Origin of the sequence: Streptomyces sp. LaBMicrA B280 (assembly GCF_049222185.1) — a bacterium.
GTDB lineage: Bacteria > Actinomycetota > Actinomycetes > Streptomycetales > Streptomycetaceae > Streptomyces > Streptomyces murinus.
This window is the reverse complement of sequence record NZ_JBMJCT010000062.1, coordinates 110554-168224: the sequence shown is the minus strand read 5'-3', so window position 1 is coordinate 168224 and position 57671 is coordinate 110554. Positions and strand designations below refer to the sequence as shown.

Annotated in this window: 47 protein-coding genes and 3 pseudogenes (2 of these 50 only partly in view); 22 read left to right on the top strand and 28 right to left on the bottom strand. The window is 72.2% G+C overall.

What is annotated here, in order from left to right:
- The 7 genes from ACLF5H_RS33780 to iolC form a co-directional block, all read right to left on the bottom strand.
- A protein-coding gene (locus ACLF5H_RS33780; protein WP_421679826.1) for an alpha/beta fold hydrolase crosses the window boundary here: on the bottom strand, positions 1–638 show its beginning. 1939 nt of this gene lie to the left of the window's left edge; the window shows 638 of its 2577 coding nt (coding positions 1–638); its start codon is at positions 636–638; the stop codon falls past the left edge of the window.
- A gap of 457 nt (positions 639–1095) precedes the next feature.
- On the bottom strand, positions 1096–2496 hold the full coding sequence (locus ACLF5H_RS33775; protein ID WP_421679825.1) for an APC family permease: 1401 nt from the start codon (positions 2494–2496) through the stop codon (positions 1096–1098).
- A gap of 397 nt (positions 2497–2893) precedes the next feature.
- Positions 2894–4396, bottom strand: coding sequence for a CoA-acylating methylmalonate-semialdehyde dehydrogenase (mmsA, locus tag ACLF5H_RS33770; RefSeq protein ID WP_421679824.1), 1503 nt, complete (start codon positions 4394–4396; stop codon positions 2894–2896).
- A gap of 17 nt (positions 4397–4413) precedes the next feature.
- Positions 4414–6285 (bottom strand): 3D-(3,5/4)-trihydroxycyclohexane-1,2-dione acylhydrolase (decyclizing), encoded by a 1872-nt coding sequence (gene iolD, locus ACLF5H_RS33765; RefSeq protein ID WP_421679823.1) that lies wholly within the window; start codon positions 6283–6285, stop codon positions 4414–4416.
- Positions 6282–7106, bottom strand: a complete 825-nt coding sequence (iolB, locus tag ACLF5H_RS33760) for a 5-deoxy-glucuronate isomerase (protein WP_421679822.1) — start codon at positions 7104–7106, stop codon at positions 6282–6284. Before iolB ends, iolD begins: the two co-directional genes overlap by 4 nt.
- A complete protein-coding gene (locus tag ACLF5H_RS33755) occupies positions 7103–7999 on the bottom strand; it encodes a Cgl0159 family (beta/alpha)8-fold protein (RefSeq protein ID WP_421679821.1) in 897 nt (298 codons plus the stop codon). Before ACLF5H_RS33755 ends, iolB begins: the two co-directional genes overlap by 4 nt.
- Before the next feature lie 145 nt (positions 8000–8144).
- Positions 8145–9095, bottom strand: a complete 951-nt coding sequence (iolC, locus tag ACLF5H_RS33750) for a 5-dehydro-2-deoxygluconokinase (RefSeq protein ID WP_421679820.1) — start codon at positions 9093–9095, stop codon at positions 8145–8147.
- A 369-nt stretch (positions 9096–9464) separates the two neighbouring features.
- Between iolC and ACLF5H_RS33745 the strand changes: the two genes are divergently transcribed.
- Entirely contained in the window at positions 9465–9665 is a 201-nt protein-coding gene (locus ACLF5H_RS33745; RefSeq protein ID WP_085564809.1) for a helix-turn-helix transcriptional regulator, read from the top strand.
- A 36-nt stretch (positions 9666–9701) separates the two neighbouring features.
- Here the strand turns inward: ACLF5H_RS33745 and ACLF5H_RS33740 are convergent.
- Positions 9702–10355 (bottom strand): annotated as a pseudogene (locus ACLF5H_RS33740) (zinc-binding dehydrogenase); the annotation flags it as partial.
- 174 nt (positions 10356–10529) lie between these two features.
- On the opposite strand from ACLF5H_RS33740, the gene ACLF5H_RS33735 reads away from it, so the two are divergent.
- The 3 genes from ACLF5H_RS33735 to ACLF5H_RS33725 all read left to right on the top strand — a co-directional run bounded on the left by ACLF5H_RS33735 (position 10530) and on the right by ACLF5H_RS33725 (position 14179).
- Positions 10530–11483, top strand: coding sequence for a PrsW family glutamic-type intramembrane protease (locus ACLF5H_RS33735; protein ID WP_421679819.1), 954 nt, complete (start codon positions 10530–10532; stop codon positions 11481–11483).
- Positions 11484–11570: 87 nt separating this feature from the next.
- Positions 11571–11810: a heavy-metal-associated domain-containing protein gene (locus ACLF5H_RS33730; RefSeq protein WP_093675950.1), complete on the top strand. Its 240-nt coding sequence runs from the start codon at positions 11571–11573 to the stop codon at positions 11808–11810.
- Between the two features lie 86 nt (positions 11811–11896).
- Positions 11897–14179 (top strand): heavy metal translocating P-type ATPase, encoded by a 2283-nt coding sequence (locus ACLF5H_RS33725; RefSeq protein WP_421679818.1) that lies wholly within the window; start codon positions 11897–11899, stop codon positions 14177–14179.
- Between the two features lie 511 nt (positions 14180–14690).
- Here the strand turns inward: ACLF5H_RS33725 and ACLF5H_RS33720 are convergent.
- The gene (locus ACLF5H_RS33720; RefSeq protein ID WP_037651658.1) at positions 14691–15980 is read right to left on the bottom strand and encodes a citrate synthase; all 1290 of its coding nucleotides are present in this window, start codon (positions 15978–15980) and stop codon (positions 14691–14693) included.
- Between the two features lie 197 nt (positions 15981–16177).
- A complete protein-coding gene (locus ACLF5H_RS33715) occupies positions 16178–18433 on the bottom strand; it encodes an ATP-dependent RecD-like DNA helicase (protein WP_421679817.1) in 2256 nt (751 codons plus the stop codon).
- Positions 18434–18559: 126 nt separating this feature from the next.
- Here ACLF5H_RS33715 and ACLF5H_RS33710 point away from each other — a divergent pair, with 126 nt between their 5' ends.
- Positions 18560–19444: a hypothetical protein gene (locus ACLF5H_RS33710; protein WP_421679816.1), complete on the top strand. Its 885-nt coding sequence runs from the start codon at positions 18560–18562 to the stop codon at positions 19442–19444.
- A 29-nt stretch (positions 19445–19473) separates the two neighbouring features.
- Positions 19474–19716 carry a hypothetical protein gene (locus ACLF5H_RS33705; protein WP_093675958.1) on the top strand — a complete coding sequence of 81 codons (243 nt, stop codon included), beginning with the start codon at positions 19474–19476 and terminating at the stop codon, positions 19714–19716.
- Positions 19717–19746: 30 nt separating this feature from the next.
- Here ACLF5H_RS33705 and ACLF5H_RS33700 read toward each other — a convergent pair whose 3' ends face one another.
- Complete coding sequence (locus tag ACLF5H_RS33700) at positions 19747–20268, bottom strand: MarR family winged helix-turn-helix transcriptional regulator (RefSeq protein WP_421679815.1); 522 nt, start codon at positions 20266–20268, stop codon at positions 19747–19749.
- Positions 20269–20460: 192 nt separating this feature from the next.
- Between ACLF5H_RS33700 and ACLF5H_RS33695 the strand changes: the two genes are divergently transcribed.
- From ACLF5H_RS33695 to ACLF5H_RS33660, 8 genes are all read left to right on the top strand, one after another.
- Positions 20461–21531, top strand: coding sequence for an alkene reductase (locus tag ACLF5H_RS33695; RefSeq protein WP_421679814.1), 1071 nt, complete (start codon positions 20461–20463; stop codon positions 21529–21531).
- An 86-nt stretch (positions 21532–21617) separates the two neighbouring features.
- On the top strand, positions 21618–22526 hold the full coding sequence (locus ACLF5H_RS33690) for an NADP-dependent oxidoreductase (protein WP_421679813.1): 909 nt from the start codon (positions 21618–21620) through the stop codon (positions 22524–22526).
- 164 nt (positions 22527–22690) lie between these two features.
- On the top strand, positions 22691–23743 hold the full coding sequence (locus ACLF5H_RS33685) for a LacI family DNA-binding transcriptional regulator (protein WP_421679812.1): 1053 nt from the start codon (positions 22691–22693) through the stop codon (positions 23741–23743).
- A complete protein-coding gene (locus ACLF5H_RS33680; protein ID WP_421679811.1) occupies positions 23740–25275 on the top strand; it encodes a sugar ABC transporter ATP-binding protein in 1536 nt (511 codons plus the stop codon). Before ACLF5H_RS33685 ends, ACLF5H_RS33680 begins: the two co-directional genes overlap by 4 nt.
- Positions 25265–27214: a substrate-binding domain-containing protein gene (locus tag ACLF5H_RS33675; RefSeq protein WP_421679810.1), complete on the top strand. Its 1950-nt coding sequence runs from the start codon at positions 25265–25267 to the stop codon at positions 27212–27214. Before ACLF5H_RS33680 ends, ACLF5H_RS33675 begins: the two co-directional genes overlap by 11 nt.
- A gap of 130 nt (positions 27215–27344) precedes the next feature.
- On the top strand, positions 27345–28244 hold the full coding sequence (locus ACLF5H_RS33670; RefSeq protein WP_421679809.1) for a ribokinase: 900 nt from the start codon (positions 27345–27347) through the stop codon (positions 28242–28244).
- Positions 28241–28621 (top strand): D-ribose pyranase, encoded by a 381-nt coding sequence (rbsD, locus tag ACLF5H_RS33665; RefSeq protein WP_421679808.1) that lies wholly within the window; start codon positions 28241–28243, stop codon positions 28619–28621. Before ACLF5H_RS33670 ends, rbsD begins: the two co-directional genes overlap by 4 nt.
- 82 nt (positions 28622–28703) lie before the next feature.
- The gene (locus ACLF5H_RS33660) at positions 28704–29513 is read left to right on the top strand and encodes a hypothetical protein (RefSeq protein WP_421679807.1); all 810 of its coding nucleotides are present in this window, start codon (positions 28704–28706) and stop codon (positions 29511–29513) included.
- Here the strand turns inward: ACLF5H_RS33660 and ACLF5H_RS33655 are convergent.
- The 3 genes from ACLF5H_RS33655 to ACLF5H_RS33645 form a co-directional block, all read right to left on the bottom strand.
- Complete coding sequence (locus ACLF5H_RS33655; RefSeq protein WP_421679806.1) at positions 29464–30726, bottom strand: RNA polymerase sigma factor; 1263 nt, start codon at positions 30724–30726, stop codon at positions 29464–29466. The two genes, ACLF5H_RS33660 and ACLF5H_RS33655, sit on opposite strands and share 50 nt — an antisense overlap.
- Entirely contained in the window at positions 30723–31115 is a 393-nt protein-coding gene (locus tag ACLF5H_RS33650) for a YciI family protein (RefSeq protein ID WP_421679805.1), read from the bottom strand. The genes ACLF5H_RS33655 and ACLF5H_RS33650 overlap by 4 nt, the downstream gene beginning before the upstream one ends.
- A gap of 219 nt (positions 31116–31334) precedes the next feature.
- Positions 31335–31613: a hypothetical protein gene (locus ACLF5H_RS33645; protein WP_421679804.1), complete on the bottom strand. Its 279-nt coding sequence runs from the start codon at positions 31611–31613 to the stop codon at positions 31335–31337.
- Positions 31614–31791: 178 nt separating this feature from the next.
- Between ACLF5H_RS33645 and ACLF5H_RS33640 the strand changes: the two genes are divergently transcribed.
- The 4 genes from ACLF5H_RS33640 to ACLF5H_RS33625 all read left to right on the top strand — a co-directional run bounded on the left by ACLF5H_RS33640 (position 31792) and on the right by ACLF5H_RS33625 (position 34359).
- Positions 31792–32616 carry a helix-turn-helix domain-containing protein gene (locus ACLF5H_RS33640; RefSeq protein ID WP_421679803.1) on the top strand — a complete coding sequence of 275 codons (825 nt, stop codon included), beginning with the start codon at positions 31792–31794 and terminating at the stop codon, positions 32614–32616.
- Positions 32603–32809 (top strand): DUF397 domain-containing protein, encoded by a 207-nt coding sequence (locus ACLF5H_RS33635; RefSeq protein WP_421679802.1) that lies wholly within the window; start codon positions 32603–32605, stop codon positions 32807–32809. Before ACLF5H_RS33640 ends, ACLF5H_RS33635 begins: the two co-directional genes overlap by 14 nt.
- Entirely contained in the window at positions 32802–32999 is a 198-nt protein-coding gene (locus ACLF5H_RS33630) for a DUF397 domain-containing protein (RefSeq protein WP_421679801.1), read from the top strand. Before ACLF5H_RS33635 ends, ACLF5H_RS33630 begins: the two co-directional genes overlap by 8 nt.
- A gap of 145 nt (positions 33000–33144) precedes the next feature.
- Positions 33145–34359, top strand: a complete 1215-nt coding sequence (locus tag ACLF5H_RS33625) for an esterase/lipase family protein (protein ID WP_421679800.1) — start codon at positions 33145–33147, stop codon at positions 34357–34359.
- A gap of 28 nt (positions 34360–34387) precedes the next feature.
- Here ACLF5H_RS33625 and ACLF5H_RS33620 read toward each other — a convergent pair whose 3' ends face one another.
- The 4 genes from ACLF5H_RS33620 to ACLF5H_RS33605 form a co-directional block, all read right to left on the bottom strand.
- The gene (locus ACLF5H_RS33620) at positions 34388–35077 is read right to left on the bottom strand and encodes an SDR family NAD(P)-dependent oxidoreductase (RefSeq protein WP_421679799.1); all 690 of its coding nucleotides are present in this window, start codon (positions 35075–35077) and stop codon (positions 34388–34390) included.
- A gap of 67 nt (positions 35078–35144) precedes the next feature.
- Positions 35145–35942: a sugar phosphate isomerase/epimerase family protein gene (locus ACLF5H_RS33615; protein ID WP_421679937.1), complete on the bottom strand. Its 798-nt coding sequence runs from the start codon at positions 35940–35942 to the stop codon at positions 35145–35147.
- Positions 35943–35974: 32 nt separating this feature from the next.
- Positions 35975–37126: a dihydrodipicolinate synthase family protein gene (locus ACLF5H_RS33610; RefSeq protein ID WP_421679798.1), complete on the bottom strand. Its 1152-nt coding sequence runs from the start codon at positions 37124–37126 to the stop codon at positions 35975–35977.
- Positions 37123–38277, bottom strand: coding sequence for a Gfo/Idh/MocA family protein (locus ACLF5H_RS33605; RefSeq protein ID WP_421679797.1), 1155 nt, complete (start codon positions 38275–38277; stop codon positions 37123–37125). The genes ACLF5H_RS33610 and ACLF5H_RS33605 overlap by 4 nt, the downstream gene beginning before the upstream one ends.
- A gap of 259 nt (positions 38278–38536) precedes the next feature.
- Here ACLF5H_RS33605 and ACLF5H_RS33600 point away from each other — a divergent pair, with 259 nt between their 5' ends.
- The gene (locus tag ACLF5H_RS33600; protein WP_421679796.1) at positions 38537–39583 is read left to right on the top strand and encodes a LacI family DNA-binding transcriptional regulator; all 1047 of its coding nucleotides are present in this window, start codon (positions 38537–38539) and stop codon (positions 39581–39583) included.
- 62 nt (positions 39584–39645) lie between these two features.
- On the opposite strand, the gene ACLF5H_RS33595 is transcribed toward ACLF5H_RS33600, so the two are convergent.
- Both ACLF5H_RS33595 and ACLF5H_RS33590 read right to left on the bottom strand, forming a co-directional pair.
- On the bottom strand, positions 39646–40782 hold the full coding sequence (locus ACLF5H_RS33595; protein WP_421679795.1) for a hypothetical protein: 1137 nt from the start codon (positions 40780–40782) through the stop codon (positions 39646–39648).
- A 160-nt stretch (positions 40783–40942) separates the two neighbouring features.
- Positions 40943–42370: an alkaline phosphatase family protein gene (locus ACLF5H_RS33590; RefSeq protein ID WP_421679794.1), complete on the bottom strand. Its 1428-nt coding sequence runs from the start codon at positions 42368–42370 to the stop codon at positions 40943–40945.
- 186 nt (positions 42371–42556) lie between these two features.
- Between ACLF5H_RS33590 and ACLF5H_RS33585 the strand changes: the two genes are divergently transcribed.
- Positions 42557–43351 (top strand): sugar phosphate isomerase/epimerase family protein, encoded by a 795-nt coding sequence (locus tag ACLF5H_RS33585; RefSeq protein WP_421679793.1) that lies wholly within the window; start codon positions 42557–42559, stop codon positions 43349–43351.
- Positions 43352–43414: 63 nt separating this feature from the next.
- Here the strand turns inward: ACLF5H_RS33585 and ACLF5H_RS33580 are convergent, their stop codons facing one another.
- From ACLF5H_RS33580 to speB, 8 genes and pseudogenes are all read right to left on the bottom strand, one after another.
- Positions 43415–45280 (bottom strand): glycoside hydrolase family 3 protein, encoded by a 1866-nt coding sequence (locus ACLF5H_RS33580; RefSeq protein ID WP_421679792.1) that lies wholly within the window; start codon positions 45278–45280, stop codon positions 43415–43417.
- Positions 45281–45399: 119 nt separating this feature from the next.
- Complete coding sequence (locus tag ACLF5H_RS33575) at positions 45400–45789, bottom strand: hypothetical protein (RefSeq protein WP_421679791.1); 390 nt, start codon at positions 45787–45789, stop codon at positions 45400–45402.
- Positions 45790–45921: 132 nt separating this feature from the next.
- Complete coding sequence (locus ACLF5H_RS33570) at positions 45922–49644, bottom strand: ABC transporter ATP-binding protein (RefSeq protein ID WP_421679790.1); 3723 nt, start codon at positions 49642–49644, stop codon at positions 45922–45924.
- An 83-nt stretch (positions 49645–49727) separates the two neighbouring features.
- Positions 49728–50822, bottom strand: a complete 1095-nt coding sequence (locus ACLF5H_RS33565; RefSeq protein ID WP_421679789.1) for an esterase-like activity of phytase family protein — start codon at positions 50820–50822, stop codon at positions 49728–49730.
- A 72-nt stretch (positions 50823–50894) separates the two neighbouring features.
- Positions 50895–51815, bottom strand: coding sequence for a serine hydrolase (locus ACLF5H_RS33560; protein WP_421679788.1), 921 nt, complete (start codon positions 51813–51815; stop codon positions 50895–50897).
- Positions 51816–51997: 182 nt separating this feature from the next.
- Positions 51998–52537: pseudogene (locus ACLF5H_RS33555) on the bottom strand (GntR family transcriptional regulator); the annotation flags it as partial.
- 591 nt (positions 52538–53128) lie between these two features.
- On the bottom strand, positions 53129–54823 hold the full coding sequence (locus tag ACLF5H_RS33550) for a thiamine pyrophosphate-binding protein (RefSeq protein WP_421679787.1): 1695 nt from the start codon (positions 54821–54823) through the stop codon (positions 53129–53131).
- 5 nt (positions 54824–54828) lie between these two features.
- Positions 54829–55800 carry an agmatinase gene (speB, locus tag ACLF5H_RS33545; protein ID WP_421679786.1) on the bottom strand — a complete coding sequence of 324 codons (972 nt, stop codon included), beginning with the start codon at positions 55798–55800 and terminating at the stop codon, positions 54829–54831.
- A 146-nt stretch (positions 55801–55946) separates the two neighbouring features.
- On the opposite strand from speB, the pseudogene ACLF5H_RS33540 reads away from it, so the two are divergent.
- Together ACLF5H_RS33540 and ACLF5H_RS33535 are read left to right on the top strand one after the other, a co-directional pair.
- Positions 55947–57492: pseudogene (locus tag ACLF5H_RS33540) on the top strand (PucR family transcriptional regulator ligand-binding domain-containing protein).
- Between the two features lie 89 nt (positions 57493–57581).
- Positions 57582–57671: the beginning of a phosphatase gene (locus ACLF5H_RS33535; RefSeq protein ID WP_421679785.1), read on the top strand. 705 nt of this gene lie beyond the right edge of the window; 90 of the gene's 795 nt are visible here — the first part of the coding sequence; the start codon lies at positions 57582–57584; its stop codon lies off the right edge, out of view.

Below are 57671 nucleotides of genomic sequence, written 5' to 3'. Positions count from 1 at the left end.
GCGCGGGCGGCGGCGTCCGGGGTGCCGGAGGTGGCGACCCGTTCGTACATCCGGCACAGGGCGGGCTCGAAGCGGGCGCAGCCGCCGCCCTCGCCGAAGAAGACCCCGGCCCACAGCTTCTTGTAGACGCCGTTCGGGAAGAGGGCGTCGGCGAGGTTCCAGTAGGTCAGGGCCGGGGCGATGGCGTCCACCCGCCGGTCGTGGCCCGCGGCGAGCAGGGAGACGGCGCCGCCGTACGAACCGCCGGCCACGCCGACGCGGGGGTCGCCGGGCTTGTCGAGCCGCACCTGGGGCTGCTTCGCGAGCCAGTCGATGAGCCGGGAGACGTCGGCGACCTCGGCCTTCGGGTCGTTCAGCCCGATCTTGCCGGTGGATCGGCCGAAGCCGCGGGCGGACCAGGTCAGGACCGCGTACCCGTCGCGGGCGAGGTCCTCGGCCTGCTGCCGCATGTCGTCCTTGCTGCCGCCGAAGCCATGGGCGAGCAGGACGGCGGGCCGGCGGCCGGTGGGGCCCGCGGTGAAGTACGAGGTGTCCAGGCGCACGCCGCCCGGCATGGTCATCATCCGGTCGGCGCGGTGCACGGGCGCGGGTCCGCCGGAGGCGGCGGCCGTCCAGGTGCCGGCGCCCGCCAGCACCACGACGGCGGCAAGTTCCGGCTGGCGGCGACCAGTTCCTCTTCCCCCCCCCCCCCCCCCCTCCCCCCCCCAACCCCCCCCCCCCCCCCCCCCCCCCCCCCCCCCCCCCCCCCCCCCCCCCCCCCCCCCCCCCCCCCCCCCCCCCCCCCCCCCCCCCCCCCCCCCCCCCCCCCCCCCCCCCCCCCCCCCCCCCCCCGGCGCCCGCCAGCACCACGACGGCGGCCGCGGGGGGCAGGAAACGACGCAGGGCCCTGAGACGAACTCGCAGCCGGGCCACACGAAGATCCATGCCTCAACGGTACGGGCCGCCACTGACATCCGCCGGACCCCCCGGGCTGAACCGGGGCCCCTCCGGCGGGAGTAGGGTGCGGCGGCCCCGTACTGCGTCCGCGGTAGCACGGCCCGGCCCCCGGTACCGGAGGTGAGGGGGGTACCGGGGGCCGCGCGCGGGGAGGGGGGCTCAGGCCTCCTGGGTGTCCTCGGGGATGGACACCAGCCAGCGGGTGTCCTGGCGCGGGCGGAGGTAGAGGGCCCAGTAGAGGGTGGCGACGAGGGTGATGCCGCCGGTCCAGATCAGGTACGAGACCTCCTGCTCGACCAGGATGTAGACGAGGACGGCGATCAGCAGGACCGGCATGGCGGGCCACAGCGGCATCCGCCAGGCCTTGCGGGTGCCGTGGTGGCCGCGGCGGGCGAGCAGGGCGGCGACGGCGACCAGCAGGTAGAGGGCGGTGACGGCGACGCCGGTCACGCCGTAGAGGGTGTCCAGGTTGACGAAGCAGAGGAACGCGCCGGGGACGCCCACGACCAGGGTGGCGACCCAGGGGGAGCCGAAGCGGCCGAGCTTGGACAGGGCGTTGTTGACCGGCGAGGGCCAGGCCTTGTCGCGGGCGGAGGCGAACAGGACGCGGGAGTTCTGGATGACCATCACGATGCCCGCGTTGATGATCGCGAGGGCGACGCAGAGGCTGACGAAGGTGCCGACCGCCGAGTTGCTCCAGGCGATGACCATTTGGGAGATGTTGCCGCCGGTCAGGGAGGTCAGGTCACCGGCGCCCAGGGTGATCGCGGTGACCGGCACCAGGATGACCACGCTGGAGATGGCGAGCGTCGCGAGGACGGTGCGGGCGACGTTGCGGCGCGGGTTCTCCAGTTCCTCGGAGAGGTAGACGGCGGTGGAGAAGCCCTGGGTGGCGAAGAGCGCGATGGCGAGTCCCGAGAGGACCATCATGGCCGTCACCGGGTTGACGTGGGCGTGCTCGCCGGCGATCTGGAAGGAGGTGAGGGCGCCAAGACCGCGGTGGGAGTGGGCGAAGCCGAGGACGGCGACGACACCGGCCGCGATGACCTCGAGCACCAGGAAGATGCCGGTGATCCAGGCGTTGGCGCGCAGGTCGAGCAGGCCCGCGAGGGTGGCCGCGATCATCACACCGGCGCCCGTCCAGGACGGGTCGAGGTGGACGAGCGGGGCGAGGTAGTCGGCGGTGCCCATCGCGATGACCGGGGGGACGATCATCACGACGAGGAGCGACATCACGAAGGCCAGCCAGCCGGACAGCCGGCCCGCCAGGGTGGAGACCATGGCGTACTCGCCGCCCGCGCTGGGGATCAGGGTGCCCAGCTCCGAGTAGCAGAAGGCGACCGGGATGCAGAGCAGCGCGCCGATGGCGAGGCAGAGCGCGGTCGCCGTGCCCAGGCTGGAGAACAGGTCCGGCACGATCACGAAGAGCGTGGAGGCCGGTGTGACGCACGAGAGGGTGAGCAGGGTGCCGCCGACCACGCCGATGGAGCGCTTGAGCTTCTGAGGGCTGTCCGTGGCCTCTGGGAGGCTCGTCTCGACAGGGCGGAGCGTGTCGGTCATGCGGCGGAATCCGATCGACTCGTGTCGTGCGTGAGGGTGAGGGGTCGGGAGCGCTATCGCCTCCGGCGGATCGTCGTCGTACGGTCGTCTTCGTCCGCTCCCGGCGCCCATAGGGAACCTCGACGAAAACCACCACGTCAATGGCTGTTTACCTTCGGAATCCGCACCAGGGACCCGCACCGCTGTGGATCAGATTCGCAGGCAACAAGGCCCCATTGGTGCATCCATCAAGCCTGTATGTGATCTGACCTTGCTTTCGAAGGTCATCTCTCGGCAACCCCTTCGTCACCCGTTTCATCCACATGAACGGGAACCGCAGCCGACGTTTCAAAAAAATGTCAGGCCGTCCGGTATCCGGACGGCCTGACGAGAGAAGAGCGGGGGTACTACGTCACGCTCAGTGGTTGCGTGGGAACCCGAGGTCGACACCGGCGGGGGCGTCGGCCGGGTCGGGCCAGCGGGTGGTGACGACCTTGCCGCGGGTGTAGAAGTGCGTGCCGTCGTTGCCGTAGATGTGGTGGTCGCCGAAGAGCGAGTCCTTCCAGCCACCGAAGGAGTGGTAGCCCACCGGCACCGGGATCGGCACGTTCACGCCGACCATCCCGGCCTCGATCTCCAGCTGGAAGCGGCGGGCGGCGCCGCCGTCCCGGGTGAAGATCGCGGTGCCGTTGCCGAACGGCGAGGCGTTCATGAGGGCCACGCCCTCGTCGTACGTGTCCACGCGCAGCACGCACAGCACCGGGCCGAAGATCTCGTCCTGGTACGCCTTGGCGGTCGTCGGCACCTTGTCCAGCAGCGAGATGCCGATCCAGTGGCCGTCCTCGTACCCCTCGACCGTGTGGCCGGTGCCGTCCAGGACCACCTCGGCGCCCTCGGCGGCCGCGCCGGTGACGTAGGAGGCCACCTTGTCGCGGTGGGCGGCGGTGATCAGCGGGCCCATCTCCGAGGCGGGGTCGTTGCCCGGACCGATCTTGATCTTCTCGGCGCGCTCGCGGATCTTCGCCACCAGCTCGTCGCCGATGGCGCCGACCGCGACGACCGCCGAGATCGCCATGCAGCGCTCGCCGGCCGAGCCGTAGGCAGCGGAGACGGCCGCGTCGGCCGCCGCGTCCAGGTCGGCGTCCGGCAGCACCAGCATGTGGTTCTTGGCGCCGCCCAGGGCCTGCACCCGCTTGCCGTTGGCGGAGGCGGTGGTGTGGATGTAGCGGGCGATCGGGGTGGAGCCGACGAAGGAGACGGCCTTGACGTCCGGGTGCTCCAGGAGCCGGTCCACGGCCACCTTGTCGCCGTGCACCACGTTGAACACACCGTCCGGGAGCCCGGCCTCGGCCAGCAGCTCGGCGATGCGCAGGGAGGCGGAGGGGTCCTTCTCGCTCGGCTTGAGCACGAAGGTGTTGCCGGTCGCGATGGCGATCGGGAACATCCACATCGGGACCATCGCCGGGAAGTTGAACGGCGTGATGCCCGCGACCACGCCGAGCGGCTGGCGGATCGAGGCCACGTCCACGCGGCTGGCGACCTGGGTGGACAGCTCGCCCTTGAGCTGCACGTTGATGCCGCAGGCCAGGTCCACGATCTCCAGGCCGCGGGCGACCTCGCCGAGCGCGTCGGAGTGCACCTTGCCGTGCTCGGCGGTGATCAGCTCCGCGATCTCGTCGCGGTGCGCGTCCAGCAGCGCCCGGAACCTGAAGAGGATCGTGGTGCGCTGCGCGAGCGAGGACTGGCCCCAGGTCGCGAAGGCGTCCTTGGCGGCGGCGACCGCGGCGTCCACCTCCTCGACGGAGGCGAAGGCGACCTTGGTGGTGACCGCGCCGGTCGCGGGGTCGGTGACCGGCCCGTACGTGCCCGACGCGCCTTCGGCGGTCTTCCCGCCGATCCAGTGGTTGACGATCTTCGTCATGCCCAGAGACTCCTTACTCACAGATGGCGGCGTCGGGTCGAGACGTGCCGTTCGTACTGCTCACGTGCCGTGACCGCGGGTGTTCGGGTCGCGCTCGCGGCCACGGGAACATCCCACCAGGCCTGTGCCTCGGGCGCGCCCGACACAGTGTCGGACGTTTCGGTCTCGACGTAGACACATGTGGGAGTGTCGGCGGTCCGCGCCTCGGCGAGCGCCGCGCGCAGTTCCCGCACGCTCCCCGCCCGCAGTACCCGCATCCCCAGGCTGGCCGCGTTGGTCGCGAGATCGACGGGCAGCGGGGCGCCCGTGTAGGTGCCCTCCTCCGTCCGAAACCGGTACGCGGTGCCGAACCGCTCGCCGCCCACCGCCTCCGACAGCCCCCCGATGGACGCGTACCCGTGGTTCTGCACCAGCAGCACCTTGATCGCGATGCCCTCCTGTACGGCGGTCACGATCTCGGTCGGCAGCATCAGATACGTGCCGTCCCCGACCAGCGCCCAGACCTCGCGCTCGGGCGCCGCCAGCTTCACGCCGAGCGCGGCCGGGATCTCGTAGCCCATGCAGGAGTAGCCGTACTCCAGGTGGTACTGGTCGCGGGAGCGCGCCCGCCACAGCTTGTGCAGATCGCCGGGGAGCGAACCGGCCGCGTTGATCACGATGTCCGACTCGTCCACCAGGGCGTCCAGCGCGCCGAGGACCTGCGGCTGGGTCGGCCGCGCGTCGGGGTCGGGGCTCGCGAAGCAGGCGTCGACGCGCCGCTCCCAGTGCTCCTTGGCGGCCGTGTACGCGTCCCTGTAGGCGCCGTCCGTCCTGTACGGCGCCAGCGCCCCGGTCAGCTCCTCCAGGCCGGTGCGGGCGTCCGCGACCAGGGGCAGCGCGGCCAGTTTGTGGGCGTCGTGGGGCGCGATGTTGAGGTGCAGGAAGCGGACGCCGGGGTGCTGGAAGAGGGTGCCGGAGGCGGTGGTGAAGTCGGTGAAGCGGGTGCCGACGCCGATCACCAGGTCGGCGGCGCGCGCCAGTTCGTCGGCGGTCGCGGTGCCGGTGTGGCCGATCCCGCCGACGTCCTGCGGATGGTCGTACCGCAGCGCGCCCTTGCCCGCCTGGGTGGACGCCACGGGGATGCCGGTCGCCTCGGCGAACGCGGCGAGGGCCGCCTCGGCGCGGCTGTGGCGGACCCCGCCGCCCGCGACGAGGAGGGGGCGGCGGGCGGCCCGGACGGCGGCTGCCGCGCGGGCCAGTTCGGCGGGGTCCGGGCCCGGGCGGCGTACGGTCCACACCCGCTCGGCGAAGAACTCCTCGGGCCAGTCGTACGCCTCCGCCTGCACGTCCTGCGGCAGGGCGAGGGTGACCGCACCGGTCTCCACGGGGTCGGTGAGCACCCGCACGGCCGCGAGCGCGCTCGGGATCAGCTGCTCGGGGCGGGTGATCCGGTCGAAGTAGCGGGAGACCGGGCGCAGCGTGTCGTTGACCGAGACGTCGCCCGCGTACGGCACCTCCAGCTGCTGGAGGACCGGGTCGGCGGGGCGGGTGGCGAAGACGTCGCCGGGGAGCAGCAGAACGGGGAGGTGGTTGACGGTGGCGAGGGCGGCGCCGGTGACGAGGTTGGTGGCGCCGGGCCCGATCGAGGTCGTCACCGCGTGGGTGGCGAGGCGGCCGCACTGGCGGGCGTAGCCGACGGCCGCGTGCACCATGGACTGCTCGTTGCGGCCCTGGTGGTACGGCATCACGCCCGCGTACTCGACCAGCGCCTGCCCGATGCCCGCGACGTTTCCGTGGCCGAAGATGCCCCAGGTGGCGCCGATCAGCCGGTGGCGCTCGCCGTCGCGTTCGGTGTGCTGGGCGGTGAGGAAGCGGACGAGCGCCTGGGCGACGGTGAGCCGGGTCGTCATCGGTAGCCCCCGGTGGTCTCGGTGTGGTCGGGGTGGAAGCGGATCCGCCACTCCCTGCTCTCGCCGGGCCCGGCCATCACGTTCAGGTAGTACATGGCGTGTCCCGGCTGGGCGATCGAGGGGCCGTGCCAGCCGTCGGGGACGAGGACGGCGTCGCCGGAGCGGACCTCGGCGAGGACGTCGGCGCCGCCCGGGCGGGAGGGGAACACCCGCTGGTAGCCGAGGCCGCCGGGGCCCTCGATCTCGAAGTAGTAGATCTCCTCCAGCTCGCATTCCTCGCCCGGCCGGTGCTCGTCGTGCTTGTGCGGCGGGTACGAGGACCAGTTGCCGCCGGGGGTGAGGACCTCGACGGCGATCAGCCGGTCGCAGTCGAACGCGTCGGCGGCGGCGAAGTTGCGCACCAGGCGGGCGCAGGTGCCGCTGCCGCGCCGTTCGACGGGGACCTCCGGCGCGGGGCCGTAGCGGGCGGGGAGTCGTCGCTCGCACTTCGCTCCTGCCAGGGCGAAGCGGCCTCCCGCGCCGGAGGCGATCTGGACCCGGGCGTCACGGGGCGCGTACGCGAAGTCCGAGGGCCCCGCGAACACGCTGTCCCGACCCAGGAGTTGGAACTCGCTTTCCTCGATTCGAACGGTACATCCGCCTTCCAGCGGAAGCACGATCCACTCACTGTTCCCGGTGATGAACGTATGGCTACCACCCGGGGACAACTCGACGATACGCAGGGCGCTGTACGTCCAACCGGCGCGCTCGGGGCGGATGTCGAGGGCGTACTCGGCGCTCGCCGCGGTGCCTCGGGGCAGATACAGATCGTCGCTGGTCATGCGGCCTCTCGCAGCAGTGCGGTGGCGGTGTCCACGGCGGCGGCCACATCGCCGTCCGCCGGGTAGAGCAGCGAACGGCCGGCCACCAGACCGCGCACGGTGGGCAAGTGGAGCGCGCCGCGCCACTTCTCGTGGGCGGCGTTCCGGTCGGCGGGTGCGTCGCCTATGTCGCCGCCGAGCAGTACGGCGGGGAGGGTGGAGGCGGCCAGGACGCGGGGCATGTCCCGCGGGTCCTCGGTCACCGGCACCTTCAGCCAGGTGTAGGCCGAACTGCCGCCGAGGCCCGAGGCGATGGCGATGGCGCGGGTCACGGCCTCGGCGGAGAGGTCGTTGACGAGTGCGCCCGCGGGGGTGCGGCGGCTGATGAAGGGCTCCACGAAGACCGGGAGCCGGCGTGCGGCCATCGCGTCGACGGCGCGGGCGGCGGACTCCAGGGTGGTCAGGGAGCCGGGGTCGGTGTAGTCGAGGCGCAGCAGCAGCTTGCCCGCGTCGAAGCCGAGGCGGTCGATGTCCTCGGGGCGGTATCCGGTGAACCGGTCGTCCAGTTCGAAGTGCGCGCCGCGCAGCCCGCCGCGGTTCATCGAGCCCATGACCACCTTGTTCTCCAGGGCGCCGAGCAGCAGCAGGTCGTCCAGGATGTCGGCGGTGGCGAGGACGCCGTCGACGCCGGGCCTGGACAGCGCGAGGCGCAGGCGTCCGAGCAGGTCGGCGCGGTCGGCCATGGCGAGTGCGCGGTCGCCGACGGCGAGGGCGCCGCGGGCGGGGTGGTCGGCGGCGACGATCAGCAGCCGGCCGGTGTCGTTCAGCAGGGGCCGCCGCCTGCGCCGGGCGGCGGCCTCGGCGATCGCCTCGGGGTTCCGGGCCCGGACGCGGACCAGGTCCGCGATGTCCACGGCGCCGCTCCGGTCACGCGGACCAGGTCCGCGATGTCCACGGCGCCGCTCCGGTCCGCGCGCCCGGTCCGGTCCGGGGGGCCGCTCCGGGCCGGGGAGCCGCTCCGGTCCGGGGGGCCGCTCCGGTCCGGGGGGCTGCCCGTGCTCATCGCACGGCTCCGGCGGCGAGTGCGGCGGCCACCTCGTCCGCCGTGGGCATCGCGGAGGAGCACTCCAGGCGGGAGGCGACGATGGCGCCGGCCGCATTGGCGCTCCGCAGGGTGGTCTCCAGGTCCCAGCCGGAGAGCAGCCCGTGGCACAGCGAGCCGCCGAACGCGTCCCCGGCGCCGAGGCCGTTGAGGACGGTGACGGGGAGCGGGGGCACCTCCACCACCGCGCCGTCCGCGCTGACGGCGAGAACCCCCTTGGGCCCCTGTTTCACCACCGCGAGCCGGACCCCCGCGGCCAGCAACGCCCGTGCGGCGGCGTGCGGTTCGCGCGTGCCGGTGGCGATCTCCACCTCGTCCAGATTGCCGACGGCGACGGTGGTGTGCCGCAGCGCCTCGGCGTAGAAGGGGCGGGCCGCCTCGGGGTCGCGCCAGAACATCGGGCGCCAGTCGAGGTCGAAGACGGTGATGCCGGTCGCCTCCCGGTGGGCGAGGGCGGCGAGGGTGGCCGTACGGGAGGGTTCCTCGCTGAGTCCGGTGCCGGTCACCCAGAAGACGCGGGCGGCGGCGATGGCGCCGAGGTTCAGCTCGCCCGCCTCGATCTCCAGGTCGGGGGCCTTGGGCTGCCGGTAGAAGTACAGCGGGAAGTCGTCCGGCGGGAAGATCTCGCAGAAGGTGACGGGGGTGGGCAGTCCGGGCACGGAGGTGACCCAGCGGTCGTCGACCCCGAAGGCGCGCAACGCGTCGTGCAGATAGGCGCCGAAGGGGTCGTCGCCGGTACGGGTGATCACGGCGGTGGTCCGGCCCAGCCGCGCCGCCGCCACCGCGACGTTGGTCGCCGAGCCGCCGAGGAACTTGCCGAAGGACGTCACCTGCGCGAGCGGGACCCCGGCCTGGAGCGGATACAGGTCCACCCCGATCCGGCCCATGGTGATCAGGTCGTACGCCATCGGCTCCCCTTCGTCACGGCTCCCCCGGCTTTGTCGCGGCTCCCCGGCTTTCTAGTCCTGCCCACGGAACACTGTCAATGCTTTGTCCGGACATTCGGACGATGGGGATCTCGCACGCGTTCCCGGCGCCGGGGCCGGCCATGCGCGTACCCGCGCCCCACTTTGCGTCAGCTGTGTCACAAATACCCCTCTTCTGTCACACATGTAGCGCGTACGCGGGCACCGCGTCACACCCGGTCGACAGGGGCTGACCGTTGGTGACGGTGCGTCGTTGTCCGGGCGCAGGCTTGATGATCGCCAGCGCAGCGCCCGGTTCCCCCGACGGCCGTCCCCGGCCGCCGCCGCGGTGCGCGCGGGGAGGTGCAGCCCATGACCGACCGCCGGCTCTGGTCCTACAAGGAGATCGCGGCGCACATCAAGGTGCAGCCGGACACCGTGCGGTCGTACCGCAAGCACGGGCTGCTGCCGCCGCCGGACCATGTGGAGGGCGGCAAGCCCTACTGGTACGCCGACACCGTCCGCGCCTGGGTCGCCGCCCGGCCGAGCAGCCGCGGCCGCCGCCCCGACTGAGGTCCCCCGCCGCGCGTCCCGCCGCCTACAGCGCGGTCACGACCACGGCTCGATGACGGTCGCCCCGGCCCCCGGCGCCTCCCCCATCCGGGCGAGGGCCGCCGGGGCCGCGTCGAGCGGGACGGCGGAGGTCACCAGGAGGTCCGGGCGCAGGACGCCGGAGCGGATCAGTTCCAGCATGCCGGGGCAGGTGTGGGCGGCCATGCCGTGGCTGCCCAGGAGTTCCAGTTCCAGCGCGATCGCGCGGGCCATCGGCACCGGGGTGGTGCCCTCGGCCGAGGGCAGCAGTCCGACCTGGACGTGCCGGCCACGACGGCGCAGCGAGTTGACGGAGGCGGCACAGGTGGCGGGCGAGCCGAGGGCGTCCAGGGAGAGATGGGCGCCGCCGCCGGTCAACTCCCGTACCGCGGCGGCCGCATCGGGCACCGTGCTCGCGTCCAGGCAGTGCGCCGCGCCGAACCTCCGGGCCAGCTCCAGCGCCCCGGGCGCGATGTCGACGGCGACCACCCGTGCCCCGGCCGCCGCCGCGATCATCACCGCGGACAGGCCGACCCCGCCGCAGCCGTGCACCGCGACCCACTGTCCGGCCGCCGCCCGCCCCTGCCGCACCACGGCACGGAAGGCGGTGGCGAAGCGGCAGCCGAGGCCCGCGGCGGTGCCGTACGCCATGCCGTCCGGGATCGTCACCAGGCCGTGCCAGTCGCTGCGCCGCCGCCCGTGGGACTTCACGCGTACGGCGCAGGAGAACGGCGACGAACCGGCACATCTGCCTAAGGTGCGGAGGAATCACCCACCACCCCCTCGCACCCCCTTCCCGCACCACCCGGTGACCCGCCCCTGCCCCCGCCCGACGGGACGACCCACGTGAGCCACCCCCCGCCGCCCGGCACCCCCAAGGCCCGTATCCCCCATCCGCAGCAACCCCCGCCCCCGTACCCGCGCATCGGCGCGGGCCTGTGGCGGCGCTGCCTGGTCGGCGGGCTCGCGGTGTGGGGGCCGGCCGCGGGACTGGCCCTCGCGACCCGGAGCACGGCGGCGCTCGCGGTGCCCGTCCTGCTGGGCGCGTTCCTGGCGCCGGTGGCCTTCGTGCTGTGGGCGTACGAGCGGCATGGCCGGGACCTCGGCGTCAGCGCGGTGCTCGGCTGCTTCCTGGCGGGCGGCGCGCTCGGCGTGCTCGGCGCCTGCCTCGCGGCCGCGGCCACGCCCCACCCCTCCCCGGGCCGGTATCTGACCGTCGCCCTGGCCGAGGAGGCGGCCAAGCTGGCGGCGCTGGCGTTCGCGCTGCGCCGACAGCCGGCCGTCCACGGGATGCGGGCCGGTCTTGTGCTGGGCGCCGCCGTGGGCGCCGGCTTCGCGGCCCTGGAGAGCATCGGGCACGCCCTCGACGCGGCCCTGTGGGCGCCGGACCCCTGGGGGCAGCTGGAGACGGAGCTGGTGCGCGGGCTGCTCGCGCCCCTCGGGCAGGGCGCCTGGACCGCGGTCGCGGGCGGTGTGCTGCTGGCGCTGCGCCGCCCCGACGGCCGCTTCCGGTACGCCCCGCCGGTGGTCGCCGCCGGGATGGGTGCCGCCCTGCTGCACGCGCTGGCGGACACGGCGCGCGGCCTTTCGCCCTGGCTGGTCGTACGGCTCACCGGCCGGGGCGTGGACAGCGGACTGTTCGCGCCGGGGTACCCGCCGCAGCCGAGCGCCGCCCAGCAGCATCTGCTGACCCTGGTCTGCGCCCTCGGCCCGGCCCTCGTCGCGCTGGCCGGACTCTTCTGGGCGCTGTCACTCGCCCGACGCAATCCTCCGTATCCTCCTTGGAAAAATACCCCCTAGGGGTATACTCTGGCGAGGGTGGGGAAACCATCGGGAACAGCACCGGCGAACACCACCGGCCCCACGTGCCACGACGAGGAGAACGACATGAGCGCCCAGACCGACACCCCGGCCTCCGTCACCACCGTCTACCAGGTGACCGGCATGAGCTGCGGGCACTGCGAGGGATCCGTCTCCGGCGAGATCTCCCAGCTCCCCGGCGTCACCTCGGTGAAGGCCGTCGCGTCGAGCGGTGAGGTGACCGTCGTCTCCGCGGCCCCACTGGACGACGAGGCCGTCCGCGCCGCCGTGGACGAGGCCGGCTTCGAGCTGGCCGGCAAGGCCTGAGCACCGCCCTTCCACAGTCCCGACCGGCCGTGCCGACCAGCTGATACTGGCTCCGTGCGGTCCGGTCCGATGTCTGGAGTCCGGACATGACCAGCACCATCGCAGAGCAAGCAGAACAAGCGGACACCGCCATAACCGCGGCGTCCTCGGGTACGACGTCCGAGGTCGAGCTGCTCATCGGCGGGATGACCTGCGCCTCCTGCGCGGCCCGCGTCGAGAAGAAGCTCAACCGGATGGACGGCGTCAGCGCCACCGTCAACTTCGCCACCGAGAAGGCGAAGGTCAGCTACGGCACGGACGTCGAGGTCGCCGACCTGATCGCCACCGTCGTCAAGACCGGGTACACCGCCGAGGAACCCGCCCCGCCGCGGCCCGAACCCGAGGCCGCGGCCCCGGATTCCGCCGGGCGCGACCCCGAACTCGGCGCGCTGCGCCACCGGCTGCTCGTCTCCGCGCTGCTCGCGCTGCCCGTCGTGCTGCTCGCGATGATCCCGGCCCTCCAGTTCGACAACTGGCAGTGGCTCTCCCTCACCCTCGCCGCGCCCGTCGTCGTCTGGGGCGGGGCGCCCTTCCACCGCGCCGCCTGGACCAACGCCCGGCACGGCGCGGCCACCATGGACACCCTGGTCTCGGTCGGCACGCTGGCCGCGTTCGGCTGGTCGCTGTGGGCGCTGTTCCTCGGCCGCGCCGGGATGACCGGCATGCACGACGAGTTCCGCCTCACCGTCTCCCGGATGGACGGCGCCTCCACCATCTATCTGGAGGTCGCCTCCGGCGTCATCGCGCTGATCCTGCTCGGCCGCTATCTGGAGGCCCGCTCCAAGCGGCGCGCGGGCGCGGCCCTGAAGGCGCTGCTGGAGCTGGGCGCCAAGGACGTGGCGGTGCTGCGGGAGGGGCGTGAGGTGCGGGTGCCGGTCTCGGCGCTGGCGGTCGGCGACCGGTTCGTCGTACGGCCCGGCGAGAAGGTCGCCACCGACGGCACCGTGGTCGAGGGCGTCTCCGCGGTCGACGCCGCCATGCTGACCGGCGAGTCGGTGCCGGTGGACGTCGGCCCAGGCGACCAGGTCACCGGCGCCACGGTCAACGCGGGCGGACGGCTCGTCGTCGAGGCCACCCGGGTCGGCGCCGACACCCAGCTCGCGCGGATGGCCAGGCTGGTGGAGGACGCGCAGAACGGCAAGGCCGAGGTGCAGCGGCTGGCCGACCGGGTCGCCGCGGTGTTCGTGCCCGTGGTCATCCTGATCGCGCTCGCCACCTTCGGTGTCTGGCTCGGCGTCACCGGGGACGCGGTCTCCGCGTTCACCGCCGCCGTCGCCGTGCTGATCATCGCCTGCCCCTGTGCGCTGGGCCTCGCCACGCCGACCGCGCTGATGGTCGGTACCGGGCGTGGCGCCCAGCTCGGCATCCTGATCAAGGGCCCCGAGGTCCTGGAGTCCACCCGCCGCGTCGACACCGTCGTCCTGGACAAGACCGGCACCGTCACCACCGGCCGGATGACCCTCCAGACGGTGTACGCCGCCGACGGCACGGACGAGAAGGAGCTGCTCCGCCTCGCGGGCGCCCTGGAGCACGCCTCCGAGCACCCGGTCGCCCGCGCCATCGCGGCCGGGGCCGAGGAGCGCGCCGGCGCACTCCCCGCGGTCGAGCACTTCGAGAACGTCCCCGGGCGGGGCGTGCGCGGGCGCGTGGAGGGCCATGAGGTGGCCGTGGGGCGCCTGTACGACGACGTTCCCGAGGACCTGGCCCGCGCGGCCGCCGAGGCCGAGCGGGAGGGCCGTACGGCCGTCCTGGCGGGCTGGGACGGCCGGGCCCGCGGGGTCCTCGCGGTCGCCGACGCGATCAAGGACAGCAGCGCCGAGGCGATCCGCGAGCTGCGCGCCCTCGGGCTGACGCCGGTGCTGCTCACCGGGGACAACCGGACGGTCGCCGAGTCGGTCGCCAGGGCCGTCGGCATCGACGCGGCCCAGGTGTACGCCGAGGTGCTGCCCGAGGACAAGGTGGACGTCGTACGGCGCCTCCAGGCCGAGGGCCGGGCGGTGGCCATGGTCGGCGACGGGGTCAACGACGCGGCCGCCCTCGCCACCGCCGATCTGGGCCTCGCGATGGGCACCGGCACGGACGCGGCGATCGAGGCGGGCGATCTGACGCTGGTCCGCGGTGACCTGCGGACGGCCGCCGACGCGATCCGGCTGTCCCGGCGGACGCTGACCACCATCAAGGGCAACCTCGTCTGGGCGTTCGGCTACAACGTGGCCGCGCTGCCGCTGGCCGCCGCGGGCCTGCTGAACCCGATGATCGCGGGCGCCGCGATGGCGTTCTCCTCGGTCTTCGTGGTGACCAACAGCCTGCGGCTGCGCCGGTTCCGGTGAGATTCCGCTCGAAGTCGAAACCGGAGTCCCTCTAGAGACGGGCGCGAGCCTCACATAAGCTCTTCACAAGGCTCGCGCATCTTCCTTACGCGCAGGCCCCGATCGACAGATCGGGGCTCTTGCGCATCAAAGGGACATATGCAAGAGACGCAGATCACAGTGATGTGAACGTAACCATCGAAGGGGTTCGAAGGTCTAAGTTGGCGATGTCGGATCGGCGTCTTGGGGGGCGCTGTTCCGGCGTCTGGGGATGTCTTGGGGGACGTCTCCGGAGATGCGTTGCCGGGGCACGTACACCGGGAAGTCTTTGAGCGGCCCTCCCGGCGTGCCTGTCCCGGCAGACCGCAATCGACAGCGATTCAGGCGCTGTCCTCTCTGAGCGCCCGGCCCGGATCCCGTGGGGGGAATCCGCACCGGGACATGGGAAGGCGCCCTGGTCGTCGGCCCGTGGGGGGACCGGCGTCTCAGGGCGCCTTCTTCTTTGCCTGTGTCCCAGGCGGTGCCGTCAGGCTCAGCGGGCCTCGACCGGCACGAAGTCGCGCTCGACCACGCCCGTGTAGATCTGGCGCGGGCGGCCGATGCGGGAACCGGGCTCCTTGATCATCTCGGTCCACTGGGCGATCCAGCCCGGGAGGCGGCCGAGGGAGAACAGCACGGTGAACATCTCGGCCGGGAAGCCCATGGCCCGGTAGATCAGACCGGTGTAGAAGTCCACGTTCGGGTAGAGGCTGCGCGAGACGAAGTAGTCGTCGGAGAGCGCGTGCTCCTCCAGCTTGAGCGCGATGTCCAGCAGCTCGTCGGACTTGCCGAGGGCCGAGAGGACGTCGTGCGCGGCGGCCTTGATGATCTTGGCGCGCGGGTCGAAGTTCTTGTAGACCCGGTGGCCGAAGCCCATCAGGCGGACGCCGTCCTCCTTGTTCTTCACCTTGCGGATGAAGGTGTCGACGTCGGAGCCCGAGTCGCGGATGCCTTCCAGCATCTCCAGGACGGACTGGTTGGCGCCGCCGTGCAGCGGGCCCCACAGCGCGTTGATGCCGGCCGAGATCGACGCGAACATGTTGGCCTGCGAGGAGCCGACGAGGCGGACCGTGGAGGTCGAACAGTTCTGCTCGTGGTCGGCGTGCAGGATCAGCAGCTTGTCCAGCGCGGAGACGACGACCGGGTCCAGCTCGTACTCGTCGGCGGGGACCGAGAAGGTCATGCGCAGGAAGTTCTCGACGTAGCCGAGGTCGTTGCGCGGGTAGACGAACGGGTGGCCGATCGACTTCTTGTACGCGTACGCCGCGATCGTCGGAAGCTTGGCGAGCAGCCGGATCGTGGAGAGGTTGCGCTGCTTCTCGTCGAACGGGTTGTGGCTGTCCTGGTAGAAGGTGGACAGCGCCGAGACGACCGAGGACAGCATGGCCATCGGGTGGGCGTCGCGCGGGAAGCCCTTGTAGAAGTTCTTGACGTCCTCGTGCAGCAGCGTGTGCCGCGTGATCTCGCCCTTGAACGTCGTCAGCTCGTCGACGGTGGGCAGCTCACCGTTGATCAGCAGGTAGGCCACCTCCAGGAAGGTGGAGCGCTCGGCCAGCTGCTCGATGGGGTAGCCGCGGTAGCGGAGGATGCCCGCCTCGCCGTCGAGGTAGGTGACCGCGGATTTATAGGCGGCCGTGTTGCCGTACCCGCTGTCGAGGGTCACCAGCCCGGTCTGGGCGCGCAGCTTCCCGATGTCGAAGCCCTTGTCGCCGACGGTGCTGTCGACCACCGGGTAGGTGTACTCGCCGTCGCCGTACCGCAGTACTACAGAGTTGTCGCTCACGTCTTCCCTCACCGACGTAGTGCCTCATCTTCGAGGTGCCCTGACTGTCTCTACCATCCCCCATTTGGCTCAGGAGAGTGCACTCGGGGTCGACCATTGGGCCTATTGACGGCACTCAGTGCCGCCAACCTGCTCATCCTGCCCCCTCGGAGAGGCATCTGGAAGTGCTCTGTGACCTTCACGACTCATTTGATCGATCATTTTTTCCCGGCGAGTCTGAAGTCCAGGGCTGTACACCGCCGTCCGGCTGACACCGTGCGTACGGCCTGGCCGATCGCCCGGCGCGAACCCACCAGCACAACCAGCTTCTTGGCCCGGGTGACGGCCGTGTAGAGCAGGTTCCGTTGCAGCATCATCCATGCTCCCGTGGTGACGGGAATCACCACGGCGGGATATTCACTTCCCTGTGAACGATGGATGGTCACCGCGTACGCGTGTGCGAGTTCGTCCAGTTCGTCGTATTCATACGGAACCTCCTCGTCCTCGTCCGTCAGCACGGTGAGCCGCTGGTCGACGGGATCGAGCGCGGTGACGACGCCCACGGTGCCGTTGAAGACCCCGTTCTTCCCCTTCTCGTAATTGTTGCGAATCTGGGTCACCTTGTCGCCGACCCGGAAGACCCGGCCGCCGAACCGCTTCTCCGGTACATCGGGCCGGGCGGGCGTGATGGCCTGCTGGAGCAGCCCGTTGAGCGCCCCGGCGCCGGCCGGGCCCCGGTGCATGGGCGCGAGCACCTGCACATCGCGCCGCGGATCGAGCCCGAACCTGGCGGGCAGGCGCCGCGCCGCCACGTCCACGGTGAGCCGCCCGGCCTCCTCGGTGTCGTCCTCCACGAAGAGGAAGAAGTCCTTGAGTCCGTCGGTGAGGGGGTGCTTCCCCGCGTTGATCCGGTGCGCGTTGGTGACGACGCCGGACTGCTGGGCCTGCCGGAAGACGCGGGTGAGGCGGACGGCGGGGACCGGGCTGCCGGGCGCGAGGAGGTCGCGCAGCACCTCTCCGGCGCCGACGCTGGGCAGCTGGTCGACGTCCCCGACGAAGAGCAGATGCGCTCCGGGCGGTACGGCCTTCACCAGCTTGTTGGCGAGGAGGAGGTCCAGCATGGACGCCTCGTCCACGACCACCAGGTCGGCGTCGAGGGGCCGTTCCCGGTCGTACGCCGCGTCGCCGCCGGGCTTCAGCTCCAGCAGCCGGTGCACGGTGGAGGCCTCGGCGCCGGTCAGCTCGGCCAGCCGTTTGGCGGCGCGGCCGGTCGGGGCGGCCAGCACCACCTTGGCCCGGCGGGCGCGGGCCAGCTCCACGACGGAGCGGACGGTGAAGGACTTGCCGCAGCCGGGGCCGCCGGTGAGCACGGCGACCTTCCGGGTGAGCGCGAGCCGGACGGCGGCCTCCTGCTCGGGCGCGAGCTCGGTGCCGGTGTGCCGGCGGAGCCAGCCGAGGGCCTTGCCCCAGTCCACGTCCTGGAAGCCGGGCATCCGGTCCTCGTCGGTGCGCAGGAGGCGCAGCAGCTGGGCGGAGAGGGACAGCTCGGCGCGGTGGAAGGGGACGAGGTACACGGCGGTGACGGGCTCGCCCCCGTCCGGCCCGGGCACCTTCTCCCGTACGACACCCGGCTCTTCGCCCTCGTCGCCCTCCCGCGCGAGTTCGCCGAGGCACTCGATGACGAGCCCGGTGTCGACCTGGAGGAGTTTGACGGCGTCCGCGATGAGGCGTTCCTCGGGCAGATAGCAGTTGCCCTGGTCGGCGGACTGGGAGAGGGCGTACTGGAGGCCGGCCTTGACGCGTTCGGGGCTGTCGTGGGGGATGCCGACGGACTGGGCGATCTTGTCGGCGGTGAGGAACCCGATCCCCCAGACGTCGGCGGCGAGCCGATAGGGGTTCTTCTTCACGACGTCGATCGACTGATCCCCGTACTTCTTGTAGATCCGCACGGCGATGGAGGTGGACACCTCGACGGTCTGGAGGAAGAGCATGAGCTCCTTGATCGCCTTCTGCTCCTCCCACGCCTCGGCGATCTTCTTGGTCCGCTTGGGCCCGAGCCCCGGCACCTCGATCAGCCGCTTGGGCTCCTCCTCGATGACGCGGAGGGTGTCGACGCCGAAGTGCCGCGTGATCCGGTCGGCGAAGACGGGCCCGATCCCCTTGACGAGCCCGGAGCCGAGGTAACGCCGCATGCCCTGGACGGTGGCCGGGAGGACCGTCGAGTAGTTCTCGACCTGGAACTGTTTCCCGTGCTGGGGGTGGCTCCCCCAGCGCCCCTCCATCCGCAGGGACTCCCCGACCTGGGCCCCGAGCAGCGCCCCGACGACGGTGAGCAGATCACCCCCGCCCCTGCCCGTGTCGACCCGGGCGACGGTGTATCCGTTCTCCTCATTGGCGTACGTGATCCGCTCCAGCACACCTTCGAGCACAGCCATCCGCCGCTCACCGGTGTCGGTCCCCGCCTGTTGTGCCATGGGTCGACGGTAGCGGTGGGGGGTGACAGTGGGTGGGGGCGGCGGTCCCTCGTCATTTTCCCCTGGCATATGCAACCTCTTGCGGCCTTGCTCGTTGGTCACGTCGTACGACAGGAGGGAGTGTCGATGGTCGGCTCGTCGCACGAGGCGTTGCACCGGATCTTCCAGAAGGATCCCGCGGTGTTGACGAAGGCGTTACAGCGGGTGCTGCACGTGCCGTTTCCGGAGCCGCGGGAGATCGTGGCCATGAACGTGGACCTCACCGAGATCGAACCGGTCGAGCGCCGGGTGGACACGTTGATGCGGGCGGAGACGGACGAGGGCACGTATCTGCTGGTGGTGGAGTCGCAGGGGAAGGCGGACGACCGGAAGCGGGGCAGTTGGCCCTACTACCTCGCCTACTTGTACGAGAAGTACCGCTGCGAACCGGTGCTGATCGTGGTCACGCAGAGCAGTACGACCGCCAAGTGGGCCTCACGGCCGATCCGGTTCGGCTTCCGGGGCTGGCACTCGATGACGGTGCGTCCGCTGGTGCTGGGGCCGGACAACGTGCCGATGATCACCGACGAGCACTGGGGCGAGCAGGACCCGTCCCTCTCGGTGTTCTCGGCGATGACACACGGACGCGGGCCCCAGGCTCCGGCCATACTGGAATCCCTGGCAGCCATTCTGAAGACCGTCGATCCGGATACCGCGTCGGCCTACGCGCAGTTTGTCGACTCCTGCTTGACCGACTCCCAAGCGAAGCAGATGTGGAGGGACTTGATGAAGACCGTCCAGTACTTCTGGCGCCACCCGCTGGCGGAACAGGTGCGTGAGGAGGGGCGCGTGGAGGGCCGCATCGAAACCAGCCGGGCGATGCTTCTTCGCCTCCTCGAATGGCGCCACATCCCCGTTCCCACCACCGTCCGCGCACGCATCGAAAGCTGCACCGACCTCAGCCAGTTGGAGGCGTGGGCCGAACGAGCCGTACACGCGGCCGACGCCGACGAGTTGTTCACCGACGAGTGATCCAGTACCGGGAATGGGAGGTGGCATAGGTGGGACAGATCCAGTACTTCTGGCGTCACCCTCTCGCCCTACAGGTGCGTGAGGAGGGGAGGGAGGAGGTCCGTGAAGCTTGCCGGCGGATGCTGCTCCGCTTCCTCGAATGGAGCCGCGGTCCCCTCCCCGACACCGCCCGCGCGCGCATCCAGGCCTGCACCGACCTCGACCAGCTGGAGACCTGGTTCGAGGGAGCCCTGCACGCGGTGAAGATGGAGGAGTTGTTCGCCGAGGAGTGAACCGGCGGCCGGGGGCGTGGGCGGTCGGGCTCACGCTCCCAGTTGTGCGGCGGCCTGAGTGAGGCGGGATTCCAAGCCCTCCAGGACGTGGAGGACGTCGGCCTGTTCGGTCGGGGTGAGGTTGGCGAGGGTGGCGTCCTCCAGTTGGCGCCACAGAGATTCGACCTGCTCGCGCAGCGCGTGGCTCGCGGTGGTGGCCTCGATCAGGTAGGCGCGTTTGTCGTCGGCGCAGGGGTAGCGGCGCACGAAACCGGCCTGTTCCAGACGGCGGACCGTGCGGGCCATGGTCGCCGCGTCGGAGTCGAGCAGGCGGACGAGGTCGGCCTGCCGCTGCGGTCCCAGTTCCCACAGCTGCATCATGACCAGCTCCTGGCCGGGATGCAGACCCACCCGGCGCAGCAGCTGCCCGGCGATCATGCGGTGCGTGCGGGCCACGCGGAAGATCGCATGGCTGACCGGACCGCCCGTCGCCGCCGAGGGCACCGCCACCGCCACGTCCGCCTCGGGCGTCGTGCCTTCCTCGCCCGCGCCCCTGGCTGCGGATGCCTCCATCGTCTGCGCTCCCTTTTCGACCGGTAGAACCTGCTCGGACAGGATAACTCGCCAGGTCGACCGCCTGTCGCACGGAAGCGGGCGACACGGAGACCCTTCATTGCCGTCGTCACACGTGGTTGCGGAATCCCTGCGAGCAGTTTTACTGTTCGGACAGGTAAATCGCCACGGCACGACATGAAGGGCTTGATCATGACCACCGCTTTCGAACCGATCGACCTGGGCGGCACCCGCCTCGCCAACCGCATCGCCATGGCGCCGATGACCCGCAGCCGCGCCTACGGGCCCGGCGCGAGCGCGACCGAGGCGATGGCCACGTACTACGCGCAGCGCGCCGGAGCCGGGCTGATCATCACCGAGGGCGTGCAGCCGTCGGTGGTCGGCCAGGGGTACCCGGACACCCCGGGCCTGCACTCCGCGCAGCAGGTCGCGGCCTGGCGGCGGGTCACCGACGCCGTGCACCGCGCGGGCGGCGTGATCTTCGCGCAGCTCATGCACACCGGCCGGATCGGGCACCCCGCGCTGCTGCCCGACGGGCTCGTCCCCGTGGGCCCCTCGCCCGTCGCCGCGGCCGGTCAGGTGTTCACCCATGAGGGGATGAAGGACTTCGTCGTCCCGGCCGAGCTGACCGGGGCCGAGATCGAAGAAACCGTCGAGGACTTCGCCCGCGCGGCCCGCAACGCCGTCGAGGCCGGTTTCGACGGCGTCGAACTGCACGGCGCCAACGGCTACTTGCCGCACCAGTTCCTGTCCACCAACGCCAATCTGCGCACCGACGGCTGGGGCGGCTCGGTCGCGGGCCGGATCCGCTTCACCGTCGAGGTCGCCCGTGCCGTGACCGACGCCATCGGCGCGCACCGCGTGGGCCTGCGGATCTCCCCGGCCGTCCCGTTCAACGACATCGTCGAGGACGGCCACCGCGACACCTACCGCGCGCTCGTCTCCGCGATCGAGCCGCTCGGCCTCGCCTATCTGCATGTGCTGGAGGGCCCGGACCGTGAACTGACCCTGGAGCTGCGGAAGTTGTTCGGCGGCATCCTCGTCCTCAACCCCCAGACCGGGGGCACCCCGACCGGCCCCGGCGAGCTGGCGCTGATCGAGGACGGCACCGCCGACCTCCTGAGCTTCGGCGGCCTGTTCCTCGCCAACCCGGACCTGCCCGCCCGGCTGGCTTCCGGCGGCCCGTTCAACGAGCCCGACCGCACCACGTTCTACGGCGGCGACGAGCGCGGATACACCGACTACCCGGCCCTCGCCGACTGACCAAAACGGCCGCGCGGCCCGGTTCCGGGTACAACCCCCGTAAGTCCCACCCCTCCCCACCCCACCCCTCCCCCCTGGAGTTCTCGATGTCCCACGCCATCAGCTACACGCGCTACGGCGGCCCCGACGTACTGACCCTCTCCGAGACCGACGCGCCCGAGCCGGGGCCGGGCCAGGTCCGGATCAAGGTCCGGGCGGCCGCGGTCAATCCGATCGACCTGAAGATCCGCTCCGGCGCGATGGCCAAGGCGTTCCCCGCCGAGTTCCCGGTACGGCCGGGCCTCGACGTGTCCGGCGTCGTCGACAAGGCGGGCGAGGGCGCCGGCGCGCGGGTCGGCGACGAGGTCCTCGGCGCCACCCCGAACGGCGGCTACAGCGAGTACGCCCTGCTGGAGCGGCCGGTCCCCAAGCCCGCGGAGCTCTCCTTCGAGACCGCCGCCGCCCTGGTGACGGTGGGCGAGACCGCCTACCGCGCGCTGCGCCAGCTGGACCCCCGAGCGGGCGAGACCCTGCTGATCCACGGCGCGGGCGGCAGCGTCGGCGTCCTCGCCGCGCAGCTCGCCGCGGCCCGGGGCGTCACCGTGGTCGCCACCGCCGGGGAGCACGACATCGAAGGGCTCACCGGACTCGGCGCCACCGCCGTGCCGTACGGGGAGGGCTGGGCGGAGCGGGTGCGGGCCGCCGCGCCCCAGGGCGTGGACCGGGTCCTCGACTGCTCCGGCGCGGGCGTACTGGCCGACTCGGTCGCGCTGACCGGGGACGCCGCCCGGGTGCTCACCATCGCCGACATGTCCGCCGCGCGGCACGGCGTGCGCTTCAGCACCGGCGGCCCGGCCGACCGGATCCCGGAGGCCCTGCCGGAGCTGGTCGCGGCGGTGGCCGCGGGCAACCTCACCCTTCCCCTGGGCGGCACCTACCCGCTGGCGGAGGCCGCCCGCGCCCACGCCGACATCGAGGCCCGCCGCGTCCGGGGCAAGGTCGTCCTGCTCCCCTGACCTGGAGGGCGGACGCCCTACGCCTCCACTTTCACGCCAGGTCACGATTGAGTTTCGGCCACCCCCACCCCCTTGTGCACCCCTCGTGTAATCGATTCCAATCGTGTCTCGTCTCGATGTAATCGATTCCAAGCGTCACGAGTTCACAAGGAGGTGGGCCGGAGGTGGCGAGTATCAAGGACGTCGCCGCCGCGGCGGGCGTGTCCGTCGCGACGGTTTCGCGGGTGTTGAACGCGCATCCGTCCGTGAGCGCGGACGCCCGGTCCCGGGTGCTGGCCGCCGTGGAGTCGCTCGGGTACCGCCCGAACGCCGTGGCGCGTTCGCTGCGCACCGATCAGACCCACACCCTCGGCCTCGTGATCAGCGATGTGCTGAATCCCTACTTCACCGAGCTGGCCCGCTCGGTGGAGGAGGAGGCCCGGGCGCTCGGGTACAGCGTCATCATCGGCAACGCCGACGAGCGGCCCGATCTCCAGGACCACCACGTACGGAACCTGCTCGACCGGCGGATCGACGGGCTCCTCGTCTCCCCCACCGACGGCGGCTCCCCGCTGATGCTGGACGCCGCCCGCGCCGGTACCCCCATGGTGTTCGTGGACCGCTGGATCCCCGGCGTCGACGTCCCCGTCGTACGCGCCGACGGACGAGCCGCCGTACAGGACCTCGTCGCGCATCTGCACGCCCTCGGGCACCGGCGGGTCGCGATCATCGCGGGGCCCGCCGCGACCACCACCGGCAGCGAGCGCGTCGAGGCGTTCCGCGCCGCGCTGGCCGCGTACGGACTCCCCCTGCCCGATGTCCACATCGGCCAGGGCGACTTCCAGGCCGCCAGCGGGCGCCGGGTCACCGAGGGGTTCCTCGATCTTCCCGAGCCGCCGGACGCCGTCTTCGCGGCGGACAACCTGATGGCGCTCGGCGCCCTGGACGCCGTCCGGGCGCGCGGGCTGCGGGTGCCGGACGACATCGCGCTCGCCGCGTTCGACGACATCCCGTGGTTCGTGCACACCGATCCCCCGGTCACCGCGATCGCCCAGCCCACCGGCGAGTTGGGCCGGGCCGCCGTACGCGCCCTGGTCGACCGGATCGAGGGGCGGCCGGCCGCGTCCGTCACCCTCGCCGCCCGGCTGGTCGTACGCCGCTCCTGCGGTGAGGCGCCGGAGCCGGCCCGCATCATCCCCACCCCGTCCCTCCCCCCAGTGCAAAGGAGCACGACGTGAGCAACCCGGACGAGTTGCTGCGCATCGAGGGCATACGCAAGTCCTTTCCCGGCGTGGTCGCGCTCGACGGTGTCGACTTCGATCTGCGCCGGGGCGAGGTGCATGTGCTGCTCGGTGAGAACGGCGCCGGCAAGAGCACGCTCATCAAGATGCTCTCCGGCGCCTATACGCCCGACGCCGGGCGGATCCTCGTCGGCGGTCAGGAGACCCGCATCCATGGTGCGCAGGACTCCGAGCGGCTCGGGATCGCCACCATCTACCAGGAGTTCAACCTCGTCCCGGACCTGACCGTCGCCGAGAACATCTTCCTGGGCCGGCAGCCGCGCCGCCTCGGGATGATCGACCGCAAGCGGATGGAGGCCGAGGCCGCGCAGCTCCTGGAGCGGGTCGGCGTGCGGGTGTCGCCCCGGGCCCGGGTGCGCGAACTGGGCATCGCCCGGCTCCAGATGGTGGAGATCGCCAAGGCGCTCAGCCTGGACGCGCGGGTGCTCATCATGGACGAGCCGACCGCCGTGCTGACCTCGGAGGAGGTCGACAAGCTCTTCGCCATCGTGCGGCAGCTGCGGGCGGACGGGGTGGGGATCGTCTTCATCACGCACCACCTGGACGAGATCGCCGCGCTGGGCGACCGGGTCACCGTCATCCGGGACGGGAAGAGCGTGGGCCAGGTGCCCGCCGCCACCCCCGAGGACGAGCTGGTACGGCTCATGGTCGGGCGCTCCATCGAGCAGCAGTATCCGCGTCAACGCCCAGACAAGGGCGCCGCGTTGCTCAGTGTCGAGGGGCTGACCCGGGGCGGTGTCTTCCACGATGTGAGCTTCGAGGTGCACGCCGGTGAGGTCGTCGGCGTCGCCGGGCTGGTGGGCGCCGGGCGGACCGAGGTCGCCCGGGCCGTGTTCGGCGCGGATCCGTACGACGACGGGGCCGTGAAGGTCGGCGGCACCGCGCTCCGGCGCTCCGACGTGAACGCCGCGATGGCGGCCGGGATCGGGCTCGTGCCCGAGGACCGCAAGGGGCAGGGCCTGGTGCTGGACGCCTCGGTCGAGGAGAACCTGGGCCTGGTGACCATGCGGGCCGCGACCCGCGCCGGGCTGGTCGACCGCAAGGCGCAGCATGTCGCGGCGGAGCGGATCGCCGGTCAGCTGGGTGTGCGGATGGCCGGGCTCGGTCAGCAGGTGCGCACGCTGTCCGGCGGCAATCAGCAGAAGGTCGTCATCGGCAAGTGGCTGCTGGCCGACACCAAGGTGCTGATCCTCGACGAGCCGACGCGCGGTATCGACGTCGGCGCCAAGGTCGAGATCTACCAGCTGATCAACGAGCTGACGGCCGCCGGTGCCGCCGTGCTGATGATCTCCAGCGATCTGCCCGAGGTGCTCGGCATGAGCGACCGGGTGCTGGTGATGGCCCAGGGCCGGATCGCCGGAGAACTCGCGGCCGACGAGGCCACCCAGGACGCCGTGATGGCGCTCGCCGTATCCACCCCCACGCACCAGAACACCGACACCGCGAAGGAGGCCACCCGTGGCCACTGACACGCTCAAGAGCACGACGGGAGCGAGTGGCGCCCCGGGCGGCCTGCGCCGGCTGCTGCTCGACAACGGCGCGCTGACCGCGCTGATCGTCCTGGTCATCGCCCTGTCGGCGCTGTCCGGTGACTTCCTGACGACGGACAACCTGCTGAACATCGGTGTCCAGGCGGCCGTGACGGCGATCCTGGCCTTCGGTGTCACCTTCGTGATCGTGGCCGCGGGCATCGACCTGTCGGTCGGCTCGGTGGCCGCGCTGTCGGCGACGGTGCTGGCGTGGAGCGCCACCCAGCACGGGGTGCCGGTCGCGCTGGCCGTCGTCCTGGCGGTGGCCACGGGTGTCGCGGCCGGTCTGGTGAACGGTTTCCTCATCGCCTACGGCAAGCTGCCGCCGTTCATCGCGACGCTCGCGATGCTGTCGGTGGGGCGCGGTCTGTCGCTGGTGATCTCCGGTGGTGTGCCGATCCCGTTCCCGGACTCGGTCTCGCACCTCGGTGACACGCTCGGCGACTGGCTGCCGGTGCCGGTCCTGGTGATGATCGTGATGGGGCTGCTGGCCGCGTTCGTGCTCGGCCGCACCTACATCGGCCGCTCGATGTACGCGATCGGCGGCAACGAGGAGGCCGCGCGCCTGTCGGGCCTGCGGGTCAAGAAGCAGAAGCTGGCGATCTACGCCCTGTCCGGTGTGTTCGCGGCGGTCGCGGGCATCGTGCTGGCCTCCCGGCTGTCCTCCGCGCAGCCGCAGGCCGCCGACGGCTATGAGCTGGACGCGATCGCGGCGGTCGTCATCGGCGGTGCCTCGCTCGCGGGCGGCACCGGCAAGGCGTCCGGCACCCTGGTCGGCGCGCTGATCCTCGCGGTGCTGCGCAACGGCCTGAACCTGCTGAACGTCTCCGCGTTCTGGCAGCAGGTCGTGATCGGTGTCGTCATCGCGCTGGCGGTGCTGCTCGACACGGTGCGCCGCAAGGCGGGTGCCACCCCGGTGACCTCCGGTGGCGGCGGCGACAAGGGCAAGCAGGCGGTGACGTACGGGCTCGCGGCCGTGGTGACGGTGGCGATCGTCGGCGCGACCTCCTTCCTGCACAACGGCTCCTCGGCCGCGGCGAACCCGAAGGTGGGTCTGTCCCTGTCGACCCTCAACAACCCGTTCTTCGTGGGCGTCCGCTCCGGTGCGCAGGCCGAGGCGAAGAAGCTGGGCGTGGACCTGACGGTCACCGACGCGCAGAACGACGCCTCCCAGCAGGCCAACCAGCTCCAGAACTTCACCAGTTCGAGCCTTGACGCGATCATCGTCAACCCCGTGGACTCGGACGCGGCGAGCAACTCGGTCAAGGCCGCCGACAAGGCGAAGATCCCGGTGATCGCGGTCGACCGCGGGGTCAACAAGGCCGCCGTGGACACCCTGGTGGCCTCGGACAACATCGCCGGTGGCGAGCAGGCGGCCAAGACGATCGCCGAGAAGCTGGGCGGCAAGGGCAAGATCGTGATCCTCCAGGGTCAGGCGGGCACCTCGGCGGCGCGGGAGCGTGCGCAGGGCTTCGCCAACGGGCTGAAGGCGTACCCGGGCATCAAGGTGGTCGCCCAGCAGCCCGCCGACTTCGACCGCACCAAGGGCCTCGACGTGATGTCGAACCTGCTCCAGGCCCACCCGGACGTGCAGGGCGTCATCGCCGCCAACGACGAGATGGCCCTCGGCGCGATCAAGGCGCTGGGTTCCAAGGCCGGTACGTCGGTGCCGGTGGTCGGCTTCGACGGCACCCCGGACGGCCTGAACGCGGTCAAGGCGGGCACGCTGTACGCCTCCGTCGCTCAGCAGCCGACCCAGCTCGGCCGGATCGCCGTGGACAACGCGCTCAAGGCGTCCCAGGGCAAGAAGGTGGAGCAGACGGTGAAGGTGCCGGTGAAGGTGGTCACGAAGGACAACGTGGCCGGGTTCACCGGCTGACGGAGCGGGGCGGAGAAGGCTCGGGCGGGCGGTCGTGGACCATGGGTCACCATGGGGGCGGCCGTCCGCCCAGGCTCGTTCCGCGAGTTCGCGGACGCATCGGATTCAAAGGGTTCATGGGAGTCAACTGATGTACGACTACGACCTGTTGGTCGTGGGTTCGGCCAACGCCGACCTGGTGATCGGGGTCGAGCGGCGGCCGGCCGCCGGTGAGACGGTGCTCGGCGGGGATCTGTCCACGCATCCGGGCGGCAAGGGCGCCAACCAGGCGGTCGCCGCGGCCCGGCTGGGCGCCCGTACGGCGCTGCTGGCGCGGGTCGGCGAGGACGGCCACGGCCGGCTGCTGCTCGACTCGCTGCGCTCGGCCGGGGTCGACCCGTCGGGCGTGCTGGAGGGCGGGGCGCCGACCGGGGTCGCGCTGATCACCGTCGACCCGTCCGGGGACAACAGCATCGTGGTGTCGCCCGGCGCCAATGCCCGCCTCACCCCGGCGGACGTCCGGGAGTCCGCCGCGCTGCTGCGGGCGGCGCGCGTGGTCTCGGCGCAGCTGGAGATCCCGCTGGAGACGGTGGCGGAGGTCGTACGGCAGCTGCCGTCCGGCACCCGGTTCGTGCTCAACCCCTCTCCGCCGCGCCCGCTGCCCGCCGAGGTGCTGGCGGCCTGCGACCCGCTGATCGTCAACGAGCACGAGGCGCGGGTGATCCTGGGCGAGGACGCCGGGGCGGAGCCGGAGGACTGGGCGCGCGGGCTGCTGGCGCTGGGCCCGCGCTCGGTCGTGGTCACGCTCGGCGCCGAGGGCGCGCTGGTGCACGACGGCTCGGGCGCGGCCCGGGTGGCGTCGGTGAAGGTCGACGCGGTGGACACCACGGGCGCGGGCGACGCCTTCACGGCCGCCCTGGCCTGGAGGCTGGGCGCGGGCGCGGCCCTCGCCGAGGCGGCGGGCTACGCGGCCCGGGTCGGCGCGGCGGCCGTGACGAGAGCGGGGGCGCAGGAGTCGTATCCGACGGCCTCGGAGGTCGAGCAGCTGTGAAGAAGTCGGGCATCCTGAACCGCCATCTGGCGGGCGCGCTGGCCGAGTTGGGGCACGGGGACGAGGTGCTGGTCTGCGACGCGGGCATGCCGGTCCCGAGCGGCCCGCGCGTGGTGGACCTGGCCTTCCGGGCCGGTGTGCCGTCCTTCGCGGAGGTCTTCGCCGGCCTGGTGGACGAGCTGGTCCTGGAGGGCGCCACGGTGGCGGAGGAGCTGCGCGGCGACCATCTCGACCTGGTGGAGCGGCAGTTCGCCAATCTGGACTTCGTCCCGCACGAGCGGCTCAAGGAGTTGTCGGCGGGAGCGCGGCTGATCGTACGCACCGGCGAGGCGAGCCCGTACGCCAATGTGCTGCTGCGGTGCGGGGTGTTCTTCTAGGGGACGCGACGAAGGAGGGTGGGCAACTCCGCTGGGGTAGACGGGTGTTGTGCATCCCCACCGGCGGTGTTTGACTTGGCCGGTGACTGCTGTCGAGGGAGCGAGCGCTCTCGACCGGCTCGGGCCGGTGCTCGGTCGGCATCCGGTCGACCACCGCAAGCGGTGGGTGAACGCCGCCTGGGCCCTGATCGTCGCCGTCCCTTCGGGCTGCCTCGGGGTGTGGGGCCTCTCCGCCGTCGATGAGGGGTCCGCCGGTGCCAGCCGGGCGGTCGGGCTGCTGATCGGCCTGGCGCTGGGCGCCGTATGGGTCGCGGCGGTCCAGATCCGGCGGGCGCTGCGCGGCGCGCCCGGGGAGTACTTCGAGGTGCGGGAGCTGGGCCTGGTCCACGGGTCGCGGCGGGGGGCCGACGGCTGGACCTGGGACCGCGTCACCGCCCTCCACGTCGAGGGCGACGCCGTGAGCCGCCTCGCGACCCGGCTCGGCAACGGCTACCGCGTCGAGATCGCCTTCGACGACGGCCGCCGGCTGCGGACGGACGGGCTCGCCGCGGGCGCCGGGGACCTGGGGCGGGTCCTGCTGGCCCGCTGCCCGGGGGTCGCCCTGCGCCCGCGGATCCCCTGGTGGGGCAGGGCGGGCGGCTGGCTCCTGGCCTGGGCGGCGCTCTGCGTGCTGGCGCTCGCCGGGCAGGTCCTCTACCTCGCGGACCATCCCGACCACGAGCGCCGGGAGCGGACCGCCGCGGGCGTGGCGACGGTGACCGACGTGCCGGGCCTCAGCGGGGCGGGATACGCCCTGCTGGCCTGCGGCATGACGGCGTGCTTCATCGCCGCGATCACCTTCGTCATCCTCTTCTTCCGGGGCCGTCCGTACCGCCGGACGTCCCCCCGCTGAGCCGGGCCGCCCGCGCCTGGAGATACCGCTGCTCGGCGAGGCTGGCCGTGGCCTTCGCGGCGCGCCGGTAGTGGTCGTACGCCCCCTGGGTGTCACCGGCGCGTTCCAGCAGGTGCGCGCGGACGGACAGCAGCCGGTGGTGGCGGGCCATCCGGTCGTCGCCGTCCAGGGTGGCGAGGAGGGTGAGCCCGGCCTCGGGGCCCTCGGTCTCGGCGAGGGCGATGGCGCGGTTGAGGGTGACCATCGGGTTGGGCGCGATGCGCTCCAGGATGAGGTAAAGGGCGTGCACCTGCGCCCAGTTGGTCTCCTCCGCCTTGGCCGCGTCGGCGTGGGTGGCGGCGATGGCGGCCTGGAGCGCATAGGGGCCGAGGGCCGGTCCGGCGAGGGCCGTCCTGACCAGCGCGGTGCCCTCCTCGATCAGGGCGCGGTCCCATGTCGTACGGTCCTGTTCCGCCAGCGGCACCAGGTCGCCGGAGTCGGTGGTACGGGCCGGGCGGCGGGCCTCGGTCAGCAGCATCAGGGCGAGCAGCCCGGTGACCTCACCGTCCCCGGGGAGCTGGGCGTGCACGGCGCGGGTGAGCCGGATGGCCTCGTGGGCGAGGTCGGGGCGGTCGAGGCGGTCGCCCGAGGAGGCGGTGTACCCCTCGTTGAAGATCAGGTACAGGACGTGCAGGACGACCGGCAGCCGCTCCTGGAGTGCCGGTCCTTCCGGCATCCCGAAGGTGCCGCCCGCCGCCCTGACCCGCTGCTTGGCCCGGCTGATCCGGGCCGCCGTCGTGGCCTCCGGCACCAGGAAGGCACCGGCGATCTCGGCCGTGGTCAGACCGCCGACGGCCCGCAGGGTCAGGGCGGTCTGGGAGGCCGGGGTCAGCGCCGGATGGCAGCACAGGAACAGCAGGAGCAGCGTGTCGTCGGTGTCCGGCACCTCGCCGGGGCGGACCTCGGCGGCGGTCGCGGCCTCCCGCTCCCGCCGGGCGAGATCGCTGCGCGCCTGGTCGATCAGCCGCCGGGCGGCGACGGTGGTCAGCCAGCCGCGCGGATTCTCCGGCACGCCCTCGGCCGGCCACCGGGTGGTGGCGGCGAGGACGGCTTCCTGCACGGCGTCCTCGCAGTCCTCGAACCGGCCGTTCCTGCGGACCAGCGCGCCGAGGACCCGCGGCGCGAGATCGCGCAGCAGGCCCTCGACGTCCGGTGCCGGGCTGGGTGTGCTCATGCCTCCAATTGTCCGCAGGCGAACATCACCTGGCGCACCTCGACACCCAGGCCCTCGATCCCGGCGTCCGGGATCATGGCGGCCAGCTCGATCGCCCGCTCCCGGTCCTCGCAGTCGACCAGGTAGAAGCCGCCCAGGTGCTCCTTGGCCTCCAGGAAGGGGCCGTCGGTGACGACCGTCTGCCCGCCGCGCACGGTGACGACGGCGGACTGGGACGGGTCGGCCAGCGCCTGCGTGGTGAGCAGCTCGCCGGACTCCTTCAGCGTCTCGATGAACTTCCCGTGCCCCTCCTGGACCGCGGTCTTCTCGTCGTCGGTCAGCGCGTCCAGCACGGCGGGGTTGATGTGCAGGCAGATCAGGAACTGCATGTCGTACTCCTCGTGGTTCACGGACCCCTGCGGGGGCCCTTCACCTTGTAGTCGGAGCGGGGCCGGACTTCTTGACATCCTTCGGCTCGGGATTCACCAGCACGATTCCCCAGGTGGGCCGCGGGCCGCGCGTCACCGCCCTCGGTGTTCAGGGCGGCACCGAGAGTCAGCGGGGTCGTGAGCGCGGCGGTACGGCGGCGGGTCGGTGTCGTGATCATCCGCTCAACTCTCCACGATCGGCTACTCGGCCGCTCCGGACAGCCGCGCGCCCCTGCTCTCCGCGATGCGCTTGACCTCCTTCAGGGACTCGATCAGGCGCCGGACCAGGTAGTGCAGCTCCTCCCTGGTGAGTCCCTCGCCCGAGAGCAGTTCGGCGGTATGGTCCAGCAGGCTGCCCGCCATGCCGAGTTGCACGCCCTCGACCTGGTCGGCGACCCGGGAGACGTACCCGTCGCCGTCCCCGATGAGATAGCAGGGCTTCTCCTCGGACCCGGTCCAGGGAAGCAGACGTTCGTTCATGCGTGGGCCTCCACGAGGTCGAGGTGGCGCCGGGTGGGGAGTTTTGCCATGCCGGTCTACCCATTCGTGTGCGGTGACTTCGGTGTGTGGTGATTCGGTCACAGCGTGGCGCGGCGATGGCTAGGCTTTCTAGAGGGGGCGGGTTGACATCCTGCGTGTCATGCAAGGGAGTTGATTAATGGACGAGCACCGCAAAGCCCGCACACCACGGGAGAGGTTCGGGGAGGAGATCCGGTCACGTCGTGGGGCGGCCAGGCTCACCCAAGCGGGACTGGCCCGTCACCTCGTGTGCTCGCCCACCCTCATCAGCCATTACGAGGCGGGCAGGCGGTTGCCGGGCTTTGACGATGTGCAACGGATCGATCAGGCGCTGGGCACCGGCAGCTTCTTCACACAGTGGCTGGATGAGCTGACGTCGACGTGGGCGAGCTACTTCGCCGCCATGTCCGAACTGGAGCGCCAGGCAACGGAGATCCAGCAGTTCGCGCTCTCGCTCGTTCCTGGCATGCTCCAGACCCCCGACTACGCACGCGCAGTCTTCAAGGGCTACCGAGCGGACTGGACCGCCGAGGAAATCGACAGGTCAGTCGCGATCCGCACGGGGCGTGCCCAGATCCTGGAGGACCCATCGCATCCTGTCGTGTGGACAGTCCTCGACGAGGGGGTGCTGCGACGCTGCGTAGGCAGCCCCCAGGTCATGGCCGAACAGCTCCACAAGATCGCGGACATGGCCGAGGCGGGACGTCTGCGGTTCCACGTGCTGCCGTACAGCGCCGGGGCTCACGCCCTCGCCCAGAGCATGCTCACGCTCCTGAGCTTCGAGAACACAGCCCCCTTGGCCTATGTCGAAGGCTTAATCAGCGGCAACTTGATGAAGAGCCCGGCCCTGGTGGCACAGTGCCAGACGTCTTACAACCTTGCGCTGAGCGAGGCGCTGTCCCGGGAGAAGTCACTCGCTTTCGTCAGAGTGGTAGCGGAGGAATACGCACATGCAGAGCAATGAACACACCGTCACCGAGTGGTACAAGTCCAGCTACAGCGGCGGCGGCCAAAGTGACTGCCTTGAAGTAGCTCGCGGCCACGCCGCCGTCCCCGTCCGCGACAGCAAGAACACCTCCGGCCCGGCCGTGCTCTTCTCCATGAACGGATGGACATCCTTCGTCGGCGCGCTCAAGAACGGACACCTCGATGGCTGACATCTCCGACGCCTCCACCCTCAGCGGGTGGTACAAGTCCAGCTACAGCGGCGGCGGCCAAAGTGACTGCCTTGAAGTAGCTCGCGGCCACGCCGCCGTCCCCGTCCGCGACAGCAAGAACACCTGCGGCCCGGCGCTGCTCTTCTCCGCAGACAGCTGGGCGGCGTTCGTCGGCGCGCTCAAGGGCTGAACGCACGTGCCCGGGGGATCAAACGGTCCCCCGGCGCGTTCCATCCCATCTGATGAACCCGCAGGCCAACACGCCCGGTACGACCTGAACGCGGCTCCACCATGGCGGTGTCTTGCCCTCCGCGACGACACCTAGGAGCACCACCATGTCGCCTCAGGACTCGGCCGAACCGGAACTCGCCGGACTGACCATCAGCGACCCGCTCGACCAGCGGGTGCACAAGCCTGTCGAGGTACCGTCCCCGGACAATGAGTGGAGCCTGCCGGAAGGCTTCGCCTGGGTGTTCCACGGTCAGGGGAACCACGCCATCACCCGGCCCGTGATCATCGCCGACGGGTTCAACCTCGGCCGGAGCGAACTCGACAAGCTCTACCAGTTCCTGGAGAGCGGCTACCCGTTCATCAGCGAACTGCGCCGCCGCGGCAAGGACGTCATCCTGCTCGGCTTCAACGAGCGCACCGCCGCGATCCAGACCAACGCCCACGCGGCCACCGCGGCGATCCTGCGGGCCAACGCCGAGAGGCTGGGCGGCGAGCGGCTGATCGTCGGCGGGTTCAGCATGGGCGGCCTCGTCACCCGGTACGCCCTCGCCAAGCTGGAGTCGCAGCGGATCGACCACCAGACGGGCACGTACTTCTCGTACGACACCCCGCACCGCGGCGCCACCATCCCGGTCGGCGTCCAGGCGTTCTCGTACTTCATCCCGTTCCCGGACAACGACTTCGCCCGGCAGATGAACAGCCCGGCCGCCCGCCAGATGCTGTGGCGGCACTACGACAAGGACACCGGCAAGACCGGGGTGGCCAAGGAACGCCAGGATCTGCTGGAGGAGCTGGCGCGGCTGGGCGGCTGGCCCCGCATCCCGCGGCTGCTCGGCGTCGCCAACGGGCGCGGGGACGGCGTGGGGCTGCCCGAGGTGCGGCCCGGGGAGACCGCGCTGCGCGTCGAGCGGATCTACCCGGGCACCACCTTCTACACCCAGGCCCAGGGCGACGACGTGACCGCCGCCTACCTGAACCGGCGCTTCCCGAAGGCCGAGAAGACGATCACCACCGACGGCTTCCCGGAGGTCGACGGCGCCCCCGGCGGCACGCTCAACACGTACCGCATCCTCGCCAACGCGCTGGAGAAGGGCGGCGGCACGGTGGACCTGCGGCACCCGGACATCTGCTTCGTGCCGACGATCAGCGCGGTGTCCGTACGCGACATCGGCCGGCAGGACGACCTCTATGTGAACGTGGACGACCTCCCGCCGGAGGAGAGCGACCTGGACGACTTCATGTGCTCGTCCACGACCACCACGCACACGGCCGTCACCGAGGAACTGGGCCGCTGGCTGCTCGACCGGTTCGCCTACTGACCGGGCGGCAGGGAGTGTCGGGCCCGGCCTACCAGGGCAGCGGGCCCGACGCGTCGAAGTAGCCGCCGGTCGGTCCGTCCGGGCCCAGCCGGGCCATCCTGACGATGATCCCGGCGCCCTGCTCGACGGTCTGGACGCCCTCGTGCCGGTTCAGGTCCGTCGCGGTGTAGCCGGGCTCCACGGAGTTGATCCGCAGCCGCGGGAACGCCTTGGCGAACTGCACGGTGAGCATGTTGACCGCGGTCTTGGAGGCCGGGTAGGCGACCCCGGGGTACCCCTTTCCGGCCTGGGCCAGCGAGGCGAGGCTGCTGCTGACGTTGACCACGACCGGGGCGGCGGAGCGCTCCAGCAGCGGCAGGAAGGCGTGGGTCACCCGGACCACGCCGAAGACATTGGTCTCGAACACCTCCCGCATCACGTCGGCGGTCAGGTCCGCGGCGCCGATGATGTCGCCCGCCGGGGAACGCACCTCGATCCCGGCGTTGTTGACCAGGACGTCCAGACCGCCCTCGGCCTCGACGGTGGCCACCGCCGCGGCGACCGACGCGTCGTCGGTCACATCGAGTTGTACGAACCGGGCGCCGAGCCGGGCCGCCGCCGCCGTGCCCCGCTCGGTGTCGCGCGCTCCCAGGTAGACGGTGTGGGCCGCCGCGATCAACTGGCGGGCGGTCTCATGCCCGAGGCCCTTGTTGGCCCCGGTGATCAAGGTTGTCGTCATGGGGACAGCCTCTCTCCGGGACGCCTCGATCGGCCAATGGTTTGCGGCGTGTCCGGGCCGCTTCCCCTCAGACGGCGTGTTCCAGGTAGCGCGCCGCCGTCTCCTCCAGCACCGCCCGGCCGTCCCGCGCCCACAACTCCTCGTTGAACAGCTCGACTTCGATCGGCCCTGTGTAGCCCGCCGCCTCGACGCGCCCCCGCCACTCCCGCATGTCGATCGAGCCGTCCCCGATCTGGCCCCGGCCGTTGAGGACACCCGCGGGCAACGGTGTGATCCAGTCGGCGAGTTGGAAGGTGTGGATACGGCCCCCCGCGCCCGCGCGGGCGATCCCCGCCGGAGCCCGGTCGTCCCACCAGATGTGGTACGTGTCCACGGCCACCCCCACCTGGTGCGCGGGGAAGCGTTCGGCGAGGTCCAGGGCCTGGGCCAGGGTCGACACCACACAGCGGTCGGCGGCGAACATCGGGTGCAGGGGCTCGATGGCGAGGCGGACGCCGTGGGACCCGGCGTAGGGGGCCAGTTCGGCGAGGGCGTCGGCGACGCGTTCACGGGCCCCGGCCAGATCCCCGCTGCCCGCCGGGAGGCCACCGGAGACCAGGACCAGGGTGTCGGTGCCGAGCGCCGCCGCCTCGTCCACCGCGCGCCGGTTGTCGGCCAGGGCGGCGGCCCGCGCACCGGGGTCGACGGCGGTGAGGAAGCCGCCCCGGCACAGCGTGGTCACCTCAAGCCCCGCCGACCGGACCAGCGCGGCCGCCTCCGGGACGCCGTACGCCCGCACCGGCGCGCGCCACAGGCCCACCTTGCCGATGCCGGACTCGGCGCACGCGGCGACCAGTTCGGGCAGGGACAGCTGCTTCACCGTCATCTGGTTGATGGAGAGGCGGTCGAGGGCACCGGTCACTGCTGGACTCCGTACAGGGAGAGAAGGGTCTTCATACGGCTCTCGGCAAGCGCCGGGTTCGGGAACAGGCCCAGGGTGTCGGCGAGTTCATAGGCGCGGGCCAGGTGCGGGAGCGAGCGGGCCGACTGGAGGCCGCCCAGCATGGAGAAGTGCGACTGGTGGCCGGCCAGCCAGGCGAGGAGGACGACGCCGGTCTTGTAGAAGCGGGTGGGGGCCTGGAACAGGTGGCGGGACAACTCCACGGTGGGGTCGAGGAGTTCGCGGAAGCCGGACACGTCCCCGGTGTCGAGGTGCCGTACCGCCTGGGCCGCCAGCGGGGCGAGCGGGTCGAAGACGCCGAGCAGGGCGTGGCTGAAGCCCCGCTCGTCGCCCGCGATCAGCTCGGGGTAGTGGAAGTCGTCCCCGGTGTAGCAGCGCACGCCCGCCGGGAGCCGGCGGCGCAGGGCGGTCTCCCGGCCCGCGTCCAGGAGGGAGATCTTGATGCCGTCGACCTTGTCCGGCTGGGCCGCGATCACATCGAGGAACACCTCGGTGGCGGCATCCAGGTCGGCCGAGCCCCAGTAGCCCTCCAGCGCCGGGTCGAACATCGGGCCGAGCCAGTGCAGGACGACCGGCTCGGCGGACTGTCGGAGCAGGTGGCCGTAGATCTCCTGGTAGTCCTCGGGCCCGGTCGCCGTCGCGGCCAGGGCGCGGGAGGCCATCAGGATCGCCTGGGCGCCCGCCTCCTCGACGACCGCGAGCTGTTCCTCGTAGGCCGCGCGGATGTCCGTGAGGCTCCCGCCGGTGATCTGGTCGGTGCCGGCCCCGCAGGCGACGCGCCCGCCGACCGCCTTCGCCTCGGCCGCGCCGCGCCGGATCAGCTCGGCGGCCCCCGCCCAGTCCAGGCCCATCCCGCGCTGGGCGGTGTCCATCGCCTCGGCGACCCCGAGGCCGTGCGCCCACAGCTGGCGGCGGAAGGCGAGGGTCGCGTCCCAGTCGACGGCGGCGGGCGAGTCGGGCGAGACGTCCGCGTACGGGTCGGCGACGACATGGGCCGCGGCGAAGACCGTACGGGAGGTGAGGGCCGCGCCGGAAGCGGCCCGGAAGGGCTCGGGGCGCGGCTCGTACGTGCGCAAGGTGCCGTCGGGCGAGGGGAGTTCGATGGTCACAGCGTGATCTCCGGTACCGCGACGCGGCGGCCCTCCGCCGCCGACTTCAGGGCCAGCTCGGCGAGTTGGACACCGCGGGCTCCGGCCAGCAGGTCCCAGCGGTACGGCGCGTCGGCGTACACATGCCGCAGGAACAGCTCCCACTGCGCCTTGAAGCCATTGTCGAACTCCCCGTTGTCCGGGACCTCCTGCCACTGCTCGCGGAACGCCCCGGTTTCGGGGAGGTCGGGGTTCCAGACGGGCTTGGGGGTCGTGGCGCGATGCTGGACACGGCAGTCACGCAAGCCCGCCACCGCCGAGCCCTCCGTGCCGTCGACCTGGAACTCGACCAGTTCGTCGCGGTGGACGCGCACCGCCCAGGAGGAGTTGATCTGCGCGATCGCGCCGCCGGCCAGCTCGAAGATGCCGTACGCGGCGTCGTCGGCCGTCGCGTCGTACGGCTCGCCGCGCTCGTCCCGGCGTCGGGGGATGTGGGTGGCGGTCAGCGCCTGCACGGAGGTGACGCGGCCGAACAGTTCGTGCAGCACGTACTCCCAGTGCGGGAACATGTCGACGACGATGCCGCCGCCGTCCTGCGCGCGGTAGTTCCAGGAGGGGCGCTGGGCGTCCTGCCAGTCGCCCTCGAAGACCCAGTAGCCGAACTCACCGCGCACGGACAGGATCCGGCCGAAGAAGCCGCCGTCGACGAGCCGCTTCAGCTTCCGCAGGCCCGGCAGGAACAGCTTGTCCTGGACGACGCCGTGCCGGACGCCCTTCTCCCGTGCCAGGCGGGCGAGTTCGAGGGCGCCGTCGAGGCCGGTGGCGGTCGGCTTCTCGGTGTAGACGTGCTTGCCCGCGGCGATCGCCTTCCTGATCGCCCCCTCGCGGGCGGCGGTGACCTGCGCGTCGAAGTAGATGTCGACGGACGGGTCGGCGAGCACGGCGTCCAGGTCGGTAAAGACGTGCTCCAGGCCGTGCCGGTCGGCGATCTCCCGCAGCGCGTGCTCACGGCGGCCGAGCAGGATCGGCTCCGGGCGCAGCACGGTGCCGTCGCCGAGGTCGAGGCCGCCCTGGTCGCGCAGGGCGAGGATCGAGCGCAGCAGGTGCTGGCGGTAGCCCATGCGCCCGGTCACGCCGTTCATGGCGATGCGCACCGTCGTCTCGCGTGTCACGTCGGTCCCCTCCACGGACCCGCTCCGGGTCCTCTTCTGTGGCGCCGCGCGCCGTGTGTCCACTGCGACAATCGTCATAGCAAGCGCTTTCTACAGGGGAGGAAGCTAGCCTCAGGACGGCGGCCGGCACAAGACCTGTCCGGGTTCCGGGCCCGGTTCGGCCGGGAGGGGCACCGGTGGGGGCCGGGAACCGAAGCCCTTTTCAGGCCGTCTACCTGGCCTGACGAGACCACGAGATGCGCGACCGGAGGACGACGAGATGACCGTGACCCTGGCGGACGTGGCCGCGCGCGCCCAGGTCTCCCCCGCGACGGTGTCGCGGGTGCTGAACGGCAACTACCCGGTGGCGGCGCCGACCCGGGAGCGGGTGCTGCGCGCGGTGGACGAGCTGGACTACGTCCTCAACGGGCCCGCGAGCGCGCTGGCCGCCGCCACGTCCGACCTGGTCGGCATCCTCGTCAACGACATCGCCGACCCGTTCTTCGGGATCATGGCGAGCGCGATCCAGGCGGAGATCGGGGGCACCGGGGGGCGGGCGGGCGGTGAGCGGCTCGCGGTCGTCTGCAACACCGGGGGTTCGCCGGAGCAGGAGCTGAAGTACCTGACGCTGCTGCAACGGCAGCGGGCGGCGGCGGTCGTACTGACCGGCGGCGCGGTGGTGGACGCGCCGCACGCGGCGGCGGTCGCGGCGAAGCTGCGCAAGCTCGGGGAGGGTGGGACGCGGGTGGTGCTGTGCGGGCGGCCCCCGGTGCCGGACGCGCGGGCGGTCGCGCTCACCTTCGACAACCTCGGCGGGGCGCGGGCGGTGACGGAGCATCTGGTGGGGCTCGGGCACCGGCGGCTCGGGTACCTCGCCGGTCCCGAGGAGCGGTCGACGACGCGGCACCGGCTTGAGGGGCATCGCGCCGCGCTGGCCGCGGCGGGCATCGAGCAGGACCCACGCCGGATCGTCCACGGACGGTTCGACCGGCGCTCCGGGTACGAGGGCGCGCGTGAACTCCTGGGCCGCGACCCGTCGTTGACGGCCCTGGTCGCCGCGAACGACTCCGTCGCGGCGGGGGCGTGCGCGGCGCTGCGGGACTCCGGCCTGCGCGTCCCCGAGGACGTGTCCGTCACCGGCTTCGACGATCTCCCGGTGGCCGTGGACGTCGTACCCGGCCTGACGACGCTCCGCCTGCCCCTGACCGGGGCGGCGGCCCGCGCCGGCCGCATCGCCATGGCCCGCGAGGAGGCACCGGCCGGGGGGATCGGCGCCGTACGGGGGGAACTGGTGGTGCGCGGGTCGACAGGGGTGGCACGGGGCTGAGGGGACGGGGGCGACCGGCCGCCACCAGGACTCGGTGGCGGCCGGTCGCTCGTCGGGGGTGGTCAGTAGGTGATCGAGTCCTCGGCGCTGACGTTCGTGGGCTGCAGGGGCTGGTAGCCGCGGGCCAGGAGTCGGGCGGTGACGGTCACGGTGCCGTGGCCGCCGCCACCTCCGTAGCCGTAGCCGTAGCCGCCGGTGCCGCCGGGGAGGGTGATGGTGAAGGGGACGGTGAGGGTGCCGCCGGGGAGCAGGCGGTCGGCGAGTGGCTGCGGGAGCTGGGCCACCAGATGGCCGCCCTCGGTGGTGACGGCCGCCGGGATGCCGTCGATGGTCACCTGGACGTCGCCCGGCGCGGGGTTGGTGCTCGCGCTGATCAGCAGGCGGGCGCCCGGGTCGGCGAACTCCGGCCCGTCGGCGGGGCTGTGGAAGACGGCCGTACCGGCGACCCCGGTGGCCGTGGTGTGCAGGTCGACCTGTGCGGTGGCCGTGCCGTCGACGGCGAAGTCGTAGCTGGTGCCGTTCACCGTCAGGTTGTCCACGTAGGTGTCAAGCGACGCGGTCGTGTCGCCGAGGCTGCCGACGTTGCCGATCAGCCCGATCACCCCGCTGGTGTCACCGGTGCACGCGGCGGCGAAGTCACTCAGCGGCGCGTCGCCCCCGGCCGGGAAGCTCGCGACCGCGCGGGAGGTGCGCCAGATTCCCGACGGGCCCGAGTCCCAGTGCTGCCAGATGTCCGGGACGACCCCGTGCCGCCCCTCGGCGTCCGTGGCCAGCTGGGGCTGGAAGCTCAGCGTGGTGAAGGCGCCGTCGCAGAACATGGGCAGCTGGAGGTTGGGCCCGGTGCCCGTCGTCGTCGTGTGCGCGCTGTCCACGTAGGAGTCGTAGGAGATCTCCGAGCCGAGGACGGTGCTCAGCTGGACCGCCGCCGTGTAGTAGTACGCGGCCTGCGACTGCTGGCCGGGGCCGATGGCCAGGTGCAGGCTGCCGTTCCAGTGGACGGGGTCGGCGAACGGCGACACCTCCTGGACACCGGGCGGGTGGGTCGAGGGGCCCTGGTCCTGGAGGCGGAGCCAGGGGCCGCCGGGGCCCAGGTCGGCGGCGGTGACGCGCTGGGTGGCGGCCTGGGCGGACGGCGCCAGGCAGAGCACGGACGCGCCCGCGGTCAGGACCGCCGTCACGTACGCGGTCAGTCTGTTCAAGCGCAACGAAGGACTCCCATCGGGGGCCGAGCAGGCGCTGAGTGCGACCGGCTACGGTCAGTTGGTCACACTTTGTCCCGATGAGAGTCCCCGGATGATCCACGACACCGACAGCCCGTGCCGCCTCACCCGATGGGCCTACCCGCCGCCCGCCTGCCCCTTACACCTGCGGCCGGTGTCCCCGTTCCTGGTGCGGGAACGTCTGGTTCCCGTCGGGCAGCCGCGGCGCGGGCAGCGTCGCCACCTCCTCCTTCGCCTTGGCGAGCTGCTCCGCCGTGTCATCGGGCAGCCGGGGCGCGCGCTTGCCGCTCCGGGAGAAGCGGAAGGCGCTGGTGAGGTCGCCGAAGGTGGCGCGCCGCCAGTCGCTGACGTTGGGCTCCTCGACGCCGGTGAAGCGCTCGAGGAACTGGAGGGCGGAGGTGTGGTCGAAGGTCTCGGTGGCGACCCAGCCGCCCACGGTCCAGGGGGAGATGATGATGGCCGGGACCCGGAAGCCGCCGCCGATCGGGAGGCCGCCGATGAACTCGTCCTTGGTCCCGGCGGGCGGGGTGGGCGGGGCGACGTGGTCGAAGAGGCCGTCGTTCTCGTCGTAGTTGAGGATGAAGGCCGTCTTGCGCCACACCTTCGGGTTGGCGGCGATGGCCTCGATCTTCGACGCGACGAAGTCCGCGCCCGCGGCGGGCAGATAGTCCGGGTGCTCCGACTGGTAGCTGGTCGGCATGATCCAGCTCACCGCCGGCAGCCGGTCGTTGCGGGCGTCGTCCTCGAAGGTGCCCTCCGGCTGCGGCCGTACCCCGCGCTCGTAGAGGTCGGAGCCGGGCTGGGCGTTCTTGAAGGTGGCGAACTGCTCCAGCAGGTTGCAGCCGTAGTCGTCGTCCTGCTGGTAGACCTTCCAGCTGACCCCGGCCGCCTGGAGGCGCTCCGCGTACGTCGTCCAGCGGTACGGCGTCGGGGCCGAGTTGCTGATGATCGGGCCGCCCCGGGTGCCGCCCGGGTCGATCGAACCGGACATCCACATCAGGCGGTTGGGCCAGGTGGGGCCGAGGACCGAGCAGAAGTAGCTGTCGCAGACGGTGAAGGTCTCCGCGAGCGCGAACTGGAACGGGATGTCCTCGCGCGTGTAGTACCCCATGACATAGGGGCCGTTGACACCGTCGGCCTTGCGGTGGGCGGGCAGCCACTGGTCCATCTTGCCGCCGTTCCACGCCTGGTGCTGCACGGACCAGGCGTGGCTGGTGGACGGGATGGCCTGGGCGCTGGACTTGTGGGTGTCGAGGTGGAAGGGCAGCAGATAGCCCTTCGGGTTCTCGGCGTCGGGCTGGTAGAAGACGTTGCGCCCGGTGTCGAGCCGCCGCGCGTGCGGGTCGGCGAAGCCGCGCACGCCGGAGAGCGTGCCGAAGTAGTGGTCGAAGGACCGGTTCTCCTGCATCAGCAGGACGACGTGCTCGATGTCGTGCAGGGAGCCGTGCCGGGGCGGTTCGGCGGCCACCGCCTTCTGCACGCTCGGCGGCAGGAGGGAGAGGGCGGCGGCACCGCCCACCACGCCGGCAGCCGAACCCAGGAGTCTGCGTCGCGTCAACTCTGCCATGAATTGCCCTTCTTGAGGGTTCTCGTGGACCAGACCAGCAGACACTCTCTACCCACGCCGATCGGCGTGGCAGAGCTCGGTGGTGAAAACGCGGCCAACACCTGGGGTCCCTTTAGGGAAGTCATGACATTGCGGCTTATGCCGAGACGAGGTGGGCACCCGGCGCGTCGAGTAAGGTCCCGGGGCATGAAACTGGCGTTCTCCACTCTCGGTGTCCCCGGCCTGCCCGTCCCGGACGTCCTGGCGCTCGCGTCCGAGCACGGCTACCACGGAGTCGAACTGCGCGCCCATCCCGAGGAACCGGTCCACCCCGGCCTCTCCCCCGCCGAACGCGCCGATGTCGCCGCGCTGTTCCGCGGCTCCGGCATCGAACCGCTGTGCGTGGCCGGGTACGCGCGCCTCGCCGCGCCCGGTGACGACGCGGCGGTACTCGGCGAGGTGCGGGGGCTGCTCCGGCTCGCCCACGATCTCGGTGCGCCCTTCGTCCGCGTCTTTCCCGGCGGGGAGGGCCCGCACGAGGAGGCCGACGCGATCGCGGCCCGGCGGCTCGGGACCGCCGCCGAGGACGCGTCCGCGCTCGGGGTGCGGATCCTGCTGGAGACCCATGACTCGCACCGCACCGGCGCCGACGCCATCCGGGTGCTGGGCCCGGTGGGGCATCGGCAGGTGGGGGCGCTGTGGGATGTGATGCACACCTGGCTGGGCGGCGAGCAGCCCGCGCAGACGTATGCGGCGCTCACCCCGCAGCTGGGATATGTGCAGGTCAAGGACATCGCCTCGGCCGAGGACACGACCCCGCTGCCGCTCGGCGCGGGCGTGCTGCCGCTCACCGAGTGCGTGGAGGTGCTCAGCCGGGGCGGCTGGGACGGCTGGCTGTGCTGGGAGTACGAGAAGCGGTGGTACGAGCAGGCCGCCCCGCTGCCCGGCCTGCTCGCCGCGGGCCGCGATCACCTCGTACGACTGCTCGGCGAGGCGGCGTAGCCCGTCGGAGCCCGTCGGAGCCCATCGGGGCCCGTCGGGCGCAGTCCGGTGGGTCCGTCCGTCCTAGTACGTCAGGCCGTGGCCGATCGGGTACAGGACCTTCGTCGGGTCGTCGGCCCGCTGCACCGGTACCGGGAGCTTGCCGCGCGGCTTGACGCGGCCCGCGATCACCCGTGCGGCGGCCCGGAGTTCGACGTCGGTCCAGCAGTACGACGCCAGGCAGGCCCGGACCGAGGGGAGTTGGGCGATGTCGTACGGGTTGCGCACGGCGAGCGCCACCACGGGCTTGCCGGTCGCCAACAGCGCGTCCACCAGGGTGCGTTGGGAGCTGTTCGCCGTCACGTTGTAGGTGCCGACCACCACCGCGTCCGCGTCCTGGGCGGCGGCCACCGCCTTGTCGATGGTCGCCGCGGACGGGCTCGTGCCGGTCGGCAGCGCGGTGGCGGTGAAGCCCGCCTCGGTGAGGGCGGTGGCCAGGACGCCGGTCGGCGGCCCTGTCGTACCGGACGGGGAGTCCGGGTCGGCGCCGACCACCAGGAGGCGGGGCTGGGCATGGCGGTTCAGGGGCAGGGTGCCGCCCTCGTTGACCAGCAGGGTCGTCGTGCGCTCGGCGATGCGGTCGGCCGCGGCCAGATGGGACTTGGTGCCGACCGCGTGGTCCACGCCCCGCCGGTCCACGTAGGCCCCGTCGAAGAGGCCGAGCCGGGACTTCAGCCGCAGGATGCGCAGGATCGATTCGTCGAGGCGGGCCTCGGTCAGCTCGCCGTCCTGGACGGCCTTCAGGACCGCGTTCCAGGCCGTGTCGATGGACGGCGGGTTGAGCAGCTGGTCCACGCCGGCCTTCAGCGCGAGCACCGGCACCCGGTCGTCGCCGTACTTGGTGCGCACGCCCTCCATGCCGAGGGAGTCGGTGATCACCACGCCGTCGTAGCCGAGTTCACCGCGCAGGATGCCGGTGAGGATGGGCTCGGAGAGGGTGGCCGGGTCGCCGGAGTCGTCCAGGGCCGGGAACTCGATGTGCGCGGTCATGATCGAGTCGATGCCCGCCGCGATCGCCGACCGGAACGGCACCGCGTCCAGCTTCTCCCACAGCTCCCGGCTGTGCGTGATGACCGGGAAGCCGTAGTGGCTGTCGACCGCGGTGTCCCCGTGGCCCGGGAAGTGCTTGGCGGTGGCGGCGACCCGAGCCGACTGATAGCCCTTCACCTCGGCCGCGACCAGCTCCGCGACCGCCGCCGGGTCGGCGCCGAAGGAGCGCACCCCGATCACCGGGTTGGCCGGGTTGACGTTCACATCGGCGTCGGGCGAGTAGTCCTGGTTGATGCCGAGGGCGCGCAGTTCGGTGCCCGAGATCCGGCCGAGGGTGCGCGCGTCGGCCGCGGACCCTCCCGCCCCGATCGCCATCGCGCCGGGGAAGAGCGTGGCGGGCTCGCCCACCCGGCACACCGCGCCGTGCTCCTGGTCGGTGGCGATCAGCATCGGCAGGCCGCGCGGCCGGTCCAGGGACGCCTTCTGGATGCCGTTGGACAACTCCGCGATCTGGTGCGGGTTCTGGGTGTTGTGGGCCCAGGTGAAGTAGATGATCCCGCCGACCCGGTACCTCTGGATCAGCTCGGCCGCGGTGCGCACGCCCAGCTCGCTCAGGTTGGCGTCGATGTCGGCCTGGTCGGGGGCGGTGGCGGAGGCGCCGTAGACCCGCATCACGAAGAGCTGGCCGACCTTCTCCGGGAGCGACATCCGGGAGATCAGGGCCTTGAGACGGCGCTCGTCGGGGGTGGCGGCGCGGGCCGTGGTGGGCACGGTCAGCGCGGCGGTGATCCCGGCCCCCGCGGCGAGGACGGTACGCCGGGACAGCCGGGCGCCGCCCCCGCCCCCGGTGTTTCCTGTGCCTCTCTTGCTGGTGTCGCTTCCCGTGCTGGTGTCGGGCACGTGCGCTCCTTCCCAGAGGAGAACTGCTGAAGGAAACTTCCAAGGAGTCACCAATATCCGGGAAGTTTCTTTCCGTCAAGGGAACGCACAGCGGCCAGCGTGTCGACGCGGGCGGCGGTTCAGCAGAGGATCCAGCCCGAGCTGACGCTGTTCTGGCCGACCGCGCCGCGGATCCAGACACAGCGGTGCCCGGCGTGCACGGTCACCGGCCCTGCGTGGTGCAGATAGCGCCCGTTGTCCTTGGCCGGGCGGCTGCCGCGGGCCTGGACGCTGACCGACATCGCGCGGACGGTGCCGGGGCTGCGGGCGAGGGTCATGGCGCAGATGTAGTCGCCCTGCCGGTAGACACGGGTGACGCCGGAGGCGAAGGAGAGGGTTCTGACCTGTTCCCCCGAGCAGCCGCTGGGCGCCGCCTGTGCGGTGCCGGAGGCCGCGAAGGCCAGCAGTCCGGCCGCGGCCAGCAGGACCGGACCGAGCGTGAGACGCCGGCGTATCGCACCACTTTCCACGTGTTCGTCCTCCCTGAAACGCCCTGGCCGTCCCCCGGCGGCCGTACGCATGTACGACGCAAGGGGTATGCCGGATGGTTGCACGATCGTCATCCGCGCGGATCATCGGCATCCGCGCGGATTCGGCGGGGCTCAGAGGGCCGCGCCCACCGGCTCCTCCGGCTCGGAGCGACCGGCGAAGGTCCGCCACAGCTCGGCGTACCGGCCGCCGAGGGCGAGCAGTTCCTCGTGCGTGCCGTCCTCGGCGACCCGGCCGTGGTCCATGACCACCACCCGGTCGGCGCGGGCGGCAGTGGTCAGCCGGTGGGCCACCACCAGGGTGGTGCGACGGCCCGCGAGGCGGTCGGTGGCCTGGTTGACCTGGGCTTCCGTGGCCAGGTCGAGCGCGGCCGTGGCCTCGTCCAGGAGCAGGATGTCCGGGTCGACCAGTTCGGCGCGGGCGAGCGCGATCAGCTGGCGCTGGCCGGCCGAGAGGTTGCGGCCGCGCTCGGCGACCTCGTGCAGATAGCCGCCGTCGAGGGTGGCGATCATCTCGTGCGCGCCGACCGCCCGCGCGGCCGCCTCCACCTCGGCGTCGGTGGCGCCGGGGCGGCCGTAGGCGATGGCGTCCCGGACGGTGCCCGGGAACAGGTACGCCTCCTGCGGCACCACGCCGAGCCGGTGCCGGTAGGCGGTCAGGTCCAGGTCGCGCAGATCGGCGCCGTCGACGGTGACCCGTCCGGCCGTCGGGTCGTAGAACCGGGCCACCAGCTTGACCAGGGTGGACTTTCCGGCGCCGGTCTCGCCGACGAAGGCGACCGTCTGGCCCGCGGGGATCGTCAACTCGACGTCGGCGAGGGCGGCTTCGTCGTCGCCGTACGCGAAGCGCACCCCCTCGAAGGCGATGTCGCCGCGCAGCGACGTGACGTCACGCGGCTGCTTCGCCTCCTTCGTGGACGTGGGCTCGCGCAGCAGCTCCTGGATGCGGCCGAGCGAGACGGTGGCCTGCTGGTAGCCGTCGAAGACCTGGGACAGCTGCTGCACGGGGGCGAAGAACAGGTCGATGTAGAGGAGGTAGGCGACCAGGGCGCCGGTGGTGAGGGTGGCGGCCTCCACCCGGCCCGCGCCCGCGATCAGCACGGCGGCGGCGGCGAGCGAGGACAGCAGCTGGACGAACGGGAAGTAGATCGATATCAGCCACTGGCCGCGCAGCCGGGCCGCGCGATAGCCGTCGCTGCGCTCGGCGAACCGCCGCCCGCCGTCCCGCTCGCGGCGGAACGCCTGCACGATCCGCAGCCCGGACACCGACTCCTGGAGGTCGGCGTTGACCGCCGAGACGCGCTCGCGGGCCAGCTCGTACGCCTTCACGCTGGCCCGGCGGAAGAAGAAGGTGGCGATGATCAGCGGGGGCAGCGTGACGAAGACGACGAGGGCGAGCTGGATGTCGATCACCAGCAGGACGACCATGATGCCGAAGAAGGTGACGACCGAGACGAACGCGGTGACCAGGCCGGTCTGCAGGAAGGTGCTCAGCGCGTCGACGTCGGTGGTCATCCGGGTCATCACCCGGCCGGTCAGCTCGCGCTCGTAGTAGTCGAGGCCGAGCCGCTGGAGGTGGGCGAAGATCTTGAGCCGCAGCGTGTAGAGGACGCGTTCGCCGGTACGGCCGGTCATCCGGGTCTCGCCGATCTGCGCGGCCCACTGCACCAGCACCACCAGCAGGGCGAGCAGCGCGGCCGACCAGACGGCGCCGATGGCCAGCTTGGTGACGCCCGCGTCGATGCCGTGCCGGATCAGCACCGGCAGCACCAGGCTCGCGCCCGCGTCGACGGCGACCAGGGCCAGGCTGACCAGCAGCGGCAGCCCGAAGCCGTGCAGCAGGCGGCGCAGCCCGTAGGAGTCCTCGGGCCGTACCGCCTTGTCCTCGTCGACGTCGGGGGTGTCGGTGGCCGGGGGCAGGGCGTCCACCTGGGCGAGGAGCGCGGGGGTGGCGGGGGTGCCGGCCAGCGCCATGTCCTTGGGCGCGCGGTCGCCGGTCCACAGGTGGGGGGTGACGCCGCGCTCGGCGTCGTACTCGGCGTCCAGCTCGGCGCGCAGGCTGTCGTCCTCGATCGGCTCGCCGTCCGGCGGTGTGTGGCCGGGAGAGACGCCGCCCAGCTCGTCCGGGTCGGTCAGCAGCCGCCGGTAGCGGGCGGAGCGCCGCTGGAGCTCCTCGTGGGTGCCGAGGTCGGCGAGCCGGCCGCGGTCGAGTACGGCGATGCGGTCGGCGAGGTTCAGGGTGGAGCGGCGGTGGGCGATCAGCAGGGTCGTACGGCCCCGCATGACCTCCTTCAGCGCCCCGTGGATCTCGTGTTCGACGCGGGCGTCCACGGCGGAGGTGGCGTCGTCCAGGACCAGCAGGCGGGGGTCGGTGAGCAGGGCACGGGCGAGCGCGACGCGCTGGCGCTGGCCGCCGGAGAGGGTGAGGCCGTGCTCGCCGACCTTGGTGTCGTAGCCCTCGGGCAGTTCCCGGATGAAGCGGTCGGCCTGGGCGGCGCGGGCGGCGGCCTCGATCTCGTCGTCGGTGGCGTCCGGGCGGCCGTACGCGATGTTCGAGCGGACCGTGTCGGAGAAGAGGAACGAGTCCTCCGGGACCAGTCCGATCGCGGCGCGCAGCGAGGAGTGGGTCAGCTCGCGCACGTCGTGGCCGCCGATCAGGACGGCGCCGTGGGTGACGTCGTAGAAGCGCGGCAGGAGCAGGGAGAGGGTGGACTTGCCGGAGCCGGAGGAGCCGACCACGGCCAGCGTCTCACCCTGGCGTATCTCGAAGCTGAGCCCGTCCAGGACCCTGGTGTCGTCGGCGTACCCGAAGGACACGTCGTCGAACTCGACGGTCGCGGGCGCGTCGGCGGGCAGCTCCCGGGTGCCGTCCTTCATGGTCGGCTCGGTGTCGATCAGCTCCAGGACGCGTTCGGTGCCGGCGCGGGCCTGCTGGCCGACGGTGAGGACCATCGCGAGCATGCGGACCGGGCCGACCAGCTGGGCGAGGTAGGTGGAGAAGGCGACGAAGGTGCCCAGCGTGATGTGCCCGCGCACCGCGAGCCAGCCGCCGAGCGCGAGCATGGCGACCTGGCCGAGCGCCGGGACGGACTGGAGGGCGGGGGTGTACCTGCTGTTCAGGCGGATGGTGCGCAGCCGGCCCGCGAACAGCTTGCGGCCGACCTCGCGCAGCTTGCCGGTCTCCTGCGCCTCCTGCCCGAAGCCCTTGACCACCCGTACGCCGCTCACCGCGCCGTCGACCACGCCCGCGACGGCGGCGGCCTGGGCCTGGGCGTACCAGGTGGCGGGGTGCAGCTTGCTGCGGCTGCGCCGGGCGATCCAGCCGAGCGCGGGGGCGACGGCGAGGGCGACGAGGGTCAGCGGCAGCGACAGCCACGCCATGATCACCAGGGAGACCAGGAAGAGCAGCACGTTCCCGATGGTCATCGGGAGCATGAAGAGCAGGCCCTGGATCAGCTGGAGGTCGCTGGTGGCACGGCCCACGACCTGGCCGGTCGACAGCTCGTCCTGGCGGCGGCCGTCGAGCCGGGTGATCGTGTCGTACATCTCCGTCCGCAGGTCGTGCTGGACGTCGAGGGCGAGCCGGCCGCCGTAGAAGCGGCGGACGTAGGTGGCGGCGTAGACGAGCACGGCGGCGACGACGAGGGCACCGGCCCAGGGGGCCATGGAACGGGTGTGGGCGCCGATCACATCGTCGATGATCACCTTGGTGATCAGGGGGACGACGGCGGTGACGGCCATACCGGCGAGCGAGGAGCCGAGGGCGAGGAGGACGTCCTTGGGGTAGCGCCAGGCGTAGCCCGCGAGTCGTCGTGCCCATGCCCGATGTGGTTCCACGCGGTGCCTCCCGGTTGTCGTACTTTTCCGGAAGGCACCAACGCGGGTGGGAGCGGATTTCATCCCTCCGCAACAATTGGTCGTCAGGCGCGTACCCGCAGGTAGTAGAAGCGGGTGGTCTGGACCGGGTTCTGGTTGTCGTCGCTGACCAGGAGGACCTGCAGACGGCCGGTGCGGTCGCGGCCCGTGATGGTCATGCCCTCGATGTTGTCGAGGAGGGGGTTGGGCTGCGGCTGCTTGGCGGTGGCGCCGAGGGAGGGGCAGGCGGCGAGGTCGGCGAGCAGCGTCTTCTTGATCAGCCGGACGCCGCCCTGGCCGGTGAGGTTCTCGATGCCGCTGGTGTCCGTGGCGTGGCGCGGGTCGGCCAGGTAGAGGCGGACGGTGTTGCCGACGCCCGCGGTGAAGCCGCGCTCCAGGACGAGGAGCCGGCCGTCGGGCGTGGCCTGCACCTCGGGGACGCCGAGCCCGGCGTCGATGCGGTACCCGTACTGCGCGGCGAGCCGGAAGTGGTCGCCCTTGGTCCGGGTCCAGGTCTGGAAGCGGACGAGGTCGGCGCTGTCGCCCGCGATCGGGTCCTCCATGGACGCGAGGAGGGTGCGGCCGCCGGGCAGCAGGGTCAGGCCCTCGAAGGTCTGGTTGGAGGTGGCGCGGCCCGCGGGGGCGACGAGCAGGGAGGGCGGCACGGGGAGCCGGTCGAGGATCTTGCCGTCGCGGGAGTAGCGCCGGATGGAGGGTTCGACCTCGGAGGTGACGAGGAGGGTGCCGGTGGGGGTCCCGCCGCGCGAGCGGAGCCGGGGGTGGGGGAGGTCGAGGACGAGGCCCTCGGAGTCGAGGTCGGCGCCGTTCTCGTCCGCGAGGTGGACGGCGGACTTCGGCCGGAGGGTCCGGGCGTCCAGGTCGAACAGCTGGGAGCGGTCCGACAGGGCGGCGAGCGATCCGTCGCGGTCCACGGCGAGGGCGGAGAGGTTGCCGACGAAGGTGCCGTCGTACGTCGTCTTGTCGAGCGCGTCGGAGAAGCGGTCGATCGAGACGGTGGACGAACAGGCGTGGCCCGCGCGCGCGTGCGGGACGAGCGGGACGAGGTGGGCGGGCCGGGCCGCGGCGGGCCCGGCGGCGGTCAGTGTGGTGGCGGCCGCCAGGCCGGCGGTGACGGTGGCGATGACATGTCTCAGGCGCATGATCGATCACCGTAGCCGCGGCTCAACTACGCGCGGGAGACTTTGTGTTGACTTCGCGCTGAAAGCTTGTGGCTAGGGGGCGGGCGTGGCGACGAACGCCTCGTCCGGCCTGGTCGTGGGGACGTAGCGGGCCGTCTTGGCGGTGGTCGGCACGAGGTCCTTGTGGATGGCCTTGGCGACGTTCTGGATGGTGGTGACGCCGTAGTCCATGGTGCTGTCGTCCTGGGTCAGCACGGACATCATGTAGTCGTGCCCCGCGCCGTTGAAGGTGCCGAGGCTGTGCACGCGCCAGCCGTGCGTGGAGCGCTGCAGCCAGCCGTTCTTGACGTGCACGGAGACGGTGGACGGCGCACCGGCGGGCGTGCCCCAGCGCTGGTCGGAGACGACCTGCCCCATCAACTTCTGTATGTACGAGCGGGAGTTGTCACTGAGCACGCTGTTCTTGGCGGTGACCAGCTGGAGCAGCTTCTGCTCGTCGGCGACGTTCTCCTGGGTCAGGCCCCAGTAACCGCCCGAGCCCGGCACGGTCTTGGTCATCTTGGCGGCGGCCAGGAAGCCCTTGATCTTCGTCAGGCCCAGCTGCTTCCACAGCTTGCTGGTGGCGTCGTTGTCCGACTGGGTGATCATGGCGGTGGCGAGCGAGGTCTCGGTGCTCGTCAGGTAGCGGTTGTGCTTCTTGGCGTCCCACAGCAGCGTGGCGAGCACGGTGACCTTGACGGTGCTGGCCGAGTCGTACGCGGTGGTGCCGCGCAGGGTGCAGGTGGTCTTGGTGCTGCGGTCGTAGAGCCCGATGGCGACGGTGCTCTTGCGGTTCGCCAGCGCCGCGGTGATGTCCTTGGTCAGCTTGGCGGCGAGACCGGCCTTGCCCGAGGTGCAGCTCACGGCGGGTGTGGTCGCGGCGGCCGGGCCGGCGGCCGCGACGGTGGGTATGAGCAGCGCGGCACCGAGCGCCGCGACCGACGCCTTGGCGCGCCGGCTGAAGCGGTGGGTCATCGAGAAGTCCCCCTGGGAACGACGTGTGGACGCACCCCTTGCGGGCACGTACGGCCCTTTGACTCGCAAGAGTGGTCGGAAGTTGCACACATGTTCTCAAGGCGAGTGTTCCCACTGACCAGCGGCCGGCAATGCTTCGTCCATGCCGGAGCGGGACGAATCCCCCTTGAGGCGCGGCCGGGTCACGCCTCGAAGTCGTACTCCAGGACATACGCGGCGGAGTCGAGGACCATCTCGTTGACCTCGACGACCCGCCCCTCCGCGTCGAAGGCCGTGCGGACGATCTGGATCACGGGGACGCCGGGCGGCAGTTCGACTCGCTCGGCCTCGGTCCGGCCGGGCATCCGGGAGCGGAGTTCCTCACGGAAGCGGACCGGGGCGTGGCCGAGGTCGGCGAGGCGGGCGTAGACACCGCCGGGCCCCGTGTCCGGCTCGGCGATCGGGGAGTTCGCGACGAGGTCGGCCGGCAGGTAGGACGTGGACAGCAGGACCGGCTTGCCGTCGAGGACGAAACGACGACGGCGGACGCAGAGGTGCGCGGCCTCGTCCAGGCCCATGACCCCGGCGACGGCCGCCGACGCGGGCTCGTGCGCCACCTCGACGGAGTCGACGGCGAGTTCACGGCCCCCGATGTCCGCCGCCCAGACGGACCGGCCCTCGCCCCACTGCTCCCGGGCGAGCCGCTCGATGCCGCGGCGGCGGATGGGCCGGAAGTCCCTTACGGAAGCCGCCCGTTCCCCGTACTGACCGTTCACGCGACCCACCCCGCTCGTCCCTCATGGCCGGCGCCGACCACGTACGACGGTACGGCGAACCCGGCCCGACGGCACAGGCCGTGGCCAACGCCGAGGGTTCGGCGAGGGCGTCCCTCCGGGTGGGTTTCCGTGTGGCGGGTCAGGACGCGGGGCGATAGAAACCGGAGTGTGACCAGAGCGGGCGGGCTCGGTCCACGGTCCCTCGTGGGTGCTGTGCCATCGACCCCGACCCCTGGGGCGCGCCCTTCGTTCCGGTCGGGGCACCCAGGCGGCAGGCCCGCGGCTCGGGAAGAGAGTTGATGCGGCCCTACGGTGGGGAGACCGTGTCCGCGGGGCGGCGTGACAGTGTCGTCGTGCACCCCGAGGACGTTCTGCCCCGCCTCGCCCCCTTCACGAACGGGGGCAACTGGGCGGGGTGTTGTGGGCCCTCGGGGGCGAACGGTCCCAATCTGGTCTGCGTCTGCGGCTCGCGCCTCGCCACCTGGGCCGCCGATTGCATGGGGCCCGATGAACTCCACCTCGACCCCGTCCGCGTCAACGCCGGGTAGCCGGGGCTCGCTACGCGCCCTGACCCAGATGCGTCGGCGCGAACATCCGCAGCACGGCGGGGAGGACGACCACTGAAGGGCCCGGCGTCGACAGGGCGCGGGTCAGGTCCGGTTGCAGGGATTCCGGGGTCGTCCGTACGCCCGGGACGCCGAAGGATTCGGCGAGGGCGACGTAGTCCGGGCGGGTCAGTTCCGTGGCCGTCGACTCGCCGAAGGCGTCCGTCATGTATGCACGCAGGATGCCGTAGCCGCCGTCGTCGACGATCAGCCAGGTGACGGGGAGGTCGTGCTGGCGGGCCGTGGCCAGTTCGGCGATGGAGTAGAGGGCGCCGCCGTCGCCGGAGACCGCGAGGACCGGGTGGCTCGGGTCGGCGACCGCCGCGCCCAGGGCCGCGGGGAAGGCGTAGCCGAGGCCGCCCGAGCCCTGGGAGGAGTGCATCAGGTTCGTGCCCCGGGGGTCGAAGCCGCACCACGCCCAGTAGGACAGGATCGTCATGTCCCAGAAGGACGGGGAGCGGGCCGGCAGCGCGCGGCGCACGGCGGTCAACAGCGACTGTTCCAGGGTGAGTTCCTGGGACGCGATGCGGTCCGAGACGCGGGAGAGCACCGCGCGCACCCGCTCCGCCGCCCCGGGATCACGCCGTTCCGTCGCCGTCTCCAGCAGCGCCTGGAGGGCCAGGCGGGCGTCCGCGTGGATGCCCAGCGCGGGGTGGTTCGACTCCAGCTTCCCGAGGTCCGCCTCGATCTGGATGACCCGGCCGCGCGGCTTGAACGTGTGGTAGTTCGAGGAGAGTTCACCGAGGCCCGAACCCACGACCAGCAGGACGTCGGCGTCCTCCAGGAAGTCGGTGGTGTGCCGGTCCTCCAGCCAGGACTGGAGGGACAGCGGGTGCGTCCAGGGGAACGCGCCCTTGCCGCCGTACGTCGTGACCACCGGGGCGTCCAGCAGTTCCGCCAGCCGGCGCAGCTTGCCGGAGGCGTCCGAGCGTACGACGCCGCCGCCCGCGATGATCGCCGGGCGGGCGGCGGTGGACAGCAACTCCGCCGCCAGTGCCGTCAGTTCGGGGCGCGGTACCAGGTCGTCCGGCGTCGCGTCCATCGCCGTCACCACCGGCAGCGGCGTCGGGGCCCCCAGGACGTCCTGGGGGATCTCCACCCACACCGGGCCGTGCGGGGCCGTCAGCGCGGACTTCCAGGCCTCGGCGATCGCCGAGGGGATCTGGGACTGGGTGCGGGCCGTGTGCACCGACTTCACCACGCCCCGGAACGACGCGGCCTGGTCGGGGAGTTCATGGAGATAGCCGTGGCGGCCGCCGCCCAGGCCCGCCGTCGGGACCTGGCTGCTGATCGCGAGCACGGGGGCGGAGGCGGCGGCCGCCTCCTGGAGCGCGGCCAGCGAGGTCAGCGCGCCGGGGCCGGTCGACAGCAGCAGCGGCGCCGCCTCGCCGGTGATCCGGCCGTACGCGTCGGCCGCGAAGCCCGCGTTGTTCTCCACCCGCAGGCCGATGTAGCGGAGGGAAGACCTGCGCAGGGCGTCGAACACGCCCAGCGCGTGCTGTCCCGGCAGGCCGAAGACGGTCGTCGCGCCCAGCCCGGCCAGGGTCTCCACGACCAGGTCTCCGCCGGTGCGGCCGGGCGGCGGGTTCAGCGCGGCCTCCCGCTGGGCGGCGGTCGGGCGGAGTACCAGGTCGTGGTCGTGCGTCACGTCGGTTACGCGTCCTTCCGGGCCGCCGCGATCTGGCGGGACATGATGGTGGTCAGTTCGTACGCCGTGTGGGAGGCCGCCACGGACGTGATCTCGGCGTGGTCGTAGGCCGGGGCGACCTCGACCACGTCCGCCGAGACCAGGTTGCAGGAGGCCAGGCCGCGCAGGATCTCCAGCAGCTCGCGCGAGGTCATGCCGCCCGCCTCCGGCGTGCCCGTGCCGGGGGCGTGCGCCGGGTCGAGGCAGTCGATGTCGATGGAGATGTACAGCGGGCGGTCGCCGATGCGCTGGCGGAGCTGGTCGGCCACCTCGTCGGCGCCCCGGCGGTAGACGTCCGCCGAGGTGACGATGCCGAAGCCCATCTTCTCGTCGTCGGTGAGGTCCTGCTTGCCGTACAGCGGGCCGCGCGTGCCCACGTGCGAGAGGGCGGAGGTGTCGAGGATGCCCTCCTCCACCGCGCGGCGGAACGGCGTGCCGTGCGTGAACTCGGCGCCGAAGTACGTGTCCCAGGTGTCCAGGTGGGCGTCGAAGTGCAGCAGCGCGACCGGGCCGTGCTTCTTGGCCACCGAGCGCAGCAGCGGCAGCGCGATGGTGTGGTCGCCGCCCAGGGTCATCAGCCGGGCGCCGGTGCCCAGCAGGTCGTCCGCCGCGGCCTCGATCGTCTCGACGGCCTCGTTGATGTCGAACGGGTTCACCGCGATGTCGCCGCCGTCCGCGACCTGCGCGAGCGCGAAGGGGGACGCGTCCTGCGCGGGGTTGTAGGGGCGCAGCAGCCGGGACGCCTCGCGGATCGCGTTGCCGCCGAAGCGCGCGCCGGGCCGGTAGGAGACACCCGAGTCGAAGGGCACGCCCACCACGGCGACATCGGCGGTGCCGACCTCGTCCAGGCGGGGCAGCCGGGCGAAGGTCGCGGGGCCGGCGTACCGGGGGACGCGGGAGGAGTCGACGGGGCCGCGGGGCGTCTCGTTGCTGCTCATCGGGGGGCCTTCTTTCCTGCGTCCTGGCTGCGTCTCGTCGCGCTTTCGGCGCGTGTTCCTGTGCATCGACATTAGGTGGCCGGGCAGCCACTACGAAGTGTACGTTTTATCCATACAAGGGACCTGGAGTGGAGGAAGTGCACACCATGGCCGACATCACGGCCGGTACGAGCGCCCCGGCCCAGGCCGCCCCGGCCACCGCCCCCGTCCCGCCGACCCCGCCGGTGCCCCTCTCCGCCCTCCTGGCCCGCGAGGACCTCGCCCTGCGCCAGCTCGCCGGTCCCACCGGCCCGGACGTCGTCGTCCACTGGGCGCACACCTCCGAGATGGCCGACCCCTTCCCCTATCTCCTCGGCGGCGAACTGCTCCTGACGGCCGGGGTGCAGATCCCCGACACCCCGTCGCCGGACGCCTTCTTCGACTCCTACGTCGCCCGTGTCGTCGCGGCGGGCGGCGCCGCCCTCGGCTTCGGGCTCGCCCCGGTGCACGACACGGTGCCGGACGCCCTGGTCACCGCCTGCGCCACCCATGGGCTGCCGCTGCTGGAGGTCCCGCCGGGGACCACCTTCTCGGGGGTGGCCCGCGCGGTGTGGCAGCTGATGGCGCAGGCTCGCCTCGCCGAACTGCGCCGGGTCACCGAGGCCCAGCAGAGCCTCGCCGCGGCCGCGGCCCACTCCGACCCGGTGCCGTCGGTGCTGCGCCGGCTCGCCCAGCGGCTCGGCGGGCACGCGGTGCTCTACGGCCCCGACGGCACCGGGATCGCGACGGCCGGCCGGGCCCCCGCGCCCGCCGTCACCGAGGCCCTGCGGAAGCTGGCGGCGGTGGTCCGCCCGGCCGCCCCACCCGGACGAGCCCCGACCGGCCAGGCCCCGCCCGGAAAGGCGCCCACCGCCCCCGCCCGGCCCGCCTCCGCCACCGACACCGCCGACGGCGTCCAGCTGTCCGCGTACGCCCTCGGCTCCGGCGAGGGCTTCGTGCTCGGGGTCGCCGCCGGTCGGCGCGCGGGCGGGGACCACACCATCGCCTCCGTGGGCGCGGTGCTGCTGTCGCTGCTGACCGGGGAGCACCACAGCGGGGCCGGGGCCGCCCGCTCCTCCGCGCTGGTACGGCTGCTGCTGGGGGCCGCGCCGCGGGAGGTCGCGCCGCTGCTCGACATGGGCGGCGGCGCCGACGAGGGGGACGGCGAGCGGATCGTCGTCCACGCGCGCCCCGAGCGGCAGGCGCCGGACGCCGTGGCCGCCGCCGCCCTCGGCACCGCCCTGGGCTCGCCCCTGGTCGACCTCGACTCACAATCTGGGGGGGGGGGGGGTGGGGGGGGGGGGGGGGGGGGGGGGGGGGGGGGGGGGGGGGGGGGGGGGGGGGGGGGGGGGGGGGGGGGGGGGGGGGGGGGGGGGGGGGGGGCCGCTGGTCCGGCACGGCGCCCGCCCCGGGCTGTCCGAGCTGGTGCCCGAGGCGGCGGCGCGGGCCCATGCCCACGCCCTGCTCGCGCCGCTCGCCGCGCAGCCCGCGCTCGTGGACACCCTGCGCACCTGGCTCTCCCTGCACGGCAGTTGGGACCGCACGGCGGTCGCGCTGGGGGTGCACCGCAACACCGTGCGGCAACGCGTCGCCCGCGGCGCCCTGCTGCTCGGCGCCGACCTGGACGACCCGGACGTACGCATGGAGTTGTGGTTCGCGCTGCGGAACCCCTGACACCGCGCACCGCCCGGGCGAGGGTGACGCCCGTCCCAGCGGGCGAAACCTCCGGGACGCCCGCGCCGGGCTGCCCCACAATGGGTGCCATGCCGATATCCGGGACACCCAGCCGCGCCCAACTCGTCGACCACCTGGTGAGGACCCGTATCGCGGGGGACGTCGCCACGCCCCGCGAG

Excerpts from the sequence above, each read along its gene's own strand:
- ACLF5H_RS33775 (WP_421679825.1), bottom strand. The coding sequence starts at position 2,496 with ATGACCGACACGCTCCGCCCTGTCGAGACGAGCCTCCCAGAGGCCACG.
- mmsA (WP_421679824.1), bottom strand. The coding sequence starts at position 4,396 with ATGACGAAGATCGTCAACCACTGGATCGGCGGGAAGACCGCCGAAGGC.
- iolD (WP_421679823.1), bottom strand. The coding sequence starts at position 6,285 with ATGACGACCCGGCTCACCGTCGCCCAGGCGCTCGTCCGCTTCCTCACC.
- iolB (WP_421679822.1), bottom strand. The coding sequence starts at position 7,106 with ATGACCAGCGACGATCTGTATCTGCCCCGAGGCACCGCGGCGAGCGCC.
- iolC (WP_421679820.1), bottom strand. The coding sequence starts at position 9,095 with ATGGCGTACGACCTGATCACCATGGGCCGGATCGGGGTGGACCTGTAT.
- ACLF5H_RS33745 (WP_085564809.1), top strand. The coding sequence starts at position 9,465 with ATGACCGACCGCCGGCTCTGGTCCTACAAGGAGATCGCGGCGCACATC.
- ACLF5H_RS33730 (WP_093675950.1), top strand. The coding sequence starts at position 11,571 with ATGAGCGCCCAGACCGACACCCCGGCCTCCGTCACCACCGTCTACCAG.
- ACLF5H_RS33725 (WP_421679818.1), top strand. The coding sequence starts at position 11,897 with ATGACCAGCACCATCGCAGAGCAAGCAGAACAAGCGGACACCGCCATA.
- ACLF5H_RS33715 (WP_421679817.1), bottom strand. The coding sequence starts at position 18,433 with ATGGCACAACAGGCGGGGACCGACACCGGTGAGCGGCGGATGGCTGTG.
- ACLF5H_RS33710 (WP_421679816.1), top strand. The coding sequence starts at position 18,560 with ATGGTCGGCTCGTCGCACGAGGCGTTGCACCGGATCTTCCAGAAGGAT.
- ACLF5H_RS33700 (WP_421679815.1), bottom strand. The coding sequence starts at position 20,268 with ATGGAGGCATCCGCAGCCAGGGGCGCGGGCGAGGAAGGCACGACGCCC.
- ACLF5H_RS33695 (WP_421679814.1), top strand. The coding sequence starts at position 20,461 with ATGACCACCGCTTTCGAACCGATCGACCTGGGCGGCACCCGCCTCGCC.
- ACLF5H_RS33690 (WP_421679813.1), top strand. The coding sequence starts at position 21,618 with ATGTCCCACGCCATCAGCTACACGCGCTACGGCGGCCCCGACGTACTG.
- ACLF5H_RS33670 (WP_421679809.1), top strand. The coding sequence starts at position 27,345 with ATGTACGACTACGACCTGTTGGTCGTGGGTTCGGCCAACGCCGACCTG.
- ACLF5H_RS33655 (WP_421679806.1), bottom strand. The coding sequence starts at position 30,726 with ATGAGCACACCCAGCCCGGCACCGGACGTCGAGGGCCTGCTGCGCGAT.
- ACLF5H_RS33645 (WP_421679804.1), bottom strand. The coding sequence starts at position 31,613 with ATGAACGAACGTCTGCTTCCCTGGACCGGGTCCGAGGAGAAGCCCTGC.
- ACLF5H_RS33640 (WP_421679803.1), top strand. The coding sequence starts at position 31,792 with ATGGACGAGCACCGCAAAGCCCGCACACCACGGGAGAGGTTCGGGGAG.
- ACLF5H_RS33635 (WP_421679802.1), top strand. The coding sequence starts at position 32,603 with ATGCAGAGCAATGAACACACCGTCACCGAGTGGTACAAGTCCAGCTAC.
- ACLF5H_RS33630 (WP_421679801.1), top strand. The coding sequence starts at position 32,802 with ATGGCTGACATCTCCGACGCCTCCACCCTCAGCGGGTGGTACAAGTCC.
- ACLF5H_RS33625 (WP_421679800.1), top strand. The coding sequence starts at position 33,145 with ATGTCGCCTCAGGACTCGGCCGAACCGGAACTCGCCGGACTGACCATC.
- ACLF5H_RS33620 (WP_421679799.1), bottom strand. The coding sequence starts at position 35,077 with ATGACGACAACCTTGATCACCGGGGCCAACAAGGGCCTCGGGCATGAG.
- ACLF5H_RS33615 (WP_421679937.1), bottom strand. The coding sequence starts at position 35,942 with ATGACGGTGAAGCAGCTGTCCCTGCCCGAACTGGTCGCCGCGTGCGCC.
- ACLF5H_RS33600 (WP_421679796.1), top strand. The coding sequence starts at position 38,537 with ATGACCGTGACCCTGGCGGACGTGGCCGCGCGCGCCCAGGTCTCCCCC.
- ACLF5H_RS33590 (WP_421679794.1), bottom strand. The coding sequence starts at position 42,370 with ATGGCAGAGTTGACGCGACGCAGACTCCTGGGTTCGGCTGCCGGCGTG.
- ACLF5H_RS33585 (WP_421679793.1), top strand. The coding sequence starts at position 42,557 with ATGAAACTGGCGTTCTCCACTCTCGGTGTCCCCGGCCTGCCCGTCCCG.
- ACLF5H_RS33565 (WP_421679789.1), bottom strand. The coding sequence starts at position 50,822 with ATGCGCCTGAGACATGTCATCGCCACCGTCACCGCCGGCCTGGCGGCC.
- ACLF5H_RS33560 (WP_421679788.1), bottom strand. The coding sequence starts at position 51,815 with ATGACCCACCGCTTCAGCCGGCGCGCCAAGGCGTCGGTCGCGGCGCTC.
- speB (WP_421679786.1), bottom strand. The coding sequence starts at position 55,800 with ATGAGCAGCAACGAGACGCCCCGCGGCCCCGTCGACTCCTCCCGCGTC.